Source organism: Chitiniphilus eburneus (genome assembly GCF_005048205.1).
In the GTDB taxonomy this organism is placed as follows: Bacteria; Pseudomonadota; Gammaproteobacteria; order Burkholderiales; family Chitinibacteraceae; genus Chitiniphilus; species Chitiniphilus eburneus.
The window spans coordinates 1-56,678 of the sequence record NZ_SUMF01000003.1; the positions used below are offsets into that span (position 1 = coordinate 1).

Genomic DNA, 56,678 nt, shown 5'->3' on the forward strand with positions numbered 1-56,678 from the left:
TGACCCTGAAGCGTGGTAACTCCAGTCTCCCAGACCCGTTCGGGTGAACAACCTATTGAGACACAACACCTAGGGCGTGTCATCCAATGTTTCGCGGCAGCGCTGGGCCGAAAAAGCACCAGGCACCCGGCGCACGACGCAGGCAATAACGGGTTATTGGCAAGGAGTGCAACGCAGTGGATGGTGTTTTTTCGGCCCAGCCCTGCGGGTTCGGTGCATTTCGGGCGCCACGCGGCGTCGCCGGCCGCTTGCGGTATCCATACCGCCGCGCGTCCAGCTCCTTGCACGGCATCCCGAACTGCACCGAACGCTGTCGTGAAACATTGGATGACACGCCCTAGCGGCGGCCAATGAAAAAAGCCGGTACTGGACCGGCCTTTTCATCGATGCTGTGAGGGCATTCAGTCTTCGCGGCGCATCTGCGGGAACAGGATCACGTCGCGGATGCTGGGCGAATCGGTCAGCAGCATCACCAGCCGGTCGATGCCGATGCCGCAGCCACCGGTCGGGGGCAGGCCGTATTCCAGCGCGCGGATGTAGTCAGCGTCGAAATGCATCGCCTCGTCGTCGCCCTTGTCCTTCAGCGCTACCTGCGCCTGGAAGCGCGCGGCCTGGTCTTCGGGATCGTTCAGCTCCGAATAGCCGTTGGCGTGCTCACGGCCGACCATGAACAGTTCGAAACGTTCGGTGATGCCGGGGTTGGCGTCGTTGGCGCGCGCCAGCGGCGAGACTTCGGCCGGGTAATCGACGATGAAGGTCGGCTCCCACAGCTTTTCCTCGGTGGTCTCGTCGAACAGCGACAGTTGCAGGCCACCGATGCCATCGGTGAGCACGGGCTTGCCGCCCAGGCGGGCGATCTCGGCCTTGAGGAAGGCCCGGTCGTGCAGTTGCTCGTCGGTGTATTGCGGGTTGTAGTGCCTGATGGCGCCGGCGATGGTGAAGCGCGCGAACGGCTTGGACAGATCAACCGTCTTGCCCTGGTATTCGACCACGGTGTGACCGAGCACTTCCTTGGCGGCATAGCGGATCACCCCTTCGGTCATGTCCATCATGCGCTGGTAGTCGGCGTAGGCCTCGTAGAACTCCATCATGGTGAATTCGGGGTTGTGGCGCGTGCTCATCCCCTCATTGCGGAAATTGCGGTTCACCTCGAACACGCGCTCCATGCCGCCGACGACCAGCCGCTTCAGGTACAGCTCCGGCGCCACGCGCAGGTAGAGTGGCATGTCCAGCGCGTTGTGGTGCGTGATGAACGGTTTGGCCGTGGCGCCACCCGGGATCGGGTGCATCATCGGCGTTTCCACTTCCAGGTAGGCCTCGTTCACCATGTATTCGCGGATCTTCTGCACGATGCGCGAGCGCTTGATGAAGGTATCGCGGCTTTGCTCGTTGGTGATCAGATCGACATAGCGCTGGCGATACTTCTGCTCCTGGTCCGCCAAGCCATGGAATTTGTCCGGCAGCGGGCGCAGGCTCTTGGTGAGCAGGCGCAACTGCGTGACCTGTACCGACAGCTCGCCGGTCTTGGTCTTCATCAGCGTGCCGCGCGCGGCCACGATATCGCCCATGTCCCAGGTCTTGAACGAGGCGTAGACATCTTCGCCAACGGCGTCGCGGCTGATATAGAACTGGATGCGGCCCGAGCCGTCCTGCACCGTGGCAAAGCTGGCCTTGCCCATCACGCGCTTGAGCATCATGCGACCGGCGACGCTGACCTCGACCGCCAGCCCGTCCAGCGCTTCCTTTTCCTTCTCGCCGTACTTGGCATGCAGATCGGCGGCAAAGTGCTCGCGCTTGAAGTCGTTGGGAAAGGCCACGCCGGCTTCGCGTATCGCACCCAGCTTGGCGCGCCGCTCGGCCATGATCTGGTTTTCGTCTTGTTGCGGTTGTTGTTCTTCGGACATTCTTGAAACCTCAATTCTGGGAACACAGAGAAAGGCGGGAGGACACAGAGCACACGGAGAACATCAAAGTGACAGCCTGCGAATTCCGTTCTTCAGTAGTTTGCAGTTGAAATTGATCAACAAGCCGGTCTTGCAACCGGTCAGGCGTAAATAGGTAAGTAACCGGGCTTCGTGCAACGGCAGAAACTGTTCCACCGCTTTCATTTCGACTATCAGTTTTCGATTGACCCAGAAATCGAGCTTTGAAAGCGTTAGGGATATGGATGTTCTTGTCGTCGAGCGGCACAAAACACTGCCGTTCTGCCTTTAATCCCCGTAGTGCCAGCTCGTGCGCCAGACATTCTTCGCAAGTGCTTTCCAACAGGCCGGGACCGAGCGCCTTGTGGACCTCCAGCGCGGCACCGATCACGATCTCGCTCAGCATTTACTCTGTGCTCTCCGTGTGCTCGGTGCCCTCTGTGTCCACAGGCCTGGTAGTTACACGCCCTGTTTCAGGCTGGCCTCGATGAAGCCATCGAGGTCGCCGTCCATCACACCCTTGAGGTTGCCCACTTCATAGCCGGTGCGCAGGTCCTTGATACGGCTCTGGTCGAATACGTAGGAGCGGATCTGGTGGCCCCAGCCGATGTCCGACTTGCCCGCTTCCAGTTGCTGCTGCGCTTCCATGCGCTTGCGCAGTTCCAGCTCGTACAGCTTGGCGCGCAGCATCTGCCACGCTTCGTCGCGGTTGCGGTGCTGCGAGCGGTCGTTCTGGCATTGCACCACGATGTTGGTGGGAATGTGGGTCAGGCGCACGGCCGAGTCGGTCTTGTTGATGTGCTGGCCGCCAGCGCCGGATGCGCGATAGGTATCGGTGCGCACGTCGGCCGGGTTGATTTCGATTTCGAAGCTGTCGTCCACCTCGGGGTAGACGAATACCGAGCAGAACGAGGTGTGGCGGCGCGCGTTGGAGTCGAACGGCGATACGCGCACCAGGCGGTGCACGCCGGTTTCGGTGCGTAGGAAGCCATAGGCATATTCGCCGGAAAGCTTGATGGTGGCGCTGGTGATGCCGGCCACTTCGCCTTCGGATTCTTCCATTACCTCGACATTGAAGCCCTTGCGCTCGCCGTAGCGCACGTACATGCGCAGCAGCATGCCGGCCCAATCCTGCGCCTCGGTACCGCCTGCGCCGGACTGGATGTCGATGAAGCAGGCATTCGGGTCCATCGGGTTGCTGAACATGCGGCGGAATTCGAGCGTCGCGATCTTTTCTTCCAGCGCGTGGGCGTCGTCGTCGATGGCGGCGCAGGTGTCGAAGTCATCCTCGGCGCGCGCCATGTCGAACAGTTCGCGCGCGTCGGCGGCACCACCAGCCACTTCGTCCAGCACGACGACCACGTCTTCCAGCGCTTTGCGCTCGCGGCCGATTTCCTGGGCCTTTTTCTGGTCGTTCCACAGCTCGGGGTCTTCGGACAGACGAACCACTTCCTCCAGGCGGTCGCGCTTGGTGGGGTAGTCGAGGTAACGCTTGAGTTCCTCGGCGCGGCTGGCGAGGTCGTCGAGGTGAGCGGCGATCTGGTTGAGCTGTTCGGCTTCCATTGGGGCTTGGGGTGATTTCGCGAAACCCGGAAGTATATCAGGGAAGTGGCCCGACCATTCGTTGCCGCGGGCGACGATGGTCGGGGCGCCGGGATGGGTTCCGGCGCCCCCGGACGATCAATGCTCGCCGGTCATCCGTGAGCGCAGTTCGCGCAATGCCGCCGAGATCATCGCCAGATCGGGCGCACTGTCGCGTAGCTCGGCCACGATGGCGCGCCATTGCGTCACCGATTGCATCGCACCCTCGCGCCAAGCGTCCAGTCGCGCGTCGATGGCGCCCTGGCCGGTCTGCCACGCCGCCTGTGCCAGTTGCACGTGCAGGCGCAGCAGATCGTCGCGCGCGGCGATCCGGGCCAGCGCTTGCCAGCGGTTGTCGCGCGGCAGACGCTCGATGGCCTGGGCCAGCCAGTCGAATTCGAGCTGCATGCCCAGCGCGAGATACAGCTTCATCCGTTCGGCCAGCGTGCCGGTGTCCGTGGTGCCGCGCGCCAGCGCCAGGAACGGCATGGCGTGATCGATGGCCAGCGCGCGACCGACCAGCTCGGCGGGGATGCCCGCCCCCAGCCAGTTTTCGCGCCGTTCCAACGCCACACCTTGCTGCATCAGCCATTCCGGCAAGTGTGTCAGGCTGAGCGCGGCGCAGGTGCGCAGGTGGCTCAGCGCGGCGGCGTCGGGCGCGCTTTGCAATAGCCAGCGCGCTACCCGTTCGGTCTGGCGCCGCGCACCGAGCAACACGCCATACACGTCGCCGGCCGGTACGCCCTGGGCGATCAGGCGCTCGGCGCGCCGTGCCAGCGTTTCGGTCTCCAGTAGCGATTCCGCCTCGTGCAGCCCGGCCACGACCTGCGCGGCGTCGCAGCCGGTTTCCTCCGCCAGCCGGAACACGCAGGTGATGCCATAGCGGTTGATCACGTGGTTGGTCAGCAGGGTGGCGACGATTTCGCGCCGTAGCGGGTGCTCGGCAAGGCGCGGACCGAACCGCTCGGCCAGCGTGGCAGGGAAGCCTTCCCGCAGCAGGTCGTTCCAGCGCGGCTCGTCCACCAGTCCGGATGCCAGCAACAGTTGCTTGAGCACGATCTTGGCATAGGCGAACAGCACCGACAGTTCGGGACGGCTGAGGCCCTGGCCCGCCTGGATACGTTCCTGGCTCTGGCTGTCCGAGGGCAGGTATTCCAGCCGGCGCGACAGTTTGCCCTGGCGTTCCAGTGTCTGCATCAGCCGCAGGTGGACCGGCAGCAGTGACGCGGTCTGCTCGGCTTCGAGCGAGATCGCCAGGGTTTGCAGTTCGTTGTCGCGCAGGACCAGCGCGCCGACTTCATCGGTCATCTCGCCCAGCAGTGCGTTGCGCTGCTTTTCGGTCAGATCGCCCGCCGCGACGATGCGGTTGAGCAGGATCTTGATGTTCACCTCGCGGTCGGAGCAATCCACGCCTGCCGAGTTGTCGATGGCGTCGGTGAAGATGCGCCCGCCTGCCTGCGCGTATTCGATACGGCCGGGCTGGGTGAAGCCCAGGTTGCCGCCTTCGGCCACTACCTTGCTGCGCAGGTCGCGCCCATCCACTCGTACCGCGTCGTTGCCGCGATCGTTGGCTTCGGCCTGTGTCTGACCCGAGGCCTTCACATAGGTACCGATGCCGCCGTTGTACAACAGGTCTACCGGGGCCTTGAGCAATGCCTGGATCAGTTGCGCCGGCTCCATCTGTTCGGCGTCCACGCCGAGTAGCGCGCGAACCTGCGACGACAGCGGAATGCTGCGCGCGCTGCGCGGCCATACGCCGCCGCCCTCGGAGATCAGGGTGCTGTCATAGTCGGCCCAGGATGAGCGCGGCAACTGGAACAGGCGCTGGCGTTCGTCGAAGGCGCGTGCGGGATCGGGGTCGGGATCGATAAAGACATGACGGTGATCGAACGCCGCCACCAGCTTCACCGCGCGCGAGCGCAGCAGGCCGTTGCCGAACACGTCGCCCGACATGTCGCCGATGCCGACCACGGTGATCGGCTGGGTGGCGACGTCGATGCCCATTTCGCGGAAGTGCCGCTCGACGGAGATCCACGCGCCGCGCGCCGTGATGCCCATCTTTTTGTGGTCGTAGCCATTGGCGCCACCGCTGGCGAAGGCATCGTCCAGCCAGAAGCCATAGTCGCGCGAGACGCCGTTGGCGATGTCGGAGAACGTGGCGGTGCCCTTGTCGGCGGCGACCACCAGGTAGGGATCGTCCTCGTCCAGCCGGCGGACCGCCGGCGGCGGCACGATCCTGCCGCCGGCCAGATTGTCGGTCAGGTCGAGCAGGCCGCCGATGAAAGTCTTGTAGCAGGCCACGCCCTTGGCCATCAGTGCTTCGCGCTCGGTGGGCGGGTGCTTGAGCACGAAGCCGCCCTTGGAGCCGCCCGGCACGATCACGGTGTTCTTGACGATCTGCGCCTTCACCAGCCCCAGGACTTCGGTGCGGAAATCGTCGCGACGGTCGGACCAGCGCAGGCCGCCACGCGCCACCTTGCCGCTGCGCAGGTGCACGCCTTCCATCTCCGGCGAGTAGACGAATATTTCGTAGAGCGGCACCGGTTGCGGCATGCGCGGTATCTGCCCCGGCGACAGCTTGAACGACAGGTAGGACTTGGGCTCGCCGCGTGCGTCCCGCTGGAAGTAGTTGGTCCGCAGCGTTGCCAGGATGGCGTGGCGATAGGCGGAGAGGATCTTCTCCTCGTCCACGCTGGCGAGCTGGTCGGTTTCCTGCGCCAGTTGCGCCGCCAGCGCCCTGGCTGCGTCCTGGTCGCCATGGCCAGGGTCGAGTTGCAGCATGAACAGCCGCACCAGCGCCGTGGCGTGCGATGCATGGGCGAGCAGGATATCGACCAGGGTATCGGTATCGAAGACCAGCCCGATCTGCCTGAGATAGCGGGCGTAGGCGCGCAACAGCAGCGCTTCGCGCCAGGCCAGGCCGGCGGCGGGCACCAGCCGGTTGAACGCATCATTCTCGCAGCGGCCGTCGAAGAGGGCGATGAACGCTTCGACGAAACGCTGGCGCGCCTCGGGCTTTTCGAGCATGGCGGGCGCCGGCAGGCGCAGGCCGACATCGACGATCCACGCAGTGCTGCCATCGTCGAAGCACAGGCCGTAGGGGCGTTCGTCGAGCACGCGCACGCCCAGGTTTTCCAGCAGCGGCAAGCTGTCGGACAATTCGACGGCGCTGGCGCGATACAGCTTGAGGCGCCATTGCCGGGTATCGGCATGGCTGGCGGCGATCAGCCGCGCGCCGGTGCGTTCACTGCCGATTACGTCCTCCAGGCTGTCGATGTCGTGCACCGCCACCCGCGCCGGGTAATCGCCGGCGTAGGCCGTGGGAAACGCGCGCTGATAACGCTGGAAGCGTGCGGCACCGGTTTCCTCGCCAGCATGCTGGCGTAGCTGGGCGCGCAGTTCGTCCTGCCAACGCTGTGCGATCTCGGCGATCTCGGCTTCGATGCGCGCCGCGTCGTATTCGGGATAGCGGCCGTGCGGGATGCGCACGATGAAATGGATGCGCGCCAGCGGGCTATCCGACATGGTGACATTGAATTCGACGCTGTCGCCCCCGAGCCGCTCCAGCAGCAACCGGTGCACCCGCATCCGCACATCGGTGTTGTAGTTGTCGCGAGGCAGGTAAAGCATCACCGACACATGGCGGCGATAGATGTCGTCGCGGAAAAAGGTGCGAACGCGGCTGCGTTCATGCAGCGACACGACGCCCTGGGCGATGCGCGAGAGTTCTTCCGCGCCGATTTCCAGCAGTTCCTCGCGCGGGTAGGTGTCGAGCACATTGAGCAAGGTCTTGCCGCGATGGCCGCCACTGGTCACATCGGCCAGTTTCATCGCCTGGTCGATCTTGCGGCGCAGGATGGGCAACTGGCGCGGCGGGGTGGTGTAGGCGTTGGCGGTGTACAGGCCGAGCAGGCGTTGTTCGCCAGTCACGACGCCGGCATCGTCGATGCGCTTGATGCACACCATGTCCAGGTAGACCGGGCGATGCACCACCGAGCGTGTATCGCCCTTGGTCAGGATCAACAGCTGGTGGTTGTTGTAGGCGATATCGCGCAGTGCGGGGGTCAGCGAGGCGAAGGTGCGCGACGGCCCGCCCGCGCCGCTGTCGCGCAGCAGGCCCAGGCCGGAGTCGGGCACGATCATCAGTTGCGTGCCGAACTCGGTGTCCTCGAAGCAATATTCGCGGCAGCCGAGGAACACGAACTGGCCATCCAGCAACCATTGCAGGAAGGCGATGCTTTCTTCCAGCTCGTCGGTGGCCAGTGGTGGCGGCGAATGCCGCAGCAGATCCATGGTGCGCTCAAGCTGGCCGATCATTGCCGGCCAGTCGGTGACCGCCGTTTCCAGGGCGGTGAGCGCGTGGGCGATCTCGTCGTGCAACGTCCGCAGCGCGGCGGGATCGGAGGCGCGATCCACCTCGAAGCGCATCCACGATTCGGCCGGGGCGCCATCGGCCAGGCCCTGCCATTGGCCATCGGCCGAACGCAGGGTGCGCAGTACCGGATGCAGGACCAGGTGGACGTTGTAGCCCAGCCGGGCCAGCGCCATGCCCACCGTATCGACCAGGAACGGCATGTCGTCCAGCACCAGCTCGACCACCGTGTGGCTCGACTCCCAGCCATGCTCGGGCAGGCTGGGGTTATAGACCCGTAGCAGGATTTCCCCCCGCGCCCGCCGCGCGCCGAAGCGGTGGTGGGCGAACGCCGCACCCAGCCAGTCCTCCACCGGGCGAGAGGCGAAGTCCTCGCTGGAAAGATTGGGGTGATAGGCAGCGAGAAAATGACGCAGTGCTTCATCCGCCGGGGCGGCGGCGACCAGATCGGCGAGATCCTGCCGGGCAATCAGATAACTCATGAGCTCCAGGGTCCTTGTGGGCACGAGATGAGCGCCGTGCCCGAACCGGAGCACGGCCCTGGAACCAATCTATACGCCAGGGCACGGCTTGCCACCGGGGTTTTCCTCAATGACGCAAGATGTGCTGACCATGCATGGTGCAAATGGATGGGGCCATGAGCGGGAGGGGAGATGGATGGCCGTATCCGGGTGGCTTTCAAGCCTTACATGACAAGAGGATTTTTTCTGAAGGGTTCGATACGGCGGCGACGATCGTGTAAGTTTTACAGGTGCCATGCCAAGTGGCTGAAATGCAAGGGTTATACAAGGCCCGGCACAAGCCATTCGGACTAAATTCTGTCTGTGTTTGTCAAATATTGACGAATATGATGTAGGGATGAAAAACCCGCTTGTCCGCCCGACAGACGCACGCTTTTACCGTATGGTGAGCAGGGGGTTGAAATATTATCCCGTGCTAATATTCACTCGGACAGTTTAGAGGCCCAACACCTCCTGGAGAATTCAATGAACCAGGCCAAGATCCCGCAGCCACCCGGCCGGGCGTCGTCGAGCGCCACGCTGGAGGCTTGCCGTGACATGGCGCTCAAGCTGCTTTCCGATTCGCTCGACGGATACTTCGCCGAGCTGGAGGAAAAGTTCTTCACGCTCGCTGAAAGCACTCCGGACCGGGATTTGCGCGACGTGTATTTCGCAGCCCGCGTCGAAATCAAATTGAAGAAGGGCGAAATCGTCAACGCCTTTCGCCAGCAATTCATCGAAGCCTTCAACCAGCGTCTGAAGGGTGAGCAGAGTTCGAGCGGTTTCTTCCAGGTCGTGGTCGGTCCGGGCGAGTTGTCGCTGGTCGCCAACGACGATTACGAAGAAAGCCTGACCGCCAGCCACGTGGCCAACACCCTCAAGCAAAAGGGCGGCGACACCTTGTCGCAGCTGGAGCAACGCCTGGCGGCGCTGCTGCCCAAGAGCGAAGACGGCACCCCGGGCAACCTGCTCAGCCCTGAAATGATCTGCCAGGCGTTCCTGGGGGCATGCCGCCATCTCGACAGCGGATTGAGCGCGCGGCTGGTGGCGCTGAAGTCGTTCGAATCGGCGTTGTCCGACCGGGTGGCCAGCGTCTACCAGAGCGTCAATCAATACCTGATCCAGCAGAACGTCCAGCCGGTGGCGCCACGCGGTATCGTCCGTCGTCCGCCGTCTGCGGGCGGGGCTGGTGGTGGCATGGCGCAGGGCATGCCGCCGCAACAGGGCGATGCGGGCGTCGGTGCCGGTTATCCGCAAGGCTTCGGTGGTGGCATGCCCGGTGTCGGCGCGGTGGGCGGCGGCTATGTCGGCGGCCCGGCGCAAGGGGGCGGTTATACGATCTCGGCCGATCTGGCCAACCATTTCATGCGTCTCGCGGCAGGCGAGGCGGAAGGGCGCGGCACCAGCCTGCGGCCAGAGTGGTTTTCCTTCCTGGATAACCTCCAGCACGACCCACCCGGCGCGACGCGCCATGGCGGCGATCGCCCGGAGAACCTGCTGGCATTGCTGCGCAGCACGCGCTGGGCCGGTGAGCTGAACCGGATCGACACCATGACCTTCGATCTGGTGTCGATGCTATTCGACCGCCTGTTCGAAGATCCGCACCTGGCCAATGTCGCCAAGGGCTTGCTGGCACGGTTGCAGATTCCGGTGCTGAAGGTGGCGCTGCTCGACACCGATTTCTTCGCCAAGAAGCAACATCCGGCGCGTCGTGTCGTCGATCTGCTGGAACACGCATTCCAGGACCGCGAGGGCGAGCCGTCCGCGAACGACCCGGAAATGGCGATGTTCCACGACGCCGTGAGCTGGATCGTCGATCACTTCGAAGACGATCTGGGCGCATTCGACATTGCCCTGGGGAAGATCGAAAGCTATTACGCCGATCTCGAGGCCGGCGCCGAGGCCAGGACGCAGGATGCCGCGCAGGATCTGATCCTGCACGAAGTCCGCGAGCTTTCCACCACGACCGCTGGTGCGCTGGTCGATCAACGCCTGGAACGCGATCCCGATGCGCCCGAGCTGGTGCGCAGCTTCCTGTCCGATTGGTGGCGCGGCGCGCTTGCCGCGGTCTACGGGCCGGAAGGCGAGCAAGGCGCGGATTTCGCCAAATACACTCGCGTGATGGACGAATTGTTGTGGAGCCTTCGGCCCAAGCGCACCCCGGAGGAACGGCTGCAACTGGTCAACATGCTGCCGCCGATGCTGAAGGTGCTGGAGCAGGGGGCCAAGCGCGCCGAAATGCCGCTGGATGCATCGCGCGCCTTCTTTGCACAACTGGTGCAATGCCATGCGATGGCGATCCGTTCCGGGTTGCGCGCCGCGGCGACCGAAGCCGCATCCGCCGCATCGACGGCGCAGGAGCCCATGGCGCCTCGCCCTCAGGTGGTGGCCGCGGGCGCCATCGTGGTGGCGCGTGCACAACCGGCTCAGCCGGATGTTGCGCCAGAACCGGTGGCCGAAACCGTGGTGCCTGCTGCGGCGGTGGTACTGCCCACGACGCCGGCGCAGGTGCGGGAACGTCATGTGCTGGAGCGCGGTGACTGGATCACCTGGGAAAACGACGACAATCGCAGCGTGCGCTTGCGCCTGTCCTGGGTCAGTCCGCAGGGAACGCGTTACTTGTTCACCAATCGGCAAGGCGAGAACGGCCTTACCGTCACCCGCGCCGAGCTGGAAAAACATATCGAAAGCGGTCGCCTGCGGGTGCTGGCCAACGAAGACAGCGCCACCGAGCGCGCCTTCAACCAATTGCGGGAGCAACTGGGTGCCTGAAAAAGATTAACTTGTTGCACGCAAGCTCAAGGGGCGCCACTGGCGCCCCTTTTTTTACTCTCGCCAGCGAAAACCGCCTGGCCATCCGGCGTGACGATGTGCAACCCACGCACCGCACGCTTTGTATTCCGCGAGCGGGGAGCCCGATCAATGGCCTTCAGCGTGCTTCGTGTTGCCGCGCCGGGGCCGTTTCGCGGATTTCGTGGCGGCGCCGGTTTGGCCGGCGCGGAGAGGCGCGAGGCCTCTCCAGTCACTGGATCAGATACCGCGCAGCAGCTCGTTGATCCCGACCTTGCCACGGGTCTTGGCATCGACCTTCTTCACGATCACGGCGCAGTAGAGGCTGTAGCTGCCATCCTTGGACGGCAGGTTGCCCGAGACCACCACCGAGCCTGCCGGGATGCGGCCATAGGTCACTTCGCCGGTTTCGCGATCATAGATCTTGGTGCTCTGGCCGATGTACACGCCCATCGAGATCACCGAGCCTTCCTCGACGACCACGCCTTCCACCACTTCGGAACGGGCGCCGACGAAGCAGTTGTCTTCGATGATGGTCGGGCCGGCCTGCAACGGCTCCAGCACGCCGCCGATGCCGACGCCACCGGAGAGGTGCACGTTCTTGCCGATCTGCGCGCAACTGCCGACGGTGGCCCAGGTATCGACCATGGTGCCTTCGTCCACGTAGGCGCCGATGTTCACGTAGGAAGGCATCAGCACCACGTTCTTGGCGATGAAGCTGCCCTTGCGTGCCACGGCGTTGGGTACCACACGGAAGCCGCCGGCGCGGAAATCGGCCTCGGTGTAGTCGGCGAACTTGCTCGGCACCTTGTCGAAATACTGCGTGCAGCCACCATTCATGGGCACGTTGTCGTTGATGCGGAACGACAGCAGCACGGCTTTTTTCAGCCACTGGTGGGTATGCCAAGCGCCATCGATTTTCTCGGCCACGCGCAACGCGCCGCGATCCAGCCCGGTGATGACTTCGTTGATCGCATCGCGCAGTTCGGCGGAGACGGAGGCCGGGGTGATGTCGGCGCGGTTTTCAAAAGCGGTTTCGATGACGGATTGCAGATTGCTCATGGCGTTTCCCGTTGCTTGATGGAAGAGTTCTCAGGGTTCAAAGGTGCTGGCAGAAGCGGGCAATGCGGTGGGCCGCCTCGACGCAGTCGGCCAGCGGCGCGACCAGGGCGATGCGCACATAGCCGCTGCCCGGGTTCACGCCGTGCGCGGCCCGCGCCAGATAGCTGCCCGGCAGCACGGTGACGTGCGCCTCGGCATAAAGCCGGCGGGCGAATTCGGTATCGTCGATGGGCGTTTTGGCCCACAGGTAGAACGCGGCGTCGGGGGCGGTCACATCCAGCACCGATGCCAGGATCGGCGTCACGGCGTCGAACTTGGCCGCGTATTGCCGGCGATTGTCCTCGACGTGGGTTTCGTCGCCCCACGCCAGTGCGCTGGCCGCTTGCACGGTCGGGCTCATGGCGCAGCCGTGGTAGGTGCGGTACAGCAGGAATTTCTCCAGCACGCGGGCATCGCCGGCGACGAAGCCCGAGCGCAGGCCGGGCACGTTGGAACGCTTGGACAACGACGAGAACATCACGATGTTGTGCAGGCCGCGCCCCAGCTTGACCGACGCTTCCAGGCCACCCAGCGGTGGCTCGCCCGCATAGATTTCGGAATAGCACTCGTCGCTGGCAATCACGAAGCCATGGCGATCGGAAAGCGCAAACAGTTTTTGCCAGTCTTCCAGCGACGCCACGGCGCCGGTGGGGTTGCCCGGCGAGCAGACGTAGACCAACTGCGTGCGGGCCCAGACGTCCTCGGGTACCGCATCCCAGTCGGGCTGAAAGCGGTTCGCGCCGACGCAATTGACGTAATAGGGCTCCGCGCCCGCCAGCAGCGCCGCGCCCTCGTAGATCTGATAGAACGGGTTCGGTGACAGTACCACCGGTGTGACCGGGCCGCTGGTGTCGATCACGGCCTGGGCAAAGGCGAACAACGCTTCGCGGCTGCCGTTCACCGGCACGACTTCGCGCACGGCATCCGGTGTCGGGATGCCATAGCGGCGGCCGATCCAGTTGGCGATGGCGCCGCGCAGGGCATCCGAGCCCGCCGTGGCGGGATAGGCCGACAGGCCATCCAGGTTGGCGATCAGCGCGTCCTTGACCAGTTGCGGCGCTGGGTGCTTGGGTTCGCCGATAGAGAGGTTGACGTGCGGCAACGCGGGGTTGGGCGTGAGCCCGGCGAACAGTTCGCGCAGTTTCTGAAAAGGATAGGGCTGAAGCAGCTCAAGGCGCGGCGACATGGCGGGGCGGCATCGGGGAAAACGGCAATTATAGCCGTGCCGCCATGTGTCGGTAACCCGCATCTGGTGGGCGTCTGCGTGACGACCGGCCGGAGGCGGCGCATTCAGCGGCTGCGGGACGGGGCGACGCGTGGCATGGCCGGGGCCATGCCACATCGCGTCATTCGCTGACCAGGGGCGCGAAATACTGCTTCAGCTTGGCAACCTTGGGTGCGGCAACCAGTTGGCAATAGGGCTGGTCGCCATGCTGGTTGAAATAATTCTGGTGGTAATCCTCGGCCGGGTGGAACGGCGGCGCGGCCTGTAGCTCGGTGATGATGGGCGAGGCATGGCTGGGCGCGAGGTCGGCGATTCGGGCGCGTGCCACGGCTTCCTGCGCCGGGCCATGGAAAAAGATCGCGGAGCGGTATTGCGTGCCGACGTCGTTGCCTTGCCGATTGGGGGTGGTCGGGTCGTGAATCGCGAAGAATACGTCGAGCAGCGTTTCATAGCTGACCACCTGCGGGTCGAAGGTGATCCGCACCGCTTCGGCGTGGCCCGTGCGGCCGTCGCAGACGCTGCGGTAATCCGGGTGTGCCGTATGGCCGCCGATATAGCCCGACACCACCTGCTGTACACCGCGCACGCGCTGGAATACTGCCTCCAGGCACCAGAAGCAGCCGCCGGCCAGGGTCGCGATTTCTTCCTTCATCATCATCTCCAGGTGGGTTCCAACTGCCCAGATGGGGGCGGATGCCGGCTATTCATCCTGCGTCGGCCAAACGGCGGGTTGCTTCGCGCCGAAAGGGGCGGTTCTGATGGCGACGTACCCCGGAGCCGGCAGTTGGCCGACGTTCGACAGGCTGCGCAATCCCGGTGTGCCACGCTGGGAAAATCAGCGTTCGCGCCAGCCTTTCAGCAATGCCAGTACCGCGCCGCTGCCGCCATCGACGGCACGCGCCTGGGCGAAGGCCAGCACTTCGTCGCGTTGCGCCAGCCAGTTTTTCAACTTGAGCTTCAGCACCGGCTCCTTGTTGCGCGAGCCCAGGCCCTTGCCGTGGACGATGCGCACGCAGCGCTGGTTATGGACGCGGCAACGATGCAGGAACTCCGCCACCGCGAGGCGGCCGGTATCGACGGTGTGGCCATGCAGGTCCAGCTCGGCCTGGACCACCCATTCGCCGCGCCGCAGCCGCTTCAGCGTGTCGAGTTTCATGCCGGGGCGCAGGTAGAGCAGTTCCTCGCCGCTTTCCAGTTCATCCCAGGGCCAGAAATCGCTCATCGCCTCGGCCATCACCCGCGCCTCGTCGTGCCAGCGCTGCAAGGGCCACGGGCTGGGGCGGCGGGGCGGGTGGACCACGCGGTCGTAGGCGACGGGGCGCGCACCGGCCACGGCCTGCATGAACAGCTCGTGATCGCTGGGCGGCGGCGGTGGCGTGGGTGCCGGAGCGGGCGCGTGCCGGATCGCCGCCAGCTTCTTGCGCAACCGCTTCAGGATATCTTTTGCTTCGCCTTCCATGCCCCTCTCCCTTCCGGGCGGAAGGTTAGCATGGGTGCGGACGACGTCGGCGTTCAGCTCAGCAGGCGCGGCCAGTACACGCGCACGGTGAGCCCGCCGCCTAGCGTATCGCCCAGGACGACGCGGCCCTGATGCTGCCCGGCGATCTCGGCGACGATGGCCAGCCCCAGTCCGCTGCCTTCCCCGCGCGCCGTGGAGCCGCGATGGAAACGCTGGAAGACCAGTTCGCGCTCGCTCGCCGGAATGCCAGGGCCATTGTCGCGAACGATCAGCACCGCCTGGCCACCCAGGCTGGCGGTGCCGAGGGCGAGGGTACAGCCGGAGCCCGCATAGCGGATGGCGTTGTCGATCAGGTTGCCGATCAGCTCCTGCAACAGTTGCGGGTTGCCGAGAAAGCGCACCGGCACGACATCCTGGAGTGCCAGATCGACGCGGCGGCGATGGGTCACCGGTGCCCATTCCAGCGCGCACTGACGCACCGCTTCGGCCAGATCGAGCGCCACGACGGGCAGCGCGTTGCCGCGCTCGTTTTCCAGCCGCGCCAGCGCCAGCAGTTGCGCCACCCCGCGCGAGGCATCCTCCAGCGAGCAGCGCATGGTGGTCAGGCGCTGGCGCATGCCGGCCAGCTCCGGTTCCCGTTCGGCCAGTTCCACTTGTGCCCGCAGCACCGCGAGCGGGGTCTTGAGCTGGTGGGCCGCGTCAGCGAAAAAACGCCGGTGCGTGGCCAGCATGCGCCGCAGGCGCGCCACGTACTGGTTCAGTGCGCGGACCAGCGGCGCCAGTTCGCTGGGCCGCCCAGGCGTGCGGAACGGCGCCAGGTCGTCCTCGCGACGCGCGCTCACCTCGGCCGACAGCGCGCGCAGCGGTTGCAGGCCGCGATGCAGCGCGGCCAGCACGATGGCGATGACGAGCAGCCCCAGCAGTGCCTGGCGCCACACTGTCTTGACCAGCATGTGCCGGGCGAAGGCCCGGCGCATTTCGCCGCTTTCGCCGACCAGCACCGAGATGACCCGCGTCTGGGCCGAGGCCACGTCATGCACCGGCTGGCGCAGCGCGATCAGGCGGATGGTTTCGCCCTGGTACGCCGCGTCGTAATAGACCGGCCGGTAGAACACCGGCACCGCATCGGGTGGCGGCAGATCGCGATAACCAGTGAGATGGCGGCCGGAGGCATCGTCCACGCGGTAGAACACGCGGACCGATGCGGCGCCTTCCAGGCTTTCCAGCGACAGATTGGGCAGGTCCACGTTGAGCTTGCCGTGGCGAATCCGCGTGCCGTCGGCGATCGATTTGGCCGAGGTGAACAGCGTGCGGTCGAATGCGGCATGCGCCGCCTGCAACGAATGATGGTAGGTCAGCACGGCGTCGACCACCAGAACCAGCAGCAATGGCAGCAGCAGCGAGACGGTGAGCTGCCAGCGCAGGGTGCCGCGCGTCTTCATTGCGGAGAACAGGGTTCGAGCATGTAGCCCAGGCCGCGCAGGGTGACCACGGAGATTTCGTCACTGGTGAGCTTGCGGCGCAGGCGGTGGACGTACAGTTCGATGGCCTCCGCGCTGCCGCTGCCGGTCATGCCGAACAACTGGTCGATCAGCGTTTCCTTGGCGACCGCGCGGCCGGCGCGCAGGACCAGGATTTCCAGCACGGAATGTTCGCGCGGCGTGAGCGCCAGCATCCGCCCGTGCAGGGTGAAGCGGCGGGCCACGCTGTCATAGGTCAGCGGGCCACAGGAGAACCTCGCCTGTTCCAGGCCGTTGCTGCGACGGATCAACGCGCGAACGCGTGCTTCCAGCTCCGCCAGTTCGAACGGCTTGCCCAGGAAATCGTCGGCGCCCAGGTCCAGCCCGCGAACCCGGTCTTCCAGGGTGCCGTGGGCGGTCAGGATCAGCACGGGTACGCGACCGCGCCGGTTGCGCAATCGCCGCAGCACTTCCCAGCCATCCAGGCGCGGCAGGGCCAGGTCGAGTACCACCAGTGCGTAATCGTGGGTGTGCAGCACGTTGTCCGCTGCCGCGCCATCGAGCACCGCGTCCACTTCGAAGCCGGCCTGGTGCAAGGCGGTGCAGAGCGAAGCGGAAAGCTGGGCATTATCTTCGACAAGCAGGATGCGCATGGCCTGTCCATGAGGCGTTCCAGATGTGCGGAGCATGGTGCTGTGACGCGTGTCGATGCCAGCACCTTTTGTCTGCGCCAGATGGTAATGAAATTGAAAGGAAACTGTTGGCTTTTACGTTTAGGCTGCCGCGAAAAACGTGAAGGTGGATGCGCTCTCGCAAATCAAACGGGAGTTCTCATGCAAGGCTGGCATCGCAGTGGTCTGGTGCTTCTGGGATGCGCGGCGCTGATCGTCCTGGTTTCACGGCTCCATCACACGCCGCACAAGCGCCTGGCTGCGCTGGCACGCTCCGAGGGCACGCTGGTTGTCTATTCGGTCACCGACAGCGCCGTGGCGCGGCCGCTGATCGACGCCTTCGAAGCGCGGTATGGCACCCGGGTGGATTATCGCGAGATGAACAGCATGGCGCTGCATCGGCGCTTTCTCGATGATGCGCGCCGCAACGCGCCGGTTGCCGATGTGCTGTGGAGTTCGGCGATGGACCTTCAGGTAAAGCTGGCCAATGACGGCCATGCGGCGACCCATCTGCCGCCGGACGCGCCGCAATTGCCGCCCTGGATGGGTTATCAGCAGCAGGTATGGATCACGTCTTTCGAACCCGTCGTCTTCGCCTATAACCGACGGCTGCTGCCGGCGCGTGATGTACCACACACCCGGATGGCGTTGCGGCGCCTGCTGCAAAGGCAGCCGGCGCGGTTCCACGGCAGGGTGGCCAGCTACGACATCGAACGCTCGGCGGTGGGCTTCAACCTGTTGAGCCAGGATGTGCGCGTGGGGCGCGACGAAGCATGGCGCCTTCAACGCGCGCTGGCCGATGTCCGGCCCAGCCTGCATGCGTCGTCGGCCGCCATGCTGGACGAACTCGCCAGCGGCAGGACGCTGCTGGCCTACAACGTGATCGGCTCTTACGCGGCCACGCGCGCTGCGCGCGACCCCCAGGTCGGCTTCATCCACCCGCGCGATTACACGCTGGTGCTGGGCAGGCTGGCGTTGATCCCTCGTAACGCGCCCCATCCCCACGCGGCCCGCCTCTGGCTCGATTTCATGCTGTCCGAAGCCGGGCAACGTCTGCTTGCCCGGGCGCCGGGTACCTATTCGGTGCGCAGCTTCGACGGCCAGGTACGCGATTTCGATGCCTTGAGCGAGTTGCTGGGCAATGGCTTCGAGCCGATCTTTCCTGCGCGCGGGCTGCTCATCTATCTGGACGACGTCAAAAGAAAAACCTTGCTGGCACGCTGGCGCACGCTGTTCGCTAGGGCATCTGACTGAGCAATTCAGGATGTGCGGTATCAACTGGGGGGTGAGCGCGTCTCTGTTGTTGGCTGGCTGACAGCCTTGCTTTGGATACTGGTCGATAGCTGCCGGCGGCCCATGGCCCGCACGACGGTATCGACACCTATCTGGAGAGCATCGGCATGAAAAAGCTATTTGAAGGCGCCCAGCGCTTTCGCACCCACACCCATCCTTATCGCCACCAGTTGTTCCGCACGCTGGCCCAGGGGCAGCAGCCGGAAGTGCTGTTCATCACCTGCTCGGATTCGCGCATCGATCCCAACCTGCTGACCCATACCGAGCCGGGCGACCTGTTCGTATTGCGCAATGCGGGGAACATCGTGCCGCCGCACGGCAGTGGCGGTTGCGGTGAACAGGCCACCATCGATTACGCGGTGATGGCGCTGGGCGTGGCGCATATCGTGGTGTGCGGGCACACCGATTGCGGCGCGATGAAAGCGCTGTTCGATCCGGCCAGCCTGGAGGGCCTGCCGACGGTGGGGCGCTGGCTGGCCTATGCCGAGGCCACGCGTTCGGTGGTGCACTGCATGTGTCATGAACTACCCGCCACCGAGCAACTGGAGGAGGCGGTGCGCCAGAACGTGCGCGTCCAGCTCAACCACTTGCGCACCATTCCCTCGGTCAATGCGCGACTGGCGCAGGGCCGGTTGCAACTGCACGGCTGGGTTTACGACATTGCCCGGGGCGACGTGCTGGTGCTGGATGAAGCGAGCGGGTTGTTTTCGTCGCTGGCGTCGCTGGAACTGGAAACGGCCTGAACGGGGTGCCCGACATGAAAAATACGATAGAAGCCGCATTGCCGGCCGACGACCTTGCCGGCCTGAGCGCGGCGGGACGTGGCCACTGGCTGGAGAACCTGCTGGGCTGGCGGCGCCACGCCGCCGCCGACCTGCTGGCGTCGGTGGTGGTGTTCCTGGTGGCGCTGCCGTTATGCATGGGGATCGCCATCGCATCGGGCGTGCCACCCGCGCTGGGCATCATCACCGGCATCGTCGGCGGGCTGGTGGTCGGCTTTTTTGCCGGTTCGCCGCTGCTGGTCAGTGGCCCGGCCGCTGGCCTGGCGGTGATCAACTGGGAACTGGTGCAACGGCATGGCCTGATCGCGCTCGGCCCGGTAGTGCTGATGGCGGGGTTGTTGCAGATGGCGGCCGGCTCGTTCCGCCTGGGCCAGTGGTTCCGCGCCGTATCGCCGGCGGTGATCCACGGCATGCTGGCGGGCATCGGCGTATCGATCGTCGGCGCCCAGCTTTTCATCATGCTGGATCTCAAGCCGGTGGGAAACGGCCTGGCCAATCTGCTGCATTTTCCCGATGCACTGGTCGCGATGGGGGCCGACCTGGCGGCACCGCGCGCTTCCGGTTCGGCGCATCTGGCGGGATTGGTGGGCCTGGTCACCATCGGCCTGATGCTGGCGTGGGGCAAGTACGCACCGGCTTCGATGCGGCTGGTGCCGGCGCCGCTGGTTGCGGTGGTGGGCGGCGCCTTGCTGGCGATGGCGCTGAACCTGCCTATCCGCTACGTCGATGTGCCGTCCAACCTGCTCGAAGGCGTGCAGCTCACCACCATCGATTCGCTGCGCGGTGCGTTCGACGGAACGCTGTTGATGGCGGCGGTGGCCATTGCCTTCATTGCCAGTGCGGAGACGCTGCTGTCGGCCGTGGCGGTGGACAAGCTGCACAATGGGCCGCGTACGCGCTATTCGCGGGAATTGTTCGCCCAGGGGGTCGGCAACACCTTGTGCGGCCTGCTGGGCGCGTTGCCCATGACCGGGGTGATCGCCCGATCCAGCGCCAACGTCCAGGCCGGCGCCCGCTCGCGGGGCTCCACCATCCTGCATGGTGGCTGGTTGCTGCTGTTCGTTTCGCTGCTGCCGTTCGTGTTGCGGCAGGTACCGGTGGCCAGCCTGGCGGCGGTGCTGGTGGTGATCGGCTGCAAGCTGATCAACCCGCGCGACATCGTGAAGCTGGCGCATTTCGGCAAGATCGAGCTGGGCATCTACCTGATCACCCTGGCGGCCATCGTCGCCAGCGACCTGCTGGACGGGGTGATGCTGGGGATCGGGCTGGCGTTCGCCAAGCTGCTTTACGACCTGCTGCACCTCGAAACCACGCTGTTGACGGCGACGCCACAGCGCAGCGCGATGCTGACCCTGAAAGGGACCGCGACCTTTGTCCGCCTGCCCAAGCTGGCGGCAGCGCTGGAGAAGGTGCCGCACGACGTGACGCTGCACGTGAACATCCGCGACCTGAGCTACATCGATCCGGCCTGCCTGGAACTGCTGGAGGATTGGGGCGAGCGGCATCGAGCCACCGGCGGCACGGTGGTGCTCGAATGGGAAACCCTGGTAGCCAAGTACCGGCGGCGCGACCGCCATACCCGGCAGGCTGTCGAGCCCGCGGGCGGCTGAGCGGGGCGCGGCCCGCCGCCGCGACAACGATTGATCGTTACTGGCGCGGCGTGGTCCGCGCCTTTTTTATCTGCGCAGCGCCTGGGCCAGCCGCAGCAGCACGACGCCGAGCAGCGCGCCCAGCGCATTGGCCAGCATGTCGCGCAGATCGAAACTGCGGTAGGGCACGAAATACTGTGCACACTCCACGGCCACACCCATCAGCGTCGCGCCCAGCCAGGCGCGCCACATCCGCGACGGAAACGCCGCCAGTGCCAGTGCGGCCAGCACGCCGTAGCCCAGGAAATGCTGGATCTTGTCACCGTTGTCCACCGGTGGCGCGGATAGCGGTATCAGCGAGCCGACCCAGATGGCGGTGGCCCAGAGCAATAGCAACGTCAGCGCGAAACGGCGGGGAAACAGGTAGGGCATTGGAGCTGGAAGGGAAATGACGGCACACGAAAAAGCCGGAAGGCGGCTTGCTTCAAAGCGATGCAACAGCAGAAAAGACTCATCGATGATTGCAGATGCCCCCTGAGCGAAGCGAAGCCCCCTCGCTGCGGCGAGGGCGGGGGGAGTGGGATCGATCAGGAAGCGCCGTTGCTAGCATGCCAGAAATGACTCGCACCTGGTTTTACCAGGGGCTTGCATTCGGTAGCCTGGGGGGGACGCAAACAGAGAAACCAAGGCGCGGCGGCGAGGGCGGGGGGAGTGGAGTCGATTAAGGGAGGGCCGACCTGGCAAACCAGCCCTGATGAGCCCCCGGCTTGGCCGGGGGCTTGCTTCATCTGATCGACTACGGTTGTCTGCAAGCCCCCTAGGCCCTCAGCGGAGCGATTCCAGATAACGATCCGCATCCAGCGCGGCCTGGCAGCCGGAAGCGGCCGACGTCACGGCCTGGCGATAGATGTGATCCTGCACGTCGCCGGCGGCGAATACGCCCGGTACGCTGGTGGCGGTGGCGTTCCCCTCGCGGCCGCCCTGCGTGATGATGTAACCGGTCTGGTCCATCTCCAACTGGCCACGGAAGATGTCGGTGTTCGGCTTGTGGCCGATGGCGATGAACACGCCGGCCAGTTGCAGTTCGCTGGTGCTGCCGTCCACGGCGGACTTCAGTCGCGCGCCGGTCACGCCGGTGGCGTCGCCCAGCACTTCGTCCAGCGTCTGCTTCAGTGCCAGCGAAATCTTGCCTTCGGCCACGCGCTCCATCAGGTGATCGACCAGGATCTTCTCGGCACGGAACGTATCGCGGCGATGCACCAGCGTCACGTGTTCGGCGATATTGGCCAGGTACAGCGCTTCTTCCACTGCGGTGTTGCCGCCACCGATCACGGCCACCTTCTGGCCGCGATAGAAGAAGCCGTCGCAGGTCGCGCAGGCGGACACGCCCTTGCCGGCGAAGGCTTCCTCGGACGGCAGGCCCAGGTACTGCGCCGATGCGCCGGTGGCAATGACCAGCGCGTCGCAGGTGTATTCGCCGGCGTCACCGATCAGCTTCTTCACCGGGCCATTCAGTTCCACGGTGTGGATGTGGTCGAAGATCATCTCGGTGCCGAAGCGCTCGGCATGCTTCTGGAAACGGGCCATCAGTTCCGGGCCTTGCACGCCATCCGCATCGGCCGGCCAGTTGTCCACCTCGGTGGTCGTCATCAACTGTCCGCCCTGCGCCAGGCCGGTGACCAGCACGGGCTTGAGATTGGCGCGCGCGGCGTAGACGGCGGCGGTGTAGCCAGCGGGGCCGGAGCCGAGAATCAACAGGCGGGAATGCTTGGTGGCCATGGAAGGTGTCCTTTAGAAGCAATGCGCAAAGGCGCATAGTGTAAAACGTTGGTTATCGAGTTATCCAATCGGAAAAGGCTATCGGCGCGATTGGCGCAAGGCGGGGCGGCCGCCCGGAAGGACGGCGCATCGCTACCGGGCCCGAAGATCAGCCCTTGAGCCACACCACGCTGCGTATCCCCGCCCAGGTCAGGGCGAGTGAGCCGGCGACGTGTGCGACGATGCCGCCAATCGCCCAGAGCGGCTGTTGGCGCAGGGCCAGCGTGGTGATCTCGGCTGAGAAGGTGGAGAACGTGGTCAGCCCGCCGAGAAAGCCGGTGGTGACGAACAGGCGCATTTCGGGCGAGACGGTCTGCCACAGGCTGAATGCGCCCAGCGCGATGCCCATCAGGTAGCCGCCGATCCAGTTCGCGGTCAGCGTGCCCAGCGGCAGCGACGGTACGATGGGATTCATCAGGACCGACAGGCCCCAGCGTGCCCAGGCGCCGAGGGCGGCGCCGAGACCGATCAACAGGAAGGCGAGGGGATTCATGGCCGCGTGACACGTGACAAGAAGGGATCGCGACGATTATAAGCGTGCTTTGCTATAGTCGGCCGGTTACCTTGCCGATTCCCCATGCGCTTCCTTCTGCCTGTCATCTCCTCTCTGTTCGAGTTGCGCCGCCCGCCGGTGCGGCGCGTGCTGCTCAAGCAGATCTACTTCACCGGCAACGAGGCCGCGTGGATCATGCTGCTGATCGGCTTTGCCCTGGGCGGCATCGTGGTCAGCCAGTTGCACGATCAATACGGGCAAAGTCGGGAGGCCGCGATGCGCCTGCTGGCGGCATTGAGTTTCCGCGAGCTGACGCCGCTGATGGTGGGGCTGGTGCTGATCGCCCGGTCGTCGTCGGCCGTGGCCAGCGAACTGGCCAGCATGCGGGTGCACGGCGAGCTGCGCAGCCTGATGCGCTACGGTATCGATCCCGTCGGTTACCTGGTGCTGCCGCGCGTGTTGGGGATGACGCTGGCCGCCACGCTGCTGGGTTTTTTGCTGGCGTTGTCGGCGCAACTGGGCGGCGCGTTCTTCGTGTCGGGCGTGGACGCCACCTATCAATTGTTCCAGATGGACCGGATCGTTACGCCGGCGATGGTCGGCATCTGTCTGGGCAAATCGGCCTTGTTCGGCTTTGCCGCCTCTACCCTGGCATGCGTGGTGGGGCTGCGCGCCAAGGCTTACGTCACCGAGATTCCCAAGGCATCGTCGCGCGCAGTGGTGCGCGGGCTGGTGCTGGTGTTCCTGCTGGACCTGATCTGGGCGGTGATGTCATGAGCGATACCTCGTTCACGCTGGCGCTCGATCCGCCGCTCGAAGTCCGGCTGGGCGAGCATTACTGGCTGGTCGAGCACGACGAAATCCGGCGCGATAACTGGCTGGATACGCTGGCGCGCGCCGCGCTGGCGATCTGGCCCGGGCACGTTGCCAGCCTGGACGGCACCGGCGGGCTGGTGAACAACCTCCGGGTCTGGGAAAACCTCATCCTGCCCGCGTGGTACCATCACGCCGAGCCCTTGCCGGCACTGGAAGACAGCCTGCTGGCGCTGTTCGCGGAGGTGGGCATCGAGCCGGACGGCGCGGTGGGCATCTGCCAGAGCCTGCCCTCCGCACTGGGGCGCGAGTATCGGCAGGAACTGGCGCTGCTGCGCGCCGCGCTGACCAGGCCGTTCTGTCTGATCATCGACGGTGACTGGTATACCTTCCTGGCCTACGGTCGGGGCCTGGCCTGCCGCGCGCTGTTCGATCGCCTCGCGGCGCAGGCGGTCATTTTTGTCGTCGCCGCCTACCCGCCGCCGTCCACCGGCTTCCAGCGGCTGGAAGTGGTGGATGCTTCGCAACTCATCGTATCGGGCACCCATGAAGCTACTCAGGGATAGCGATCCGCGTTTCCAATGGCTGAGCTGGCGCGTGGGCGCCTTCGTCGGCAGCGCGGTGATGTTGGTCTTGATCGTCATCGGCCTGCTGGGCCTGAAGCAGGGCTATTTCGTTCCCAAGAGCCGCCTGCATTTCGTCGCCGAAAACGGTGCCGGCATGGTGGCGGGCATGCAGATCCGGCTGTCCGGCTTCAAGATCGGCGTGGTCGACAGCGTGGCGCTGAACGATCAGGCCAAGGTGGATGTCGAGCTGCTGGTGGAAGAACGCTACATGAAGTGGATCAAGCCCGACTCCACTGCCTTGCTGCAGCAGGAAGGGCTGCTGGGCGACAACTTCATCGAAATCGCCGGCGGCAGCCCGAACGCCAAGCCGGTGGACGACGGCGCCACGCTGACCTTCGCGCCGTCGCTGGGGCTGTCGGAAATCGCGCTCGATCTGCGCCAGCGCGCCATTCCCATCATCGATTCCGTCCAGGGCACGCTGGATTACCTGAACGATCCGCAGGGCGATCTGCGCGGCACGGTGGCCAATGTGCGCAAGCTGACCGAGGAGTTGCATGCCACCCGTGCCGCCGTGGACAAACTGTTGCAGAACCTGGATCGCGTCACCGGCGAGCAGGTGCCGCAGGTGATGGCACGCACCGAAGCCACGATGGCGCGTGCCGAACGGATCGCTGGAGAGCTGGAGGTCCGCCTGCCGAGCGTGATGGATAAACTCGACGGCACGCTGGCACAGGCGCAGGGCGCCGCCAGCGAGGCCAACGCGGCGGCTGGAACGGTGCGCCGCGCGCTGGACGAAGCCGCCCCGCGGCTGCCATCGCTGGTGCGCAATGCCGACGATCTGGTCAGTGGCGGGCGGGATGCGCTCGACGGCGCCAGCCGTTCCTGGCCGCTCAAGCTGTGGATGACGGCGCCGGAAGCCACGGCCCCCGTCGCCCCGAGCCGGGAGTAGACAATTGATCAGGATGAAGCACTGGATGGCGGTGCTGGCCATTGGCCTGGTGGCCTGCGCCAGCGAGCCCAAGGTGGAAAAGCCGGTGCGCCTGCAAACGGCCGAGTCGGCAATGCGTGCCGGCAACAAGGCCTTTGCGGGCGAGCGTTATCGGGATGCGGCGATGTCGTGGCAGGATGCCTTCGATGCTTACCGTAGCATCGACGACTGGGCCGGGCAGGGCGAGGCCAGGCTGGGCCTGGCCCAGGCTTTCGACCGGCAGGGCGAAGCCGCCGCCGCGCGCAACGTGCTGCTGGGGCTGCCGGAACAGATATTGTTTCCGCAGCCGCTGCGCGCTAGGGCGGCCTATCAGCTCGCGCTGCTTGCGGCGCGCGACGATGCGACGGGGGCCGCCGAACGTCTGCAACAGGCCCGCACGCTATGCGCGGCCCCGTGCGCGCTGGCGCCGCAACTGGACAACCTGGCGGCGCGGCTGGCGCTGCCGACGGCGCCCGCGCAAGCCGAGGCGCTGGCGCGTGGCGTGCTGGATGGCATGCCGGGCGCGCCCGCGGTCGAGCGCGCGCATGCGGCCAGGCTGATCGCCGAGGCAAGGTTGCTGGCGAACGACGCTCCGACGGCACGCGATGTCCTGCTGCAAGCCATTGCTCTCGACAAGGAGCAGGGCAATTCGACTTTTCTCGGCGACGATTTCGCGCTGCTGATCAAGGTGGCGCGCGCGCTGGACGACGCCGCATTGCGGGCGGAGGCCGAGGCGCGTTTCGCCAGCCTGTGCGCGGCGGTTCGCGTTGCCGCGTGCAAGGCGCCTTGATGCGCTGCGCAATCGGGGGCTATAATCTTGCGCTTCCGCGTTTTGCGGAAATCTTCCCGGTCCGCCATTAAGGGTGCCAGGGCGTAGCCCAGGTGTCGCGCGGACGGTAGGCCATAACCCTTATCGGAGTTTTTATTCCATGTCGATCAGCATGCGTGAAATGCTCGAGGCCGGTGTTCACTTCGGCCACCAGACCCGTTACTGGCATCCGAAGATGGGTCAGTACATCTTCGGTGCGCGCAACAAGATTCACATCATCAACCTCGAAAAGACCCTGCCGATGCTGGAAGACGCGCTGAAGTACGTGCGTCGCCTGTCGGCCAACAAGGGCACCATCCTGTTCGTCGGCACCAAGCGCCAGGCCCGCGAAATCCTGGCTGAAGAAGCGCAACGCGCCGGCAGCCCGTTCGTCGACCATCGCTGGCTCGGCGGCATGCTGACCAACTTCAAGACGGTCAAGCAATCGATCAAGCGCCTGGAAGAACAACAGGCCATCCTGGCCGACGAAAACAGCGGCTACGGCAAGAAGGAACTGCTGACCATCCAGCGCGAAGTCGAGAAGCTCGAGCGCTCGCTGGGCGGCATCAAGGACATGAAGGGTCTGCCGGACGCGATCTTCATCATCGACACCGGCTACCAGCACGGTACCGTCGTCGAAGCCAAGAAGCTGGGTATCCCGCTGATCGGCGTGGTCGATACCAACAACGACCCGCAAGGCATCGACTACGTGATCCCGGGTAACGACGACTCCAGCCGCGCCATCCGTCTGTACGCGCGCGCCGTGGCTGACGCCGTGCTCGAAGGCCGTAACCAGGCTGTTCAGGAAATCGTCGAAGCGGCCGCTGCAGCCGAGGCGTAATCCTCAAGCCATAGCATTCAGCGAAAAGGGGCCTATACAGCCCCTTTTTCGTAACAGTGAACACAACGAATTCAGGAGAACGTCATGGCGGAAATTACCGCAAAGATGGTTGCCGAGCTGCGTGAAATGACCGGCATGGGCATGATGGAATGCAAGAAGGCGCTGGTCGAGGCCGAAGGCGACATCAAGAAGGCCGAGGAAGTGCTGCGGATCAAATCCGGCAACAAGGCTTCCAAGCTGGCCGGCCGCACTGCCGCCGAAGGCACCGTGGTCACTTTCATCAGCGCCGACAAGAAGCTGGGCGCGCTGCTCGAAGTGAACTGTGAAACCGACTTCGTTGCCAAGGACGAAGGCTTCCTGGGCTTTGCCCGCGCTGCCGCCGAAGCCGCCGCCAAGTCCGACGCCGCCGACGTGGAAGCGCTGGCCGCTGCCAAGACCGCTTCGGGCGAAACCGTCGAGGAAGTGCGCAAGGCTATCATCGCCAAGCTGGGCGAGAACATCACGCTGCGTCGTTTCGTGCGCTACAGCACCGCCGGCCAACTGGCTGCCTACCTGCACGGCTCCAAGATCGGCGTGCTGGTCGACTTCGAAGGTGGCGAGGAACAACTGGGCAAGGATATCGCGATGCATATCGCCGCCTCCAAGCCCAAGTCGCTGGACGCCAGCGGCGTGTCGGCCGAGCTGATCGAAACCGAGCGTCGCGTTGCCATCGAGCGCGCGAAGGAAGCCGGCAAGCCGGAAGCCATGCTGGAAAAGATCGCCGACGGTACCGTGCAGAAGTTCCTGAAGGACGTCACCCTGCTGGGTCAGCCGTTCGTCAAGGACGACAAGGTCACCATCGAGCAACTGCTGAAAAATAATTCCGCCAAAGTGAACGCATTCACCCTCTTCGTGGTCGGTGAAGGCATCGAGAAGAAAGTGGTGGACTATGCTGCTGAAGTGGCCGCGGCCGCCAAGGTCTAAGCTTCCGGCATCAGGTTTTACCAGTCGTACCCGTATAAACGCCGCGCGGCAACGCGCGGCGTTTCCACGCCTGCCCCATATGTCGCCCGCATCGCAAAGGAAACCCGCATGAGCCAGACACCCAAGTACAAACGCATCCTTCTGAAACTCTCCGGCGAAGCCCTGATGGGCGAGGACAGCTACGGCATCAATCGCGCCACCATCGAACGTATCGTTGGCGAAGTGAAGGACGTTGTGGACCTCGGGGTGCAGGTGGCCGTGGTGATCGGCGGTGGCAATATCTTTCGCGGCGTGGCGCCGGCTGCCGCGGGCATGGACCGTGCCACGGCCGACTACATGGGCATGCTGGCCACGGTGATGAATGCGCTGGCGTTGCAGGATGCGATGCGCCATGCCGGCATCGTCAGCCGGGTACAGAGCGCGCTGACCATCCAGCAGGTGGCCGAACCCTATATCCGTGGCAAGGCCATCCGCTACCTGGAAGAAAACAAGGTGGTGATCTTCGGTGCCGGCACCGGCAACCCGTTCTTCACCACCGATACCGCCGCCGCGCTGCGCGGCATGGAAGTGGGTGCGGACATCGTGCTCAAGGCAACCAAGGTGGACGGCGTGTATACCGACGACCCCAAGAAGAACCCGGATGCGGTGCGCTACCAGACCGTCACGTTCGACGAGGCCATCGGCCGCAATCTGAAGGTGATGGATGCCACGGCCTTTGCGCTGTGTCGCGACCAGAAGATGAACATCAGCGTGTTCAGCATCTTCAAGCAGGGTGCGCTGAAGCGGGTCGTGCTTGGGGAAGACGAAGGCACGCTGGTACACTGCTGAGTTCACGGCGCCGGGCGGCGCCAGAGAATTCCAAGGCATCTACCCTTGGGTGCCCCGACAGGCGGCTTGCTCCGCCTGTTTGTTTTCGCAGCGAAAGGATTAGCTTCATGATCGCCGACATCAAAAAGAACACCGAAGCCAAGATGCAAAAGACGGTCGAGGCACTGAAGACCGACCTGGCCAAGGTTCGCACCGGCCGTGCGCATACCGGCCTGCTCGACCACATCATGGTCGACTACTACGGCAACCCCACTCCGGTGAACCAGGTGGCCGCCATCAACCTGATCGACGCTCGCACCATCGGCGTGCAACCGTGGGAAAAGCCCATGGTTTCCAAGGTGGAAAAGGCGATCCGCGATTCCGACCTGGGCCTGAACCCGGCCACCAACGGCGACGTGATCCGCGTGCCGATGCCGATGCTGACCGAGGAACGCCGCAAGGACCTGACCAAAGTGGTTCGGGGCGAGGCGGAAGATGCCCGTGTGGCGGTCCGCAATGTGCGCCGCGACGCCAACGACCAGTTGAAGAAGCTGGTCAAGGACAAGGAAATCTCCGAGGACGACGAGCACCGCGGCCAGGACGATGTCCAGAAGCTCACCGACAAGTACATCGCCGAAGTCGACAAGCTGCTTGCCGAAAAAGAAAAAGAACTGATGACCGTCTGAGCCGGAGCAGTCCGTGGCAATTTTCCGCAGTTCCACCCGCGACGTGCCGGACGATACGCCCTGCGTTCCCCGGCACGTGGCGATCATCATGGATGGCAATGGCCGCTGGGCCAAGCAACGCATGATGCCGCGCGTCTTCGGGCACAAACGTGGCGTGGATGCGCTGCGCGAGACGGTGAAGGCATGCGATACGCTGGGGGTCGAATACCTGACGGTATTCGCCTTCAGCAGCGAAAACTGGCGTCGTCCGGCCGACGAGGTTTCGTTCCTGATGGGGTTGTTCCTGCGGGTGCTCAATACCGAGATCGAGCGCATGCACGAGCGTGGCATCCGTCTCAAGATCGTCGGTAGCCGCGACAAGTTTTCGGCGGAGCTGGTCGGCCTGATCGAGGCCGCCGAAGCGCGCACGGCCGACAACACCGGGCTGACCCTGTCGATTGCCGCCGACTATGGCGGCCGCTGGGATGTCCTGAACGCGGTGAACCGTTGCCTCGCCGAGCAACCGGCGCGCGCGGCGCTGACCGAGGACGATATCGCGCCTTTCCTGGCGATGAACTACGCGCCGGAGCCGGATCTGTTCATCCGCACCGGCGGCGAGCAGCGCATCAGCAATTTCCTGCTGTGGCAACTTGCCTACACCGAACTTTACTTCACCGATCTGCTCTGGCCCGATTTCGGCCTGGGCGCTTTCAACGACGCCATCGCGTGGTACCAGGGGCGCGAGCGGCGCTTCGGGCGGACCAGCGAACAATTGCAGGCCACCAGCGGATGCTGAAAACCCGTGTCTTGACCGCCCTGGTCCTGTTGCCGTTGGTTCTTGCTGCCTTGTTCCTGTTGCCCCATGTGGGCTGGATTGCGTTTGCCGCCGTGGTCTGCGGCGGGGCGGCCTGGGAATGGTCACGCCTGTGCGGATTGCGCGGCGCAATCGCCTGGGTCTTGCCGGTGCTGGTGGCGGCCGGGGTGGCCTTGCTGGCGCCAGGACCGCTGCCCGTGTTCGAGCAGCCGTGGTGGCCGGTGGTGCTGGCGGCGATCTTCTTCTGGCTTGCCGCCGCGCCAGCCTGGTTGCGCTGGCGCTGGCCGTTGGCGGCAACGCTGGCCAAGGGGTTGCCCATCGGGTTTCTGCTGTTGCTGGGCGCGGGGCTGAGCCTGATCGCGCTGCGCGGGGCCGCCGGCCCCTGGGGCGTGCTGGGCGTGCTGGCGATCGCCTGGATCGCCGATACCGCCGCGTATTTTTCCGGCAAGGCATTTGGCCGCCACAAGCTGGCGCCCGCCATCAGCCCGGGCAAGACCTGGGAAGGCGTGGCGGGGGCCGCGGTGGCGGTGTCGATCTACGCCGTGGTCATTGCCGTTGTCTGCACGTTGCCGTGGTGGAAGTGCATGCTGGCGGCGCTGCTGCTGATGGCGATCTCCATCGCGGGTGACCTGCTGGAGTCGCTGTTCAAGCGGCAGGCCGGGCTGAAGGATTCCAGCAATCTGTTGCCGGGGCACGGCGGCGTGCTGGATCGCATCGACAGCCTGGTCGCGTTGATGCCGCTGGCCTTGCCATTGCTGTACTGGCTTTCGCGTTGAGCAACCGTGCCAGGCTGGCCGGAAAGATGGATACTGGCGCAACGACGTTGCCTTGGGTTCGATGATTCAAGCTTGCAGCAGATTCTGATCAGGCATTAATTCTGGAATACCGATGTCCGCAGCTCTCCGTACCCTGACTGTCCTGGGCTCCACCGGCAGCATCGGGGTCAGTACGCTCGATGTGGTTGCCCGTTATCCCGAGCGCTATCGCATCCACGCCCTGACCGGCGCCACCCAGCTCGACCGTCTGTTCGAACAGGCGCAGACCTTTCGACCCCGCTATGCCGTGGTACTGGACGAACGCTCGGCGGAACAGCTCGCCGCGCGGCTTCGTGCCGCGGGCAGCGATACCGAGGTATTGTGCGGCGAAGCCGCGCTGGAACAGGTGTCCATTGCCCCTGAAGTCTGTACCGTTATGGCCGCCATCGTCGGCGCCGCCGGGATGAAGCCCACGCTGGCGGCGGCGCGGGCAGGCAAGCGTGTGCTGCTGGCCAACAAGGAAACCCTGGTGCTGGCGGGCCGCCTGTTCATGGATGAGGTCAAGGCCAGTGGCGCCGAGCTGTTGCCCATCGACAGCGAGCACAACGCCATCTTTCAGGTATTGCCGCGTGCGCATCGCGAGCACCCCTACGCCCAGGGGCTGCGTGAATCCGGTGTCCGGCGCATCCTGCTCACCGCCTCGGGTGGCCCGTTCCGTACCCGCGCCATCGAGACTTTCGCCCGGATCACGCCGGAGGAGGCGGTCAAGCATCCCAATTGGTCGATGGGGCGCAAGATTTCGGTCGATTCGGCCAGCATGATGAACAAGGGGCTGGAGGTCATCGAGGCTCGCTGGCTGTTCAATGCCCAGCCGGAGGAAATCTCGGTGCTGGTTCACCCGCAGAGCATCGTGCATTCGATGGTGGAGTACGCGGACGGATCGGTACTGGCCCAGATGGGGTCGCCGGACATGCGCACGCCGATTGCCTACGGCATGGCTTATCCGGAGCGCATCGACCCGGGCGTCAAATCACTCGATCTCTTCAGTGTGGGGCGGCTGGATTTCGAAGCGCCCGATCTGGCGCGTTTTCCTTGCCTGAGGCTGGCGTTCGAAGCGCTGGCGGCAGGCGGCGCGGCCACCGCGGTGCTCAACGCGGCAAACGAAGTCGCGGTGGCGGCCTTTCTGGACAACCGGCTGTCGTTTCCCGGCATCGCCGCCCTCGGCGAAGCAGTGCTGGCCCAGGTGGGCGGCCTGCCCGCGGATGACCTGGATGCCCTGTTGCATGCGGACGCCGTGGCCCGGGAAGCGGCCACGGCATGGCTATCCCGGCAGGAGCGCCCATGCTGACCCTGCTGGCTTTTGTCGTCACCCTGGGCCTGCTGGTCACCGTGCACGAATACGGCCACTACTGGGTGGCCAAGCGTTGCGGCATCAAGGTGCTGACGTTTTCCATCGGCTTCGGCAAACCGCTGCTGACCTGGCAGCGCGGGGAGACGACCTGGCAACTGGCGATGCTGCCACTGGGTGGCTACGTCAAGATGCTCGACGAGCGCGAAGCGCCGGTAGCGCCTTTTGAGCTGCCTCGCACCTTCAATCAACAACATCCGGGAAAGAAGATCGCCGTGGTGCTGGCCGGGCCGCTGGCCAATCTGATCCTGGCCTGCGGCCTCTACGCGGGGCTGAATACCTGGGGGTTCGATGCGATGCGGGCCGTTGCGGGGCAGATCGTTGCCGATTCGCCCGCCGCGCGCGCGGGCATTCGCTCTGGCGACGAAATCCTGCAGGTCGGCACGCAGCGGATCACGACATGGGATCAGTTTTTCATTGCGTTGATCGACGAGGCGGGGAGCGATGAACCCCTGCAGGTCACGGTCCGCAGCCCCGGGCAAGGCGAGCGCAGTGTCTCGCTGCCGCCGGTGGCCACCAGCCAGATCAGCCCGCAATTGCCGGGTAGCCTGGGCATCCTGGCCGCGCCGCTGTCCACCCGTATTTCCCAGGTTACGCCGGGCAGTGCGGCAGAGCGCGCCGGTTTGCGCGCGGGTGATACGGTGCTGGCGCTGGATGGCGCCCGGCTTGCTTCGTGGCCGGCATTTCAGGCGGAGATCGCCCGCCGGGCGGGGCAGTCGGTCCAGATTACCGTCCAGCGTGACGGCAAGGCGGTGATCTTCGCCGCCACGCCGGACCGTGCCAATGTGGATGGCCGCGAGGTAGGGCGCCTGGGGCTGGTGCCCGCGCTCGACCAGGCGAAGTGGGATGCGCAGCGCATCCGGCTGCAATACGGTCCGGTCGAGGCGGTGCAACTGGGGCTGACCAAGGCCTGGACCTACGCGCGCATCACGCTGGTCATGTTCGGTCGCATGCTGGTCGGCGCGGCACCGCTGGACCAGGTCAGCGGTCCGGTGACCATCGCGGTTTATGCCGGCGAAAGCGCCAGGGCAGGGATCGGTGTCTATATCGACTATCTGGCCCTGATCAGCTTGAGCCTGGCTGTCCTGAACCTGCTACCCATCCCGCTGCTGGATGGCGGGCATTTGATGTATCATACCGCCGAGTTGCTGACCGGCCGCCCGGTCCCGGCCCGCCTTGAGGCGATCGGGCAGCGCATCGGTCTGGCGCTGTTGCTGGGGCTGATGGCCCTGGCACTCTTCAACGATTTCAATCGGTTCCTACCTGGCTGATTGCCCTCCCGACCTGCGCACAATGAAACTAAAACCGCTTCATCTGCTGCTCGCGGCCATCCTCGGCTCGACGCTTCCTTCCGTTTGGGCCATTGATCCGTTCACCGTACGCGATATCAAGGTGGAAGGGTTGCAGCGAACCGACCTGGGTACCGTCTTCAATTATCTGCCGGTGAAGGTCGGGGAGCGTTTCGACGATGCCCGCGCCACCGAGTCGATCAAGGCGCTGTTTTCCACCGGCTTTTTCGACGACGTACGCGTCGAACGCGATGGCGATGTGCTGATCATCACCGTCGAAGAGCGGCCGACCATCGCGCAGATCAACATCAATGGCTCCAAGCTGCTGGAGAAGGACCAGATTCGTCAGGCGCTGCGCTCGCAGAACTTCGCCGAAGGGCGGATCTTCGAGCAGGGCGTGCTCGATGCGGCGGTCAACGAACTCAAGCAGCAGTATTTCTCCCGTGGTCGCTATTCGGTCATCATCAAGACCCAGCTCACCAAGCTGGAACGCAACCGGATGGGCGTACAGTTCGACATCTCCGAAGGCGAGGTCGCCCGCATCCAGCGCATCAACATCGTGGGCGCCAAGGTATTCAAGGAAGGCGACCTGATCGACGAGATGGCGCTGACCACCCCGAACTGGATGACCTGGTACACCCGTACCGATCAATACTCCAAGCCGAAATTGCAGGCCGACCAGGAAGCGCTGCGCTCCTATTATCTGGATCGCGGCTATCTGGAAATGGCCATCGACTCCACCCAGGTCGCCATTTCGGAAGATCGCGAGTCGGTCTACCTCACGCTGAACATCACGGAAGGCGAGCGCTATACCGTCAGCGACATCAAGCTGGTGGGCGATAGCATCGTCGGCGCCGATGAGTTGCAGAAGCTGCTGGAAGTGAAGGGCGGCGATGTGTTCTCGCGGCAAAAGCTGAACAAATCCACCGCGGCCATCACGGACCGCCTGGCTGACGAGGGCTACGCGTTCGCCAACGTCAATGCCGTCCCCCAGCTGGACAAGGAAAAGCACACTGTCTCGTTCACGGTTTACGTCGATCCGGGCCGCAAGGTCTATGTCCGCCGCATCAATGTCGCCGGCAACAACCTGACCCGTGACGAAGTGATCCGGCGCGAATTGCGCCAACTGGAATCGGCCCAATACGACGGCTCCAAGGTCAAGCGCTCCAAGCAGCGGCTGAACCAGCTCGATTACTTCAGCGAAGTGAACATCGACACGGCCCCGGTTCCTGATGCGCCGGACGAAGTGGACATGAACGTCAACGTCGTCGAGAAAAAGACCGGTCAGTTCAATATCGGTGCCGGCTACGGCCAGTCGGAAGGCGTGGTGTTCGTCCTGTCGCTGTCGCAGAACAACTTCCTGGGTTCGGGCAAGCGGTTTACCGCTGAATTCAACAACTCCAGCGCCAACAAGGTCTATTCGTTCTCGCTGCTCGAGCCCTATTTGACGCCTGATGGGATTTCGGTCGGTTATAACCTGTATCGCCGCGACACCGATCCGGGCGAGATGGACATCGGCGATTACTCCACTTCCGCCTATGGCGGCAGCGTGCGCTTCGGTTTCCCCACATCGGAAACCAATCGCGTCAATGTCGGCCTGGCTCTGGAAAACCTCAAGCTACAGACCACCGGCGACTCGCCGAAGCGAGTGCTCGATTTCATCAGTCGCAATGGCGACACCAACATGACGTATACCGCGTCGGTCAACTGGTCGCGCGACACCCGGGACAGCGCGTCCTACCCCACGCGCGGCATGCTGACCAGCCTGGGGGCCGAGGTAACGATTCCGGGCTCCGATCTCGACTACTACAAAACCAATATTTCCAACCAGTTGTTCATTCCGATTTACGATACCACCAGCCTGATGTGGAACGTCGATATCGGCTGGGGCGGAAAGATCGGCGATAGCGAGTTCCCGTTCTACAAGAATTACTATGCCGGCGGCGTTTCGTCGATTCGCGGTTACGAATACGGCACGGTCGGTCCCAAGGACGAAAATGGCGACGGCATGGGCGGCACCAAGAAACTGGTGAACAATATCGAATTGCTGTTCCCCATCCCTGGCATGAAGGATGACAAGTCCACCCGCCTGAGCCTGTTTACCGACCTGGGCGGCGTGTGGGATGAAGATACCGATCCAAGCACCGACGATCTGCGGTATTCGGCCGGCGTGGCGTTTACCTGGATTTCGCCGATCGGGCCGATCAAGCTTTCCTACGCCAAGCCGTTCAATGCCAAGGACGAGGATAAGACCGAATCCTTCCAGTTCCAGTTGGGCAACGTTTTCTAAGTTTGACGGCGGCACGTTCTTTCCGTGTTTGAGGTGGCCAGATGAAGTTCAGAATTGCATGTTTGATCGGCACGGTATTGATGGTGTTGTCCGGCTTTGCCAGCGCGGAGATGAAGATCGGCTTTGTCGATGCCCAGCGCATCATGCGCGAGTCGGGCCCGGCCATTCGGGCCGGCAAACGGCTGGAAAAGGAATTCGAAGCGAGACGATTGGAATTGCAGAAGGTTGCGGGGCAAGGCAAGGCGTTGCAGCAGGCGCTCGATAAAAACACCATGTCCGAGACGGATCGTCGCTCGCGCGAGCGCGAGCTGGTGCGCCTGAACCAGGATTTCCTGCGCATGCAACGTGAGTTGAACGAAGACCTGAACGCGCGTCGCAACGAAGAGCTGGCGGGCGTCCAGGAACGGATCAACAACGCGATCCAGCAGATCGCCACCGCCGACAAATACGACCTGATCCTGCAGGAAGCCGCTTGGAGCACGCCCAAGATCGACATCACCGACAAGGTGCTCAAGCTGCTGTCGGACAAGTGATGCCGGGCATGCTGCTTTCCGAATTGATCGCTTGCCTGGGCGGCGAGCTACAGGGTGAGGACATTCGCGTCAGGGGGTTGGCCAGCCTGGAGCGGGCGGGCGCGGATCAGTTGTCCTTCCTGGTCCAGCGCAAATTCCTGGGTGCCGCGCAGGCCAGCCTGGCCGGCGCATTGATCGTGCGCCCCACTGAGGCGCCGTCGCTGTCGCGCCCCTGCATCGTGACCAGCGATCCGTACCTGTATTACGCCCGCGCGGCGCGCGTGTTGTATCCCGATGCGCAAATCGAGGCGGGCATCGATCCCAAAGCCTCGGTCGATCCATCCGCCGTGGTGGCGGCCGACGCGCAGATCGGGCCTGGCGTGGTGATCGGCCCGGGCGCCAGCATTGGCGAGCGCAGCGTGTTGCGGGCCAATGTATATGTCGGCGCCGGAGCGCGGATCGGCGCGGATTGCCTGCTGCATCCGAATACGGTGCTCGCGGCGCATTGCGAGCTGGGTGACCGCGTCATCCTGCATCCGGGCGCGGTGATCGGCTCCGATGGCTTCGGCAATGCCTGGGCTGGCGATCATTGGGAGAAAATTCCGCAGATCGGGCGCGCCATCGTGGGAAACGACGTCGAGATCGGCAGCAACACCACGGTGGACCGCGGCGCGCTGGACGATACGCTGATCGGCAACGGCGCCCGCATCGATAACCTGGTGCAGGTCGCGCATAACGTGGTGATCGGCGAACATACCGCCATCGCCGGTTGCGTCGGCATCGCCGGATCGGTCAAGATCGGCGCCCGCTGCCAGATCGGTGGCGCGGCCATGATCAGCGGCCACCTGGAACTCTGCGACGGGGTCGTGGTGCTGGGTGGCACCCTGATTGCCAAGACGATCCGCACGCCCGGCGTCTACTCTGGCTCGTACCCGATGCAGGCGCATGCCGACTGGCTGAAGAATGCGGCGCAATTGCGCCACCTGGACGCGCTGGCCGAGCGCGTCAAGCAACTTGAAAAAAAGCTGGCGGGACTGAATCCACCGGCAGGGGAGCAAGAATGAGCATCACCATGAACATCACCGAAATCCTGAAATACCTGCCGCACCGCTATCCGTTCCTGCTGGTCGACAAGGTGCTCGAACTGGAGCCCGGCAAGTCGATCAAGGCGGTGAAGAATGTCACCATGAACGAGCAGTTCTTCACCGGGCACTTTCCGCAATACCCGGTGATGCCGGGTGTGCTGATCATCGAGGCACTGGCCCAAGCGGCCGGGGTGCTGGCGTTCAAGACCGAGAACAAGACCGCCGACAGCGGTACGCTGTATTTCTTTGCTGGCATCGACAATGCGCGCTTCAAGCGGCAGGTGCTGCCGGGCGATACGCTCACCCTGTGCGTCGAGATCGTCACGCAGAAACGCGGTATCGGCAAATACAAGGCCAAGGCCTATGTCGGCGAGGAACTGGCCGCCGAGGCCGATCTGCTATGCGCGGAGCGCCAGGTCAGCAAGACTGCCTGATTGTCTGGCGGCGCCGCCGCCTTTGCAGGACCGGTGAAGGCGGCACGTGGCCGCATCGGGCGCGGGGCAATTCCCTGGCCCGGCCGGTTCGAAGCTGAATCAGCCCGGAAGCTTCTTGCCATGACAACCATTCATTCCACCGCCATCGTCGATCCCAAGGCCGAACTCGCGGCCGACGTGATCGTCGGGCCCTATGCCGTGATCGGCCCGGCTGTCAGCATCGGCGCGGGGTGCGAGATCGGCCCGCATGTCGTGATCGATGGCGTGACCGACATCGGCGCCCGCAATCGCTTCCATGCCTTCGGCCATATCGGCTGCGAGCCTCAGGACAAGAAATACCGGGGCGAGCCCACCCGGCTGCAGATCGGCGAGGGCAATACGTTCTTCCAGTCGGTCACGGTCTCCACCGGCACCACGCAGGACCAGGGCGTGACCCGTATCGGCGACGACAACTGGTTCATGGCTTACATGCATATCGGTCACGATTGCCAGGTGGGCAGCCATACCGTGTTTGCCAACTCGGTCACGCTGGGCGGGCATGTACACGTCGGCGACTGGGCCATCCTGGGCGGGCTGAGCGCGATCCATCAGTTCTGCGTCATTGGTGCGCATGCCATGGCGGGCGGCGGCTCCATCATCGTCCAGGACCTGCCGGCCTTCGTGATCTGCGAAGGCAATCGCGCGGCGGCCCGGGGCGTGAATGCCGAGGGCCTGAAGCGGCGCGGCTTCGATGCCGATCAGATTGCCGCCGTGAAGCGTGCCTACAAGACACTCTATCGCGAAGGGTTGTCCTACGACGACGCGCGCGCGCAGATCGAAGCGCGAGCCAACGACGAGCCGGCGCTGCGGCCTTTCGTGGAGTTCTTCGCCCTCAGCCAGCGTGGCATCATTCGTTGATCCCTACCGTATGAGCAACCAATTGTTTGCCGCTACCGGCGCCACCGGCCCCCGGCTGACCATCGTCGCGGGCGAGGCATCCGGCGACCTGCTGGGCGCCGACCTGATCCGCGCGGTGCGCGAGCGCCTGCCCGATGCGCGCTTTTCCGGCATCGCCGGCCCCCGGATGATGGCCGCCGGCGCCCATTCCATCGTGCCGATGAACAAGCTCGCGGTGCGTGGCTACGCCGAGGTCATCAAGCATCTGCCAGAGCTGCTGGGGATTCGTCGCCGGCTCAAGCGTGCCATCGTCGAGGAGCGGCCGGACCTGGTCATCGGCATCGACGCGCCCGATTTCAACCTGGGCCTGGAAAAGGCCGCGCGCTCGGCCGGGCTGACCACAGTGCATTACGTCAGCCCTTCGGTCTGGGCCTGGCGTGCGGAGCGCCTGAAGAAGATCGGCCGCGCGGCGTCGCACGTGCTGCTGCTGTTTCCCTTCGAGGCGGCCATCTATCGCGATGCCGCGATTCCGGCCACCTATGTGGGGCATCCGCTGGCAGACCAGTTTCCGTTGGTGCCGGATCAGAAGGCGATCCGCGAACTGCTGGATGTCCCTGAAAAGGCCCTGGTGTTCGCATTCCTGCCCGGCAGCCGGATCAGCGAACTGGAAATGCACGCCGAACTGTTCGTGCGCACGGCCAAGCTGCTTGCCGAACGTTATCCCCATGCCCAGTTTCTGGTTCCGCTGGTCACGCGGGAGACGCGCCGGTTGTTCGAGGACGCGATCTGGCGGCTGGAGGCGCAGGAACTGCCGTTCCGCCTGTTGTTCGGCCATGCGCACGAAGCGATGATGGCTTCGGACGCCATCCTGGTCGCATCGGGCACCGCGGCACTGGAGGCCATGCTGGCCAAGCGTCCCACGGTCGTCACCTATCGCATCAGCGGCTTCACCTACTGGCTGGTCAAGCGCAAGCTCAAGATTCCCTACGTGAGCCTGCCGAACGTGCTGGCGGGCGAGCGCATCGTGCCTGAGCTGTTGCAGCACGATGCCACCCCGGAAAAGCTGGCGGCACAATTGGGCGCCTTCATCGACGACAGCGCGGCCAGCGCGGTGCTGGTCGAGCGCTTCACCCAACTGCACGAATCGTTGCGGTGTGGCGGTGCCGAACGTGCGGCCGATGCCATCGTGGCCTTGCTGCGAGGTGGGCGATGATGTGGTTGTGCGGCGTCGACGAGGCGGGCAGGGGGCCCCTGGCCGGCTCGGTATTCGCCGCCGCCGTGGTGCTGCCGGACGGGCATGGCATCGTCGGGCTGAACGATTCCAAGAAACTGACCGAGCGCCGTCGCGAAGCGCTGTTTCCGCAGATACAGCAACGCGCGCTGGCCTGGGCCATTGCCGAAGCCAGCCGTGAGGAAATCGATCGGCTCAATATCCTGCATGCGACCATGCTGGCCATGGAGCGCGCCGTGGCCGCGCTGTCGCTGGTGCCGCACAAGGTCTTGATCGACGGCAACCGCATTCCCAAGGGCCTGACGCTGCCCGCCGAAGCCATCGTCGAGGGTGACGCCAAGGTGGAGGCGATCTCCGCCGCGTCGATCCTGGCCAAGGTCGCGCGCGATCGGGCCCTGCTGGCGCTCGATATCCGCTACCCCGGTTATGGTTTCGCCCGGCACAAGGGGTATCCGACCGCCGAACACCTGGCCGCGCTGGGCCGGCTGGGGCCTTGCCCGGAGCATCGGCAGAGTTTTGCTCCCGTCCGGGCCGCGGGCGCCCAGGCGTCGCTCTGGTAGCGATAAAGCGGCTTTGCCGCGCGACTCACGTTGTCAGGCGGGCCGTCAGAACCTAATATGCCTACCGGGCGGCAAGAATTGCCGCCTTGCAACATCGATAAGAACTCACCCCCACAGGCAACCCCTCGGCATGTTTGTCATCATCGGTTACGTTTTCATGGTCGCGTGCATTCTGGGCGCCTACGCCTCGGTGGGCGGCCATATTGCGGCGCTCTGGCAGCCTGCCGAGATCGTCATCATCTTTGGCGGCGCGCTGGGGGCCATGATCGTCAGCTACGGGGGCAAGCCGCTCAAGGCCATATTCAAGGCATTTCCGACCATCTTCAAGGGCTCCAAGTACAACAAGACGTTCTACATGGACCTGTTCGCCCTGATGTTCGAAATCCTGGGCAAGGTGCGCAAGGAAGGCCTGATGTCGATCGAAGGCGACGTCGAGGATCCGCACAACAGCCCCCTGTTCGCCAAATACCCCAAGATCGCGCACGATCACCACGTGGTCGAATTCATGACCGACTACCTGCGTCTGATGGTGGGGGGCAACCTGAACGCGTTCGAAATCGAAAACCTGATGGACGTGGAAATCGACGCCCATCACCACGAAGCCTCGGTGCCATCCGGCGCCATCACCAATCTGGCCGACGGCCTGCCCGCGTTCGGGATCGTCGCGGCGGTGATGGGCGTGGTGCACACCATGGGCTCGCTGCATCTGCCGCCCGCCGAACTGGGCCCGCTGGTCGGTGCCGCGCTGGTCGGTACCTTCATGGGGATTCTGCTCGGCTACGGTTTCGTTGGCCCGATCGCCAAGGTGCTGGAAAACAAGGCGGCGGAAGATCACCAGGTGCTCAGCACCATCAAGGTCACGCTGCTGGCCAGCCTGAATGGCTATGCGCCGCAGGTGGCGGTGGAGTTCGGCCGCAAGGCGCTCGCCTCCGCGGATCGCCCGTCATTCAAGGAACTGGAAGATTTCGTCAAGGCCACCAAGGGCAAGTAGGCGATGAGCGACGATTCCCAGCGCCCCATAGTCGTCAAGCGGATCAAGAAGGGTGGTCACGGCCACCACGGCGGCGCCTGGAAGATCGCCTACGCCGACTTCGTCACCGCCATGATGGCGTTCTTCCTGCTGATGTGGCTGCTGGGCTCGGTTTCCAAGGGCAATCTCAAGGGCATTTCCGATTACTTCAACAACCCGCTGCGCGTGGCCAGCCAGGGCGGCACCGGCGCGGGCGCGGCCGAATCGCTGATCCAGGGCGGCGGCAAGGATCTGACGCAGGAATCGGGTCAGATGAAGAAGGGCGGTGCCGAGCAGACCGAAATCGCCCACGATCGCAAGCGCCTTTCCGAGCTGAAGCGCAAGTTCGAAGCGCTGATGGAAGACAAGGCCAAGCGCAACACCAAGCTGGCGCAGTTCAAGAACCAGTTGCGGCTGGACATGGTGGCCGAAGGCTTGCGCATCCAGATCGTCGATGACCAGAACCGCCCGATGTTCAAGTCCGCCAGCAGCGAACTCGAACCCTATGCGCGGGAAATCCTGGACGAAATCGGCCAGTTGCTGAACGACGTACCCAATTCCGTCTCGCTCTCGGGGCATACCGACGCGCAGCAGTTCGCGGGCGGCCAGCGCGGCTTCAGCAACTGGGAGTTATCCAGCGAGCGCGCCAACGCCTCGCGGCGCGAGCTGGTGCGCGGCGGCCTGGACAACAAGAAGGTACTTCGCGTCAACGGCTTCGCCGACGAAATCCCTCTGGACGACAAGAACATCTACAACCCCATCAACCGCCGCATCAGCATCGTGGTGCTCAACCGCGAAGCGGAGCAGGACATCCGCGACCAGGCGGGCATGGGGGATGCCAACAACGCCAGCGCCGTCGCCCAGGTCAAGCCGGACTGATCCATGTCGCAAATGGCGCGTCTGCTGGCCTTGCAAGGTGCCGCCTGCCTGGTGGTCCTCGCCGGTTTCATTCTGACCGGCTGGCCGGTTCAACCCATTCCTTTCGCACTCCTGGTTGGCATCTCGGCTGCCATTGCCGCGCCGTGGCTGCATCAGGGCCGGTGGTGGCGACTGATCCATCTGCTGTTTCCGCTGGCGGTCGCCGTCGCCGATACCCTGGCGTGGCCGGCCTGGTACTGGGGCATCGGGTTGATCGCATTGCTGCTGCTCTATGGCGGGGTCGTCAAAAGCCGGGTGCCGCTTTTCCTCAGCAATGCCCGCACCCTGGCGCTATTGTCCGAACATATCCCACCGCACGCGCGTTTTCTCGACCTGGGGGCCGGTACCGGCACCGTCCTGGCGTGGCTGGCGCGCCATCGTCCCGATGTGCAGAGCTGCGGCGTGGAGACCGCGTGGCTGCCCTGGCTGATCGGGCGGCTACGGCTGCGTTCGCGTCCCCAGGCAAGCTGGCTGCGGCGCGATCTGTTCAGCCAGCCGCTGGCGGGCTACGACGTGGTGTATGCCTATCTGTCGCCGGTGGCGATGCCGGCCCTGTGGGACAAGATCAACCGCGAACTGCCGCCCGGCGCGCTGTTCGTGAGCAATAGCTTCGCCGTGCCCGACCAGCCCCCGTTGCAGCGGCTGGAAGTCGGCGACTGGAAAGGGAGCGAGCTGCTGCTATGGCGACGCTGAATACCGCTCACGACCCTGCCGCATCGCTGGCGTACTGGCGCGCACGGCCACTGCCGCTGATGCAGGCCACCCGCGAAAAAATGCTGCCGTTCGCGCGGCGGGGCGAACGCGCCGATCCCGCCGAGCTGGCGGAAATCGTGCTGCACGATCCCCTGCTGGCCGCCAAGGTGCTGCGCACCGCCAACCAGCGCACCCGCTCCAGTCTGGCTTCGGACGTGGTGTCGGTCGAAGCCGTGGTCTTGCTCTACGGCGTTGCCCCCTTCGTGGAGCATTTCGTGCGGGGGCCCACCGTCGAGGAGTTGCTGGCGAAAGACCCACAGCGCTATCACCGCTACCGGGCACAGGTGCTGAACACCCGCTTTGCGATTCGCCTGGTGCGGGATTACTCGGCGCGGCGCCATGATGCCCATCCGGACGAAGTCACCGCTGCCGCGGTGTTGTTGGGCGTACCGGCGCTGCTGGGCCTGCTGGCCGACGGCGAGCCCGACGTGCCGGGCTCGGTGCCGCTGGAGCGGCTGTTGACCGCATGGCAAACCCCTGAGCCGGTGCTGGCGTTGTGCCGCGAGCGGGGGGAAGCCACGCCGCGCCATGCCATGCAGCACGCCACGTTGCGGCTGGCGCATGCCGTGCAGCGCGGCTGGTGGCAGGACGAGGTGACGCACGCGTGCAAGGCGATCGCCCAGGTGTTGCAGCAGACGGAATCGCTGGTCTGGCGCATCCTGGTGGGCCGGATGCTGGAATATGCCCGGCACGAACAATGGGATTCCCTGGGCTGGCCACCCGCTCGCTGGCTCGCCATGCTGCCGGGCGAATGGCCGGTGCCGCCGCCACCCAGGCCGCCAGCGCCGCCGCGCCCCGATCCACTGGCGCAGCGCTTGCAGGCGCTGCATCTGGCGGGCAAGCAGGGGGCCGCCGCCAACCACATCGTATCGCTGGCGGTGCATGCGCTGTCCGAGGGCATGACCATGCGCCGCATTGCGCTGATCCTGATCAGCCCGGATGGCAAGGTGCTGCGTACCCGTTTCACGCTCGGCGTGCCGGAGGCCGACCCCCTGTGCGCATTCGAGCTGGCGCTGGACGTGCCGACGCTGTTCGCCCGGTTGATGCAGAAGCCGCAATGCCTCTGGCTGCATGGCGACAAGCGTGTGGAATGGGCCACCATGCTGCCGCCATTGCTCATCGATCAGGTGGGGCGCGACGATTTCTGTGCCATGTCACTCTTTGTGCACGACAAGCCGCTGGGCATGCTGTTCGCCGACCGTGGCGGCGACGCGCCGTTGTCGGAGGCGGATTACCAGTCGCTGCGGCGCATCTGCCAGCTGACCTGCAAGGCGCTGGCGGAAACCACGCCGCGCTGAGCCGGCCCGCCGCCGGCTGGTCGCGCAACGGGTACACTCCGCTCTCCGCCCACCCTTCCGCCCGTGCCGTATGGAAACCATCCAGTCCCGCCACAATCCCTTGTTCAAGCATCTGCACAAGCTGGCCACGCAACGCCGCGAGCGGCTGAAGTCGCGGCAGACCTTGCTGGACGGCCCGCATCTGCTGGCGAGTGCGCTGGATGCCGGCTGGGTGCCGGGCCGGCTGCTGGCCACGCCGCAAGGCATGGCGTCCCCCGAAATCGCCGCGCTGATCCGCCGTGCGGGTTCGCCGCTCACCCTGATCGACCCCACGTTGTTCGCCGATCTGTCGGAGCTGCCCAGCCCGACCGGCGTGCTGGCGCTGACCGACTGGCCTGCGTCGAAAACACCGCGCCGCGATGGCTTCTGCCTGCTGCTTGATGGCGTGCAGGACCCTGGCAATGTCGGCACCATCTTGCGCACCGCGGCGGCGGCCGGGGTCATGCAGGTGCTGTTGTCCCCCGGCTGCGCCGACGTCTGGTCGCCCAAGGTGTTGCGGTCCGGCATGGGCGCGCATTTCCTGCTGGATATCGTCGAGCGTGCCGACCTGCCGGCGTTCGCCGACGATTTCCAGGGGGTGATCGCCGCCACCCTGCTCGACGGCGCGATCGACCTGCACGCCGCGTCGCTCACCGGTGACCTAGCGCTGGCGGTGGGCGCCGAAGGGCAGGGTGTCACGCCCGAGCTTGCCGCGCGGGCACGCTTGCGGTTGCGCATTCCGATGGCGCCCGGCGTGGAATCGCTCAATGTCGGCGCGGCGGCGGCGATCTGCCTGTACGAGCGCGTGCGCCAGCTCGGCGGCATGTTCCCGCCACGCGCCTGAGGCGCGGCGAATTCAGCAGGCGCAGGGCGATTTCGACAAAATCTGAAATGGCGGCCAACCGCTATAATCCGGCGACCCACCCTTGGAATCCCCCCATGAACGATGGCGTGCATTTCCAATCGCGCCTGCCACTGGCGTGGCAGACCGAATCCAAGCAGTCGCCTTTCGAAGCCGCGCGTTTTCTCGACGTGCTGGGTGCGATCGAACACGTCGGCGACGATACCCCCGACCCGCGTGATGCCAAGCTCGACCTGCAACTGGTCTGGCTGGCCCGCCTGCTCACGCCCGCCCTGCCGCCCAGCGTGGAGGCGCGCATCGGCATCGAACACGCCGTCTGGTTTCAGGCGCAGCCGCTGCCCAGTGGCGCGCGTGGCTGGGTGGGGTTCAGCCCCAGCGATACCTTGCCCTTCCTGCTAAGCCTGCCTGCCCAGATCATCGCCTGCGAACCCAGCGGCAGCGGCGGCCATCGTGTGGCGGCGCGCTGGATCATCGAAGACCAGATGTTGCGCGAAGCGCTGGAGCGCATGGTGTTCCGTCATCATCGCGAACAGATTCGCCGCAAACGGGAGGCGGGCCTGTGATCTGGCTAGCGCAACTGATGCCCCCGGCATGGCGCGACCTGGCCGGGGAGGTGCTGGACAGCCCCGCGTTTGCCGGACTTGCGACATTCCTGGAGGGGGAGCTGGCGGCTGGCAAGACCGTGTATCCTGCGCAGGAAAACTGGTTTGCCGCGCTGGATGCCGTGGCGCCGGATGCCGTCAAGGTCGTGGTGCTCGGGCAGGACCCATACCACGGCGCGGGCGAAGCCCACGGGCTCAGTTTTTCCGTGCCGCGTGGCGTCAGGATTCCGCCCAGTCTGCGCAACATCTGGCAGGAGCTGGCACGGGACTACGGCTACACCCCGCCGCAGCATGGACAACTGGACGACTGGGCCGCGCAGGGCGTGTTGCTGCTCAACAGCGTGCTGACCGTCGAGGCGGATCGAGCCGCGGCCCATGCCAGGCGCGGCTGGGAGATGCTGACCGACCGGCTGATCGCCGAACTGGCCCGGCGACGCGAAGGACTGGTGTTCCTGCTCTGGGGGGGCTACGCGCAAAAGAAGGGCGCCCTGATCGACAGTCACAGGCATTGCGTCCTGACCTCGCCCCATCCTTCGCCGCTGTCGGCGCATCGCGGTTTTATCGGCAATGGCCACTTCCGGGCGGCCAATACCTATCTGCAATCCATCGGCAAGACACCGATCAATTGGGAAATCCGTTCGTGAATCTGTTGGCATTCGATATCGGTGGCACACATATCAAATACGGCTTCGTCAACGACGCCGGCAAAGTGGGCGAAACCTGGGTGGCGGACACCGAAGGCAAGCGCGGCGCCGATTTCGTGCTGGCGCGGCTGGTGGAGCTGGCCGGGCCGCTGGTCGAGCAATACCGGCCCGATGGCATCGCCGTCAGCACGCTGGGCCTGATCGATCCGCTGACCGGCTTCGTCACCGCCGCCGCGGAAGCGATCCCGGGCTACGTCGGCACCTCACCGCTCCAGGTGCTGGACGACGCCTTCAGTCTGCCGGTCACCGTGGAAAACGACGTCAACTGCGTGGCGCTGGCCGAAGGCTGGCGCGGCTCGGCACAAGGCGTGGGCAACTACATTGCATTGACCGTGGGCACCGGGATCGGCGGCGGCATCGTCATCGATCATCGCTTGTATCGCGGCCATCGCGCCGCCGCCGGCGAATGGGGCTATATGCGCATCGCCGACAAGCTGTGGGAAGACCATGCCTCGATGCGCGGGCTGATCTGCGCGGCGAAGGCGGCCACCGGCCAGACCCTGGACGGCCATGCCATTTTCGCCGGGTACGACGGTGGCGATCCGGTACTGACAGCAGTGGTGCAGGAATGGCTGACCTTGCTGGCGACCGGCATCGCCAACCTGATCTATGCCATCAATCCGCAACGGGTGGTGATCGGTGGCGGCATCACCAGCCGTGGTGCGCGTTTCCATGAGGAAATCGACAGCCGCATCACCGAGTGCCTGTTGCCGGATTTTCGCGGCATGAGCGAAATCGCGCTGGCCAGTGCCGGCAATCACGCCGGAATGATCGGCGCGGCGCGCAACTGGTTCACTGCCAAACGCCTGTTTTGATGCGACCGACAGAAGCCGGGGCGGCGACAGGGGAATGCCTGCCCCGCGAGATGCCCCGACCTGTCGCCCCATGACCAGAACACCATAATCAGCCCGCGTTGGCGGGAGGGGAAAGCCATGAAAATCCTGTTCAATCACCTCGGCTTCGAACCGGGCGGCGTCAAGCAGGCGCTGCTGGAAGCACCAGCCAGCCTCGCCGCTGGCGGCTTTTCGGTCTATCGCGCCGAGACCCGCGAACGTGTGGTGCAAGGCCGGCTGGAAGCGGCCGGCAACGTGGCGCGCTGGGGCCAGCCCGGCGCCGCACCGTGGCATTACTGGCGCGCGGATTTCAGCGCGCTGGAACAGGAGGGCGACTATTTCCTGGTCATCGACGAGGTGTCGCCACCGCTGGTTTCGCACACCTTCGCCATCCGGCCGGGCCTGTTCGGCGACCTGCTACTGTCGGACATCCTCCACTACGTCAAAGGCCAGCGCTGCACTGGCATCTATGATCAGGCGGATCGTTCGCGCGCCAAGTGGGGCAGTGAGGAACGCCGGGATGTGCATGGCGGCTGGTACGACGCGTCGGGCGACTGCTCCAAATACCTCAGCCACCTGTCGTATGCGCAGTTCATGAACCCGCAGCAGACGCCGCAGGTGGTCTGGAACCTGGCCGATGGCTGGAGCCGGCTGAACACGCCGCCGCGCTGGATCAGCGGCCGGCCGGTGGAAACCATCGACGTCAAGACCACCGACGAAGCCGTGGCCTTTGCATCGCGCTGGTTCAACGAGCGGCTGGTGGACGAGGCACTGCACGGCGCCGACTACCTGGTACGGATGCAGGATCCGGCGGGCTACTTCTACATGACCGTGTTCGACCAGTGGTCCAAGGACCCGAACCGGCGCGATATCTGCGAATACAAGACACAAAAGGGCGAGAAGTTCGCCAGCTACCAGGCGGCGTACCGCCAGGGCGGCGGCGTGGCGATCGCCGCGCTGGCTCGTGCCTCCACGCTGCCGCGCGACGGTGAGGGCCATACCCGGGCCGACTACCTGTGGGCGGCGCGCAGTGGCTTCACCCACCTGGAAGCACATAACGTCGAGTACCTGGACGATGGCGTCGAAAACATCATCGACGACTACTGCGCGCTGCTGGCCGCCGTGGAGCTGCTGGCCGTCACCGGCGACGGCGAATATGCCGATGCCGCCGCGCGCCGCGTGCTGGCATTGCTCGACCGCCAGCAACCGGAGGGCTGGTTCCGCGCCGACGCGCATGGCGAGCGCAGCTACTTCCACGCTGCCGAGGCCGGGTTGCCATGGCTGGCCTTGATCCGCTTCCTGGAAGTGGCGCCGGATCATCCGCTGTCCGGCCGCGTGCGCGAAGCATTGCGCCTGGCCTTCGAGTACGAACTGGCGATCACCACCGAAGTGAACAACCCCTTCGGTTACCCGCGCCAGTACGTCAGGCAGCACGGCAAACCGGGCAAGACGCAGTTCTTCATTCCGCACGACAACGAATCGGGCTACTGGTGGCAGGGCGAAAACGCGCGCCTCGGCTCCATCGCCGCCGCCTACGAGCGCGCCGCGCAATTGTTCGAGCAGGATGGCGAATTCGCGGCACGCCTCGCCGCGCACGCGCAGCATGCGCTGGACTGGGTGCTGGGCGCCAACCCCTACGACGCATGCATGCTGCAAGGCTGGGGCCGTAACAACCCGCGCTATGAACCCGGTTACTTCAACGCACCCGGTGGCGTATGCAATGGCATCACCGGTGGTTTCGACGACGACGAAAACATCGACTTCCGTCCCGCCGAAGTGGCGACCATGGCGCATAGCTGGCGCTGGACCGAACAGTGGATGCCGCACGGTGCGTGGCTGTTCCTGGCGCTGTGCATCCGGCTGGCGGTGTGAGGGCGGGTGAGATGTGAGGAGTGAGGGGGGAGGAGCAAATGCAAAACCGGGCTGTAGCTTGTTGCTTTTGACGTTACTCCTCACTCCTCACGCTTCGCCCCTCACCCGCCGTTATACTAGTGGCCTTTCGGGGCCATCCTTGCCCGCGCATCCAGTCATCCACCAAGGTTTCCACCCATGACCATCATCGTCACCGGCGCGGCCGGGTTCATTGGCTCCAATCTCGTGCGCGCGCTCAATGCGCGGGGCGAGACGGATATCGTTGCCGTCGATAACCTGACCCGGGGCGATAAATACCGCAATCTGGCCGACTGCCAGATTGCCCATTACCTGGACAAGCAGGATTTCATCGAAGAGCTGGCCAGCGGTGGCTTCGATGGTGAAGTGTCTGCCATCCTGCATCAGGGCGCGTGTTCCGACACCATGGAGCACAACGGCAAGTACATGATGGACAATAACTATCAGTACACGCTGGCCTTGTTCGAATGGTGCCAGTCGGAGGAAGTTCAGTTCCTGTACGCCTCCAGCGCGGCCACCTACGGCGCGGGCAGCAACGGTTTCTACGAGGATCCGGAATGCGAGGCGCCGCTGAACGTCTACGGCTATTCCAAGCTGTTGTTCGATCAGGTGTTGCGCCGTCGGATCGATAGCGGACAGATCACCGCTCAAGTGGCCGGATTCCGTTACTTCAATGTCTATGGCCCGCGCGAGTGGCACAAGGGGCGGATGGCATCGGTGGCGTTTCATCACTTCAACCAGTATCGCGAGTCGGGCAAGGTCAAGCTGTTCGGCGAATACGGTGGCTATGCCGCCGGTGGCCACACGCGCGATTTCGTGTCGGTGGAGGATGTGGTCAACGTCAACCTGTGGTTCCTCGACAATCCGGAGGTCTGCGGCATCTATAACGTCGGTTCCGGGCGTGCCCAGCCATTCAACGATGTGGCGGTGGCTGCGGTGAATGCGTGTCGCGCCCAGGACGGCTTGCCGGCACTGAGCCTGGCCGAACTGGTGGCGCAAGGCATCCTGGAATACACCGAGTTCCCCGATGCCCTGCGCGGCAAGTACCAGTGCTTTACCGAGGCCGACCTCACCCTGCTGCGCGAGGCGGGCTACGACGCGCCGTTCTACTCGGTGGAAGAAGGTGTGCAGCGCTATGTGAATGCCTTGCTGGCGGGCTGATCCCCGCGGCATGCGGACGACAAGACCGACCCCTGGCCTGATGCCAGTCAGTTAAACCTGACTGGCATTTTTGTTTTTGTCTGGGAGTTTGCTTGAACGACGGTTGACCACGCTGGGATAAGTCCCGGGGGTAGCGCGAATAACCGCGCCTGTCTTTACCAACACCAAGGGCGCCATTGGCGCCCTTGGTGTTGGTGCAATACCAATTCGATCATCGCGGGGCGGCTGGCAAAGCCAGCGCCGCAGTGCATTCCGAGGACGGCCACCCTTCTGCTCCCGGGGCGGGGTGGGTGCTGCTTGACGCGGGTCAAGGAATTCAAACCTAGCACATCGCTTTCGATAGTACAGGGGCATACATATTACGTGTCCTGCCACGTGAGCATGCCGGGCCGTATTCCATTCGATTGAGAGGAACGCACGATGAAATCCAATGTTCGCCTGAAACCCATCCTGGTGCTGCTGGCGTTCTGTGGCGCGCTGGGGCTGGCCGCCTGTGGTGGCGATGGAGATAGTGGAAATATCGGTGTCAACGGCAACAACGGTGGCCCGCCCCCGGCATCCGTGTCGACACCCGTGCCGACGCCCACACCGCCCACCGGCTGGATCAGCTACAACCCTGCCGGCGGCACCGTCTGGTATGACACGGTAACCGGCGCTCTCATCAGACAAGGTTCCGAGTCCTGTGTGGAAGAACCGGTCGCGCTGGATGTCCGTCCTTCCGACGGCATGCTGATGGGCATGAGCAGCAGCGGCAAACTGATGGCGCTCGATACCCTTAGCGGCCAGTGCAATGTGGTCGACCTGGGCGATCTCGGCACCCAACTGGCCAACCTGGCCCTGGTAGAACCCATCCACGGCTTCGCGGTGAACCCGGACGGCGTGTATGCGGTGCTGGCCGACGACCTCGTCGGGCACGTGCTCACCTTCAAGGAGGGCGACAGCACGTTCAAGTCCAGCTTCTCGCTACAGAGGCAACCACTTACCTGGGTGGATTATGCATTTGGCATCGATTTTATGGACACGGGCGACACCAGCCGGCTGATCGTCGTATCGCTCAAGTTGCTCGACGTCGACACCTTGCCCGGCACCGTCGAGGCGCGCTGGGGCACCCATATGATCCGCTACAACCCGGACGGCACCTACCTCGACGACAGCGTTGGCGGCCATGCTTTCTACTACACGCCAGACAGGTTCACCGCCGACGACATTGCCATTGCCAATGGTGTGCTGTACATCCGCGAGGGCAATGCAACCGCCGACTCCGGCTCCCCACCCAACACCGGCTACCTGGCGGCCTTCGATCCGCTGACCCAGGCACCGATCGGCGAAGGGGTGCTATTCCTGGATCAGGGTAGCGGCACCAACCTGTCCAACGAGGCGCTGGCGGTACGGCTCCCGGCGGGGGACTGACCCCACCGGCAAGGCCCTCGATCCGGTTCCGGTCTTTACCACCACCAGGGGCGCCAATGGCGCCTCTGGTGGTGGCGCAATATCGATTCGATCATCGCGGGGCGGCTGGTAAAGCCGGCGCTGCGGCGCATCCCGAAGATGCCCCCCTTCTGCCTGATGCCAGTCAATCAAGCCTGACTGACATGCTTGTTTGGGAATTTGCTCGAACGACGTTTGACCACGCTGGGACAAGTCCCGGGGGCAGCACGAACAACCGCGGCTGTTCAAAGAGCAATGCCAGTCGTTTGGGCAGGTTTCCAGCCGACTCCAGGGGCGCAAAGCCCGGCGGGTCGATGATGGCCATCGCTGCAACATGAGAAGCCGATTCGCTGCGGCGCCACTTGTTGTTGCGCCGTCATCAGGCGGATCGGCCGCCGCTATAATGTGTAGGCGATCAACACGCCCCACACCTCCTGACGTACCAGAAAAGAGGACGTGTGAATCACGTCCTCTTTTAACTTCAATACCGGCGGTGGACGCTTAAATAACTGGCACAGGCCCCTGGCCGGCTTTTTTTCGGCGCAAACGCTGGAACATGGCAATCCGCGCCTTGCCTCGTATTCTGGATCGGCTACTTTGTAATACGTCCAGCCACTGGATCTACAAACGGAGAAACCGATGAAACGTATCCTGCTCGCTACATTGCTCGCAACCAGCCTGGCCGCACCGCTCTGGGCTGAAGAGGCCAGTCCGTTCCTATACGAAAAGAGCGAAAAGGTGACGGTGGAAATCACTGGTGTCGATCATGATCGGCGCGTGCTCACCGTGCGCCAGCCGGATGGCGAGATGGCGGAGTTCGCGGTATCGCCCGCGGTGCGCAACTTCGACCAGTTGAAAGTGGGCGACATCGCCGCCGTGGTGCTCGATCGCGCGCTGGCGTTCGATGTGATCAAGGGCGGCGCCGGCGTGGCGCAGATTCGCACCGAAGAAGGCGTGGGTCGTACCGAAGAGGGCGACAAGCCGGGTGCCACATGGGAAACCACCCAGATCATCACCGCCGACGTGATCGCGGTGGATCAGGCCAAGGGCCTGCTCAAGCTGCGTGGCCCCAAGGGCAAGGTGATCGAGTTCCTGGTGCGCGATGCCGCTCGCCTGAGCGATATCGCCGTGGGCGACCAGGTGCAGGTGCGCTACAAACGCGCGCTGGCGATGTGGATCGAAAGCACCGCAAAGTAAACAAAGGTATACGAGGGCGCCGACGAAAGTCGGCGTCTTTTCAATTCTGGCGATGAAAAGGAGCAACCATGCGTGCAGTGCGCATTCATCAATACGGCTCGCGTGAGGTATTGCGACTGGAGGAGGCGCCCATGCCATCGCTGGAGGATGGCGATGTGCTGGTGAAGGTGGTGGCGGCGGGCGTCAACCCGGTGGACTGGAAGATACGCGAAGGCCACCTCAAGGAAATGCTGCCCCATGCCTTGCCGCTGACGCTGGGCTGGGACGTTTCCGGCGTGGTCAGCGCCGTTGGTGCGGGGGTTGCCGATTTGCAGGTGGGCGACGCGGTGTACGGCCGGCCCGATATCGTGCGCAACGGCAGTTATGCCGAGTATGTGGCGGTGCGCGCCAGCGAACTGGCGGCCAAGCCTGCCACGATTGCGCATGCCACGGCGGCCTCGCTGCCCCTGGCCGGTATCACCGCCTGGGAAGTGATCGTCCGGCAGGGGCGGGTACAACCAGGGCAGCGGGTTCTGGTGCATGCCGGGGCCGGTGGTGTCGGTTCGCTGGCGATCCAGTTGGCCAAATGGCGCGGCGCCCACGTGATCGCCACGGCCTCGGCCGCCAATCGCGATCTGGTGCTGAGCCTGGGGGCCGACGAGGTGATCGACTACCGCAGCACGCCATTCCAGCAGGCCGTGCGCGACGTGGACCTGGTGTTCGATACGCTGGGGGGTACGGTGCAGGCGCTGTCGTGGCAGGTGCTGAAGCCGGACGGGTTGCTGGTATCCATCGTCAGCCCGCCGGCCGAACAGCACGAAGGCCGACGCGGGGCGTTCGTTTTCATCGGCCCCGATGCCGAGGTGCTGCGCGAACTGGCCGCGCTGGTCGATGATGGCGTGCTGCGGCCGCTGGTCGGGGCGGAATTCGCGCTGGCGGATGTTGCCGCGGCGCACGAACTGAGCGAATCGGGTCGGGCACGCGGCAAGATCGTGCTGCATGTCGGCACGCCATGACGGGCCAGGAATGGGGCAAAGCGCTGCTTGCCAGCGTGACTGCACCGGGTTTCGCTGACCGTTCCGGATCGGTCAGGGCTGAACCAGTGGTCCGCCACACGGTTGCAGGTCCAGCGAGGGAGCCGGCTCGTCGAACGGCTGGGGTGCGGTCTGCGCAACCAGTAGATGGTGACGACGACGGAAATCGGCTGGCGTGCAACCGCGCTGCCGGGCGAACAGGCGGTAGAAATGGCCGGGATTGGCGAAGCCGCTGCGTTCGGCGACCAACTGGATCGGCAGGTCGCTGCTGACCAGCAGGTGGCAGGCGTGGCCGAGACGCAGTTGTTGCAGCACTTCGGTCACGTTGCTGAACAGCCCTTCACGGAACAGCCGTTTCAGCGTGGCCGGGCTGGTGGCCGCGACGCGTGCCACGTCCTCCATGGCCACCGGTTCGCGATAGTGTGCGTGCAGGTAATCCAGCGCCGCACGCAGGCGTGGGTCCTCGCGCGATTCGCCATGGCCGGCGCCCAGTCGCCGCGCATCGCTGTCGCGCGCCAGCGCATCGAGAATCTCGAACAGGCATGCCAGCCGCAGCATGCCCCGGCTGGCGTGCAGCCGCTGGAACAATGGCAGCACCTGCGCGATACAGGCCGGGCTGAACACCACCCCGTCGCGCGCACCGTCCAGCCAAGTGCGAAACCCGGTCAGCTCGGGCAGGCCATGCCCGCTCAGGGTGCGCAGCCATTCCTCGGTGAAGTACACCACCTGCACCTGTTGGGGCATGCCATCGGCGCGTGGCGTCGCCTGCCACGTATGCGCCTGACCGGGCCCGACCAGCGCCAGGTCCGCCTCACCGAACGGGGCGACATCGCCGCCGAGATAGCGCAGGCCCTGCGCGCCCAGGGTCAGGGTGAGTTCGAATTCGGGGTGGTAGTGCCAGAGGAAGGGCACCCGTTCGGTAGTCAGCGATATGTAGTGCCAGTCCTGGCCGAACGTGCGCCCCACCAGTTCTCTTGTCAACATACGGTTCAAAGAGTGTGATGAAATTGAGCCAATTGTAGAGAAAGATGATCCATTTCGGCAGCATCGCCTGCCAGCCGAGGGCTAAAGTGAGGACATCGCACCTTGTGGAGCATCGTGATGCAAGAACACTTAGCCGCCGCCCTGTTGTTCGATATGGATGGCACGCTGGTCGATTCGACTGGCGCCGTCGAAAGCCTTTGGGCGGTCTGGTGCGAGCGCCATGGGCTGGATCTGCTCGAAGTGATCCGCGTCTGCCACGGCACGCGCACGGAGGATACGGTGCGGCTGGTTGCGCCTCATCTCGACGTTGTCGCCGAAACGCGCTGGCTGGAAGACCTGGAGGCCAGCATTGTCGAAGGGCAACGCGCCAACGAGGGTGCGGCCCGACTGCTGGCCGGGCTGCCGGCCGGGCGCTGGGCGGTGGTCACCTCGGCCGCGTTGCCGGTGGCGCAGATGCGCTTCGAATACTGTCGCCTGCCGTTGTCGGACGTGATGATCACCGCGGAGGATGTCCCGCACGGCAAGCCCGCGTCGGATCCCTATCTGCTGGCGGCGGAGCGCCTGGGCGTGCCCGCGCGCGAGTGCATCGTGTTCGAAGACGCGCCAGCCGGTCTGGCATCGGCGCTGGCGGCGGGTTGCCGCGTGGTGCTGGTGGGCAACCATGTGCCGGCCGCGCCCGGGGTGATCGGCCGGATCGCCGATTTCGCGGACGTCGGCGTGAGCGTTACCACGGATGGCATTACGCTGCGTTTGCCACCGGGCAGTGAGGTGGTTTGATCGGGGTATAATCGGCGACCCACTGGAAGCGCCAAAAAAAATGTACAAATACCTCGAAGATTTTGTCGGCAATACCCCGCTGGTGCGCCTGAAACGGCTGCCCGGCGATACCAGCAACGTGGTCCTGGTCAAGCTCGAAGGCAACAATCCGGCGGGATCGGTGAAAGACCGGCCGGCGCTGTCGATGATCCGCCATGCGGAAGCGCGCGGCGCCATCCGCCCCGGCGATACGCTGATCGAGGCCACCAGCGGCAATACGGGTATCGCGCTGGCGATGGCGGCGGCGATGATGGGCTACCGCATGGTGCTGATCATGCCGCGCAATTCCAGCCTGGAGCGGGTGCAGACCATGAAGGCCTACGGTGCCGAGGTCATCCTGGTCGATGGCATGGAGCTGGCGCGCGATCTGGCCGGCACCATGGTCGCCGAGGGCAAGGGCATCGTGCTGGACCAGTTCGCCAACCCGGACAACCCGCTGGCGCACTACGAGA

At 64.7% G+C, this 56,678-nt stretch carries 52 protein-coding genes (1 of these 52 running past the window's edge); 38 read left to right on the top strand and 14 right to left on the bottom strand.

Annotated elements, in window-relative coordinates; all coding sequences use genetic code 11:
• Window positions 1-401: 401 nt before the first annotated feature.
• From lysS to FAZ21_RS04965, 4 genes are all read right to left on the bottom strand, one after another.
• The gene (gene lysS / locus FAZ21_RS04950) at window positions 402-1,904 is read right to left on the bottom strand and encodes a lysine--tRNA ligase (RefSeq protein WP_136772178.1); all 1,503 of its coding nucleotides are present in this window, start codon (window positions 1,902-1,904) and stop codon (window positions 402-404) included.
• 10 nt (window positions 1,905-1,914) lie between these two features.
• Entirely contained in the window at window positions 1,915-2,328 is a 414-nt protein-coding gene (locus FAZ21_RS21330; RefSeq protein WP_246038490.1) for a GxxExxY protein, read from the bottom strand.
• 53 nt (window positions 2,329-2,381) lie between these two features.
• Window positions 2,382-3,485 carry a peptide chain release factor 2 gene (gene prfB, locus FAZ21_RS04960; protein WP_136772179.1) on the bottom strand — a complete coding sequence of 368 codons (1,104 nt, stop codon included), beginning with the start codon at window positions 3,483-3,485 and terminating at the stop codon, window positions 2,382-2,384.
• Window positions 3,486-3,602: 117 nt separating this feature from the next.
• A complete protein-coding gene (locus FAZ21_RS04965; protein WP_136772180.1) occupies window positions 3,603-8,357 on the bottom strand; it encodes an NAD-glutamate dehydrogenase in 4,755 nt (1,584 codons plus the stop codon).
• A 504-nt stretch (window positions 8,358-8,861) separates the two neighbouring features.
• Here FAZ21_RS04965 and FAZ21_RS04970 point away from each other — a divergent pair.
• Window positions 8,862-11,147, top strand: coding sequence for a DUF1631 family protein (locus tag FAZ21_RS04970; protein WP_136772181.1), 2,286 nt, complete (start codon window positions 8,862-8,864; stop codon window positions 11,145-11,147).
• Window positions 11,148-11,405: 258 nt separating this feature from the next.
• Here FAZ21_RS04970 and dapD read toward each other — a convergent pair whose 3' ends face one another.
• From dapD to FAZ21_RS05000, 6 genes are all read right to left on the bottom strand, one after another.
• Entirely contained in the window at window positions 11,406-12,227 is an 822-nt protein-coding gene (gene dapD / locus FAZ21_RS04975) for a 2,3,4,5-tetrahydropyridine-2,6-dicarboxylate N-succinyltransferase (protein WP_136772182.1), read from the bottom strand.
• A gap of 37 nt (window positions 12,228-12,264) precedes the next feature.
• Window positions 12,265-13,452, bottom strand: a complete 1,188-nt coding sequence (dapC, locus tag FAZ21_RS04980) for a succinyldiaminopimelate transaminase (protein ID WP_136772183.1) — start codon at window positions 13,450-13,452, stop codon at window positions 12,265-12,267.
• 160 nt (window positions 13,453-13,612) lie between these two features.
• Window positions 13,613-14,143 carry a peptide-methionine (S)-S-oxide reductase MsrA gene (gene msrA / locus FAZ21_RS04985; RefSeq protein ID WP_211243375.1) on the bottom strand — a complete coding sequence of 177 codons (531 nt, stop codon included), beginning with the start codon at window positions 14,141-14,143 and terminating at the stop codon, window positions 13,613-13,615.
• 183 nt (window positions 14,144-14,326) lie between these two features.
• Complete coding sequence (locus tag FAZ21_RS04990) at window positions 14,327-14,950, bottom strand: Smr/MutS family protein (protein WP_211243376.1); 624 nt, start codon at window positions 14,948-14,950, stop codon at window positions 14,327-14,329.
• A gap of 53 nt (window positions 14,951-15,003) precedes the next feature.
• Window positions 15,004-16,392 carry a sensor histidine kinase gene (locus FAZ21_RS04995; RefSeq protein WP_136772185.1) on the bottom strand — a complete coding sequence of 463 codons (1,389 nt, stop codon included), beginning with the start codon at window positions 16,390-16,392 and terminating at the stop codon, window positions 15,004-15,006.
• Complete coding sequence (locus FAZ21_RS05000; protein ID WP_136772186.1) at window positions 16,389-17,063, bottom strand: response regulator; 675 nt, start codon at window positions 17,061-17,063, stop codon at window positions 16,389-16,391. The genes FAZ21_RS04995 and FAZ21_RS05000 overlap by 4 nt, the downstream gene beginning before the upstream one ends.
• A gap of 180 nt (window positions 17,064-17,243) precedes the next feature.
• Between FAZ21_RS05000 and FAZ21_RS05005 the strand changes: the two genes are divergently transcribed.
• The 3 genes from FAZ21_RS05005 (at window position 17,244) to FAZ21_RS05015 (ending at window position 20,766) form a co-directional block, all read left to right on the top strand.
• The gene (locus FAZ21_RS05005) at window positions 17,244-18,335 is read left to right on the top strand and encodes an ABC transporter substrate-binding protein (protein ID WP_169307256.1); all 1,092 of its coding nucleotides are present in this window, start codon (window positions 17,244-17,246) and stop codon (window positions 18,333-18,335) included.
• A gap of 146 nt (window positions 18,336-18,481) precedes the next feature.
• Complete coding sequence (locus FAZ21_RS05010; protein ID WP_136772188.1) at window positions 18,482-19,117, top strand: carbonic anhydrase; 636 nt, start codon at window positions 18,482-18,484, stop codon at window positions 19,115-19,117.
• A gap of 14 nt (window positions 19,118-19,131) precedes the next feature.
• Window positions 19,132-20,766, top strand: coding sequence for a SulP family inorganic anion transporter (locus FAZ21_RS05015; protein WP_136772189.1), 1,635 nt, complete (start codon window positions 19,132-19,134; stop codon window positions 20,764-20,766).
• A 66-nt stretch (window positions 20,767-20,832) separates the two neighbouring features.
• Here FAZ21_RS05015 and FAZ21_RS05020 read toward each other — a convergent pair whose 3' ends face one another.
• The 3 genes from FAZ21_RS05020 to crcB form a co-directional block, all read right to left on the bottom strand.
• Complete coding sequence (locus tag FAZ21_RS05020) at window positions 20,833-21,177, bottom strand: VanZ family protein (protein WP_136772190.1); 345 nt, start codon at window positions 21,175-21,177, stop codon at window positions 20,833-20,835.
• A gap of 393 nt (window positions 21,178-21,570) precedes the next feature.
• Window positions 21,571-22,524 (bottom strand): thioredoxin-disulfide reductase, encoded by a 954-nt coding sequence (gene trxB, locus FAZ21_RS05025; protein ID WP_136772191.1) that lies wholly within the window; start codon window positions 22,522-22,524, stop codon window positions 21,571-21,573.
• Window positions 22,525-22,672: 148 nt separating this feature from the next.
• Window positions 22,673-23,056 (bottom strand): fluoride efflux transporter CrcB, encoded by a 384-nt coding sequence (crcB, locus tag FAZ21_RS05030; RefSeq protein WP_136772192.1) that lies wholly within the window; start codon window positions 23,054-23,056, stop codon window positions 22,673-22,675.
• 84 nt (window positions 23,057-23,140) lie between these two features.
• Between crcB and FAZ21_RS05035 the strand changes: the two genes are divergently transcribed.
• From FAZ21_RS05035 to FAZ21_RS05190, 32 genes are all read left to right on the top strand, one after another.
• A complete protein-coding gene (locus FAZ21_RS05035) occupies window positions 23,141-23,833 on the top strand; it encodes an MlaE family ABC transporter permease (RefSeq protein WP_136772193.1) in 693 nt (230 codons plus the stop codon).
• The gene (locus FAZ21_RS05040) at window positions 23,830-24,435 is read left to right on the top strand and encodes a hypothetical protein (RefSeq protein WP_136772194.1); all 606 of its coding nucleotides are present in this window, start codon (window positions 23,830-23,832) and stop codon (window positions 24,433-24,435) included. The genes FAZ21_RS05035 and FAZ21_RS05040 overlap by 4 nt, the downstream gene beginning before the upstream one ends.
• Entirely contained in the window at window positions 24,416-25,384 is a 969-nt protein-coding gene (locus FAZ21_RS05045) for an MlaD family protein (protein WP_169307257.1), read from the top strand. Before FAZ21_RS05040 ends, FAZ21_RS05045 begins: the two co-directional genes overlap by 20 nt.
• A 13-nt stretch (window positions 25,385-25,397) precedes the next feature.
• Window positions 25,398-26,192 (top strand): hypothetical protein, encoded by a 795-nt coding sequence (locus tag FAZ21_RS05050; protein ID WP_136772196.1) that lies wholly within the window; start codon window positions 25,398-25,400, stop codon window positions 26,190-26,192.
• A gap of 139 nt (window positions 26,193-26,331) precedes the next feature.
• Window positions 26,332-27,051 carry a 30S ribosomal protein S2 gene (gene rpsB, locus FAZ21_RS05055; RefSeq protein WP_136772197.1) on the top strand — a complete coding sequence of 240 codons (720 nt, stop codon included), beginning with the start codon at window positions 26,332-26,334 and terminating at the stop codon, window positions 27,049-27,051.
• Between the two features lie 84 nt (window positions 27,052-27,135).
• Window positions 27,136-28,014, top strand: coding sequence for a translation elongation factor Ts (tsf, locus tag FAZ21_RS05060; protein ID WP_136772198.1), 879 nt, complete (start codon window positions 27,136-27,138; stop codon window positions 28,012-28,014).
• A 108-nt stretch (window positions 28,015-28,122) separates the two neighbouring features.
• The gene (gene pyrH, locus FAZ21_RS05065; protein ID WP_018747511.1) at window positions 28,123-28,842 is read left to right on the top strand and encodes a UMP kinase; all 720 of its coding nucleotides are present in this window, start codon (window positions 28,123-28,125) and stop codon (window positions 28,840-28,842) included.
• Window positions 28,843-28,949: 107 nt separating this feature from the next.
• Window positions 28,950-29,507: a ribosome recycling factor gene (gene frr, locus FAZ21_RS05070; RefSeq protein ID WP_136772199.1), complete on the top strand. Its 558-nt coding sequence runs from the start codon at window positions 28,950-28,952 to the stop codon at window positions 29,505-29,507.
• 19 nt (window positions 29,508-29,526) lie between these two features.
• Window positions 29,527-30,282 (top strand): polyprenyl diphosphate synthase, encoded by a 756-nt coding sequence (gene uppS, locus FAZ21_RS05075; protein WP_373279526.1) that lies wholly within the window; start codon window positions 29,527-29,529, stop codon window positions 30,280-30,282.
• 11 nt (window positions 30,283-30,293) lie between these two features.
• Complete coding sequence (locus FAZ21_RS05080; protein ID WP_246038492.1) at window positions 30,294-31,076, top strand: phosphatidate cytidylyltransferase; 783 nt, start codon at window positions 30,294-30,296, stop codon at window positions 31,074-31,076.
• 112 nt (window positions 31,077-31,188) lie between these two features.
• Window positions 31,189-32,403, top strand: coding sequence for a 1-deoxy-D-xylulose-5-phosphate reductoisomerase (gene ispC, locus FAZ21_RS05085; RefSeq protein ID WP_136772202.1), 1,215 nt, complete (start codon window positions 31,189-31,191; stop codon window positions 32,401-32,403).
• On the top strand, window positions 32,397-33,734 hold the full coding sequence (gene rseP / locus FAZ21_RS05090) for an RIP metalloprotease RseP (RefSeq protein ID WP_169307258.1): 1,338 nt from the start codon (window positions 32,397-32,399) through the stop codon (window positions 33,732-33,734). The genes ispC and rseP overlap by 7 nt, the downstream gene beginning before the upstream one ends.
• A 22-nt stretch (window positions 33,735-33,756) precedes the next feature.
• A complete protein-coding gene (gene bamA, locus FAZ21_RS05095; protein ID WP_136772204.1) occupies window positions 33,757-36,042 on the top strand; it encodes an outer membrane protein assembly factor BamA in 2,286 nt (761 codons plus the stop codon).
• A 41-nt stretch (window positions 36,043-36,083) separates the two neighbouring features.
• Window positions 36,084-36,575: an OmpH/Skp family outer membrane protein gene (locus FAZ21_RS05100; protein ID WP_136772205.1), complete on the top strand. Its 492-nt coding sequence runs from the start codon at window positions 36,084-36,086 to the stop codon at window positions 36,573-36,575.
• An 8-nt stretch (window positions 36,576-36,583) separates the two neighbouring features.
• A complete protein-coding gene (gene lpxD, locus FAZ21_RS05105; RefSeq protein ID WP_308418434.1) occupies window positions 36,584-37,618 on the top strand; it encodes a UDP-3-O-(3-hydroxymyristoyl)glucosamine N-acyltransferase in 1,035 nt (344 codons plus the stop codon).
• The gene (gene fabZ, locus FAZ21_RS05110) at window positions 37,615-38,073 is read left to right on the top strand and encodes a 3-hydroxyacyl-ACP dehydratase FabZ (protein WP_136772207.1); all 459 of its coding nucleotides are present in this window, start codon (window positions 37,615-37,617) and stop codon (window positions 38,071-38,073) included. Before lpxD ends, fabZ begins: the two co-directional genes overlap by 4 nt.
• A gap of 120 nt (window positions 38,074-38,193) precedes the next feature.
• Complete coding sequence (gene lpxA / locus FAZ21_RS05115; protein WP_136772208.1) at window positions 38,194-38,970, top strand: acyl-ACP--UDP-N-acetylglucosamine O-acyltransferase; 777 nt, start codon at window positions 38,194-38,196, stop codon at window positions 38,968-38,970.
• 10 nt (window positions 38,971-38,980) lie between these two features.
• Entirely contained in the window at window positions 38,981-40,162 is a 1,182-nt protein-coding gene (gene lpxB / locus FAZ21_RS05120; protein ID WP_136772209.1) for a lipid-A-disaccharide synthase, read from the top strand.
• Window positions 40,159-40,740, top strand: a complete 582-nt coding sequence (gene rnhB, locus FAZ21_RS05125; protein ID WP_136772210.1) for a ribonuclease HII — start codon at window positions 40,159-40,161, stop codon at window positions 40,738-40,740. The genes lpxB and rnhB overlap by 4 nt, the downstream gene beginning before the upstream one ends.
• 130 nt (window positions 40,741-40,870) lie before the next feature.
• Window positions 40,871-41,731 carry a flagellar motor stator protein MotA gene (gene motA, locus FAZ21_RS05130; RefSeq protein WP_136772211.1) on the top strand — a complete coding sequence of 287 codons (861 nt, stop codon included), beginning with the start codon at window positions 40,871-40,873 and terminating at the stop codon, window positions 41,729-41,731.
• A 3-nt stretch (window positions 41,732-41,734) separates the two neighbouring features.
• Window positions 41,735-42,628, top strand: coding sequence for a flagellar motor protein MotB (gene motB / locus FAZ21_RS05135; RefSeq protein WP_136772212.1), 894 nt, complete (start codon window positions 41,735-41,737; stop codon window positions 42,626-42,628).
• A gap of 3 nt (window positions 42,629-42,631) precedes the next feature.
• Complete coding sequence (locus FAZ21_RS05140) at window positions 42,632-43,360, top strand: class I SAM-dependent methyltransferase (RefSeq protein ID WP_136772213.1); 729 nt, start codon at window positions 42,632-42,634, stop codon at window positions 43,358-43,360.
• The gene (locus FAZ21_RS05145) at window positions 43,348-44,718 is read left to right on the top strand and encodes a hypothetical protein (protein ID WP_136772214.1); all 1,371 of its coding nucleotides are present in this window, start codon (window positions 43,348-43,350) and stop codon (window positions 44,716-44,718) included. The genes FAZ21_RS05140 and FAZ21_RS05145 overlap by 13 nt, the downstream gene beginning before the upstream one ends.
• 70 nt (window positions 44,719-44,788) lie before the next feature.
• Window positions 44,789-45,580: a TrmH family RNA methyltransferase gene (locus tag FAZ21_RS05150; RefSeq protein ID WP_136772215.1), complete on the top strand. Its 792-nt coding sequence runs from the start codon at window positions 44,789-44,791 to the stop codon at window positions 45,578-45,580.
• Window positions 45,581-45,675: 95 nt separating this feature from the next.
• Complete coding sequence (locus FAZ21_RS05155; RefSeq protein WP_169307259.1) at window positions 45,676-46,161, top strand: PilZ domain-containing protein; 486 nt, start codon at window positions 45,676-45,678, stop codon at window positions 46,159-46,161.
• A 17-nt stretch (window positions 46,162-46,178) separates the two neighbouring features.
• Window positions 46,179-46,844 (top strand): uracil-DNA glycosylase, encoded by a 666-nt coding sequence (gene ung, locus FAZ21_RS05160; RefSeq protein WP_136772391.1) that lies wholly within the window; start codon window positions 46,179-46,181, stop codon window positions 46,842-46,844.
• On the top strand, window positions 46,841-47,719 hold the full coding sequence (locus FAZ21_RS05165) for an ROK family protein (RefSeq protein ID WP_169307260.1): 879 nt from the start codon (window positions 46,841-46,843) through the stop codon (window positions 47,717-47,719). Before ung ends, FAZ21_RS05165 begins: the two co-directional genes overlap by 4 nt.
• 117 nt (window positions 47,720-47,836) lie before the next feature.
• On the top strand, window positions 47,837-49,609 hold the full coding sequence (locus FAZ21_RS05170) for a glycoside hydrolase family 9 protein (protein WP_136772218.1): 1,773 nt from the start codon (window positions 47,837-47,839) through the stop codon (window positions 49,607-49,609).
• Window positions 49,610-49,786: 177 nt separating this feature from the next.
• On the top strand, window positions 49,787-50,788 hold the full coding sequence (gene rfaD / locus FAZ21_RS05175) for an ADP-glyceromanno-heptose 6-epimerase (protein ID WP_136772219.1): 1,002 nt from the start codon (window positions 49,787-49,789) through the stop codon (window positions 50,786-50,788).
• Between the two features lie 420 nt (window positions 50,789-51,208).
• Window positions 51,209-52,198, top strand: coding sequence for a YncE family protein (locus tag FAZ21_RS05180; protein ID WP_136772220.1), 990 nt, complete (start codon window positions 51,209-51,211; stop codon window positions 52,196-52,198).
• 657 nt (window positions 52,199-52,855) lie between these two features.
• Window positions 52,856-53,413: a hypothetical protein gene (locus FAZ21_RS05185; RefSeq protein WP_136772221.1), complete on the top strand. Its 558-nt coding sequence runs from the start codon at window positions 52,856-52,858 to the stop codon at window positions 53,411-53,413.
• Between the two features lie 68 nt (window positions 53,414-53,481).
• Window positions 53,482-54,408, top strand: a complete 927-nt coding sequence (locus tag FAZ21_RS05190; RefSeq protein ID WP_136772222.1) for an NADP-dependent oxidoreductase — start codon at window positions 53,482-53,484, stop codon at window positions 54,406-54,408.
• A gap of 72 nt (window positions 54,409-54,480) precedes the next feature.
• Here the strand turns inward: FAZ21_RS05190 and FAZ21_RS05195 are convergent, their stop codons facing one another.
• Complete coding sequence (locus tag FAZ21_RS05195; protein WP_246038496.1) at window positions 54,481-55,410, bottom strand: helix-turn-helix domain-containing protein; 930 nt, start codon at window positions 55,408-55,410, stop codon at window positions 54,481-54,483.
• Window positions 55,411-55,527: 117 nt separating this feature from the next.
• On the opposite strand from FAZ21_RS05195, the gene FAZ21_RS05200 reads away from it, so the two are divergent.
• Both FAZ21_RS05200 and cysM read left to right on the top strand, forming a co-directional pair.
• On the top strand, window positions 55,528-56,187 hold the full coding sequence (locus FAZ21_RS05200; RefSeq protein ID WP_136772223.1) for an HAD-IA family hydrolase: 660 nt from the start codon (window positions 55,528-55,530) through the stop codon (window positions 56,185-56,187).
• A 40-nt stretch (window positions 56,188-56,227) separates the two neighbouring features.
• On the top strand, window positions 56,228-56,678 hold the 5' portion of the coding sequence (cysM, locus tag FAZ21_RS05205; RefSeq protein WP_136772224.1) for a cysteine synthase CysM. Its footprint extends 428 nt past the window's final position; 451 of the gene's 879 nt are visible here — the first part of the coding sequence; its start codon is at window positions 56,228-56,230; the stop codon falls past the right edge of the window.

Bases quoted from the DNA above. Each gene is read 5' to 3' on its own strand.
- lysS (WP_136772178.1), bottom strand. From the start codon at position 1,904: ATGTCCGAAGAACAACAACCGCAACAAGACGAAAACCAGATCATGGCC.
- FAZ21_RS21330 (WP_246038490.1), bottom strand. From the start codon at position 2,328: ATGCTGAGCGAGATCGTGATCGGTGCCGCGCTGGAGGTCCACAAGGCG.
- prfB (WP_136772179.1), bottom strand. From the start codon at position 3,485: ATGGAAGCCGAACAGCTCAACCAGATCGCCGCTCACCTCGACGACCTC.
- FAZ21_RS04965 (WP_136772180.1), bottom strand. From the start codon at position 8,357: ATGAGTTATCTGATTGCCCGGCAGGATCTCGCCGATCTGGTCGCCGCC.
- FAZ21_RS04970 (WP_136772181.1), top strand. From the start codon at position 8,862: ATGAACCAGGCCAAGATCCCGCAGCCACCCGGCCGGGCGTCGTCGAGC.
- dapD (WP_136772182.1), bottom strand. From the start codon at position 12,227: ATGAGCAATCTGCAATCCGTCATCGAAACCGCTTTTGAAAACCGCGCC.
- dapC (WP_136772183.1), bottom strand. From the start codon at position 13,452: ATGTCGCCGCGCCTTGAGCTGCTTCAGCCCTATCCTTTTCAGAAACTG.
- msrA (WP_211243375.1), bottom strand. From the start codon at position 14,143: ATGAAGGAAGAAATCGCGACCCTGGCCGGCGGCTGCTTCTGGTGCCTG.
- FAZ21_RS04990 (WP_211243376.1), bottom strand. From the start codon at position 14,950: ATGGAAGGCGAAGCAAAAGATATCCTGAAGCGGTTGCGCAAGAAGCTG.
- FAZ21_RS04995 (WP_136772185.1), bottom strand. From the start codon at position 16,392: ATGAAGACGCGCGGCACCCTGCGCTGGCAGCTCACCGTCTCGCTGCTG.
- FAZ21_RS05000 (WP_136772186.1), bottom strand. From the start codon at position 17,063: ATGCGCATCCTGCTTGTCGAAGATAATGCCCAGCTTTCCGCTTCGCTC.
- FAZ21_RS05005 (WP_169307256.1), top strand. From the start codon at position 17,244: ATGCAAGGCTGGCATCGCAGTGGTCTGGTGCTTCTGGGATGCGCGGCG.
- FAZ21_RS05010 (WP_136772188.1), top strand. From the start codon at position 18,482: ATGAAAAAGCTATTTGAAGGCGCCCAGCGCTTTCGCACCCACACCCAT.
- FAZ21_RS05015 (WP_136772189.1), top strand. From the start codon at position 19,132: ATGAAAAATACGATAGAAGCCGCATTGCCGGCCGACGACCTTGCCGGC.
- FAZ21_RS05020 (WP_136772190.1), bottom strand. From the start codon at position 21,177: ATGCCCTACCTGTTTCCCCGCCGTTTCGCGCTGACGTTGCTATTGCTC.
- trxB (WP_136772191.1), bottom strand. From the start codon at position 22,524: ATGGCCACCAAGCATTCCCGCCTGTTGATTCTCGGCTCCGGCCCCGCT.
- crcB (WP_136772192.1), bottom strand. From the start codon at position 23,056: ATGAATCCCCTCGCCTTCCTGTTGATCGGTCTCGGCGCCGCCCTCGGC.
- FAZ21_RS05035 (WP_136772193.1), top strand. From the start codon at position 23,141: ATGCGCTTCCTTCTGCCTGTCATCTCCTCTCTGTTCGAGTTGCGCCGC.
- FAZ21_RS05040 (WP_136772194.1), top strand. From the start codon at position 23,830: ATGAGCGATACCTCGTTCACGCTGGCGCTCGATCCGCCGCTCGAAGTC.
- FAZ21_RS05045 (WP_169307257.1), top strand. From the start codon at position 24,416: ATGAAGCTACTCAGGGATAGCGATCCGCGTTTCCAATGGCTGAGCTGG.
- FAZ21_RS05050 (WP_136772196.1), top strand. From the start codon at position 25,398: ATGAAGCACTGGATGGCGGTGCTGGCCATTGGCCTGGTGGCCTGCGCC.
- rpsB (WP_136772197.1), top strand. From the start codon at position 26,332: ATGTCGATCAGCATGCGTGAAATGCTCGAGGCCGGTGTTCACTTCGGC.
- tsf (WP_136772198.1), top strand. From the start codon at position 27,136: ATGGCGGAAATTACCGCAAAGATGGTTGCCGAGCTGCGTGAAATGACC.
- pyrH (WP_018747511.1), top strand. From the start codon at position 28,123: ATGAGCCAGACACCCAAGTACAAACGCATCCTTCTGAAACTCTCCGGC.
- frr (WP_136772199.1), top strand. From the start codon at position 28,950: ATGATCGCCGACATCAAAAAGAACACCGAAGCCAAGATGCAAAAGACG.
- ispC (WP_136772202.1), top strand. From the start codon at position 31,189: ATGTCCGCAGCTCTCCGTACCCTGACTGTCCTGGGCTCCACCGGCAGC.
- rseP (WP_169307258.1), top strand. From the start codon at position 32,397: ATGCTGACCCTGCTGGCTTTTGTCGTCACCCTGGGCCTGCTGGTCACC.
- bamA (WP_136772204.1), top strand. From the start codon at position 33,757: ATGAAACTAAAACCGCTTCATCTGCTGCTCGCGGCCATCCTCGGCTCG.
- FAZ21_RS05100 (WP_136772205.1), top strand. From the start codon at position 36,084: ATGAAGTTCAGAATTGCATGTTTGATCGGCACGGTATTGATGGTGTTG.
- lpxD (WP_308418434.1), top strand. From the start codon at position 36,584: ATGCTGCTTTCCGAATTGATCGCTTGCCTGGGCGGCGAGCTACAGGGT.
- fabZ (WP_136772207.1), top strand. From the start codon at position 37,615: ATGAGCATCACCATGAACATCACCGAAATCCTGAAATACCTGCCGCAC.
- lpxA (WP_136772208.1), top strand. From the start codon at position 38,194: ATGACAACCATTCATTCCACCGCCATCGTCGATCCCAAGGCCGAACTC.
- lpxB (WP_136772209.1), top strand. From the start codon at position 38,981: ATGAGCAACCAATTGTTTGCCGCTACCGGCGCCACCGGCCCCCGGCTG.
- rnhB (WP_136772210.1), top strand. From the start codon at position 40,159: ATGATGTGGTTGTGCGGCGTCGACGAGGCGGGCAGGGGGCCCCTGGCC.
- motA (WP_136772211.1), top strand. From the start codon at position 40,871: ATGTTTGTCATCATCGGTTACGTTTTCATGGTCGCGTGCATTCTGGGC.
- motB (WP_136772212.1), top strand. From the start codon at position 41,735: ATGAGCGACGATTCCCAGCGCCCCATAGTCGTCAAGCGGATCAAGAAG.
- FAZ21_RS05140 (WP_136772213.1), top strand. From the start codon at position 42,632: ATGTCGCAAATGGCGCGTCTGCTGGCCTTGCAAGGTGCCGCCTGCCTG.
- FAZ21_RS05145 (WP_136772214.1), top strand. From the start codon at position 43,348: ATGGCGACGCTGAATACCGCTCACGACCCTGCCGCATCGCTGGCGTAC.
- FAZ21_RS05150 (WP_136772215.1), top strand. From the start codon at position 44,789: ATGGAAACCATCCAGTCCCGCCACAATCCCTTGTTCAAGCATCTGCAC.
- FAZ21_RS05155 (WP_169307259.1), top strand. From the start codon at position 45,676: ATGAACGATGGCGTGCATTTCCAATCGCGCCTGCCACTGGCGTGGCAG.
- ung (WP_136772391.1), top strand. From the start codon at position 46,179: ATGCCCCCGGCATGGCGCGACCTGGCCGGGGAGGTGCTGGACAGCCCC.
- FAZ21_RS05170 (WP_136772218.1), top strand. From the start codon at position 47,837: ATGAAAATCCTGTTCAATCACCTCGGCTTCGAACCGGGCGGCGTCAAG.
- rfaD (WP_136772219.1), top strand. From the start codon at position 49,787: ATGACCATCATCGTCACCGGCGCGGCCGGGTTCATTGGCTCCAATCTC.
- FAZ21_RS05180 (WP_136772220.1), top strand. From the start codon at position 51,209: ATGAAATCCAATGTTCGCCTGAAACCCATCCTGGTGCTGCTGGCGTTC.
- FAZ21_RS05185 (WP_136772221.1), top strand. From the start codon at position 52,856: ATGAAACGTATCCTGCTCGCTACATTGCTCGCAACCAGCCTGGCCGCA.
- FAZ21_RS05190 (WP_136772222.1), top strand. From the start codon at position 53,482: ATGCGTGCAGTGCGCATTCATCAATACGGCTCGCGTGAGGTATTGCGA.
- FAZ21_RS05195 (WP_246038496.1), bottom strand. From the start codon at position 55,410: ATGTTGACAAGAGAACTGGTGGGGCGCACGTTCGGCCAGGACTGGCAC.
- FAZ21_RS05200 (WP_136772223.1), top strand. From the start codon at position 55,528: ATGCAAGAACACTTAGCCGCCGCCCTGTTGTTCGATATGGATGGCACG.